The following is a 47,477-nucleotide window of genomic DNA, read 5'->3' as shown; positions in this document are numbered from 1 at the left end:
TGTCCAAAAACACCAAAGACTCCCTGCCCAAAAAGCAGGGAGACTCCACGTCCAAAAAGTCATTGGACTCCTAGCCCAAAAAGTTACTGGACTCCGTGTCCAAAAAGCCCATGGACATAACACTGATGCCCTAGCGCTTCCCTATCGAGACGAATCCTTTGACGTCGTCTTCTCCGCCTTCGGCGCCTTGCCCTTCGTAGCAGACCTGGACGCGGCGCTGCGCGAGGTCCACCGTGTCCTGCGTCCACGTGGACGCTTCGTCTTTTCTGTGACGCACCCAATGCGCTGGGTCTTCCCCGACGATCCCCAGAACCTCACAGCAGAGCTGTCCTATTTTGAGCGCGCCTACCTCGAGCAGGATGCCAACGGTGAGCTTAGCTATGCCGAGTTTCACCGCACGATGGGTGATTGGGTGCGAGCACTACAGGTTCGCGGTTCCTTCGAGATTTGCAACCTCATCGAACCCGAGTGGCCAGAGGGCCTCGACATCACGTGGGGCCAGTGGTCTCCAGAACGAGGTGAAATTTTCCCTGGCACCGCCATCTTCGTGTGCGAAGCACGATAGCCCGGACGCCTGCCCACCCTGGTGCGGAGTGTGCCGCCCGCAGCGAACTAAGCTGGCAGCCATGCTTTTAGAACGCCTCGGGGTTTTCCTACGCCGCACGGTGGCCTGGTGGATTGACGCCTTCCTCGCCGCCGCTGTCATCGTGGTAGTCAAATGGGCAATCAACCTCAGCACCGACGGAGTATTGAACGGCAGAGCAGGAGCTATCTACGACATCATCGCGCTCGCCCTCGTCTTCTACGTCTACCGGGTGTGGGCGGAGTCAATTAAGCACACTTCTCTGGGCAAGTGGTCACTGAAGCTAGAAGTCATCGCTGAGCATCCCGGAATCGCCAGCGCAGCAATTCGCAACAGCTGGCTACTCCTTACTCTTGTTGCACTGACAGGGCTCCCCTATGTTGAGGCAACCATCTTGGCCATCCTTGGCCTCAGCGTCCTTGTGCTGGGCCAAACCCCCTTCGACCTACTCGCCGGGTGTTTAGTCGAGCGCCGCACGCCCACCGAGGACGAGCGCGCGGTGGGCTTGACCTAAGCCCCTAGTGCGCTGCGGCATCCCAGTTCTTGCCCACGCCAACGGACACCTCGAGTGGCACAGTCAACTCGATAGCCTTGTCCATTTCGCGCTCAAGGATGCGCTGCACGTCTTCTGCCTCCCCGGGAGCCACCTCCACGACAAGCTCATCGTGAACCTGAAGCAGCACGCGCGAGGCCATGCCTTCAAGGGCCTTATCCACGCGGATCATGGCAACCTTGATGATGTCCGCAGCAGTTCCCTGGATGGGCGCGTTCAAGGCAGCGCGCTCAGCGTTCTCACGGGCCACGCGGTTATCGGAGTTTAGCTCCGGCAGGTAGCGGCGGCGCCCAAAGACCGTGGAGGTATAACCATCCTTTCGGGCCTGCACCACCACCTCGTCGAGGTAGCGCTTCACGCCGCCGAAACGCTCAAAGTAGCTCTCCATAATCTCCTTAGCCTCGCGCGCCGGGATACCCAGCTGCTGCGATAGGCCAAAAGCGGAAAGTCCATAGACCAAGCCATAGGACATAGCCTTGACTCGGCGGCGCAGCTCCGAGGTGACCTCATCCACCGGTACATCGAAAACCTTGGAGCCAACGTAGTTGTGCAGGTCTTCGCCCTCACGATAGGCCTCAATAAGCCCGGGGTCTGCGGAGAGATGCGCCATGACGCGCATCTCAATCTGGGAGTAGTCGGCCGTAATCAAGGTCTCAAAGCCTTCGCCGACCACAAAAGCAGATCGGATCTGGCGTCCTGCCTCAGTACGCACCGGAATATTCTGCAGGTTCGGTTCCGTCGAGGACAGGCGGCCCGTCGATGCCACCGTTTGGTTAAACGTGGTGTGGATGCGGCCATCCGGCTGAATGGTCTTAATGAGACCTTCCAGCGTTGTCTTCATCTTCTGATACTCGCGGTGGGCCAGCAGGTGATCCAAGAAGGGGTGCGGATGCGTTGCAGCAAGCTGCTCAATTTCCTTAGCCGCGGTGGAATAGCCGGTCTTGGTCTTCTTCGTCTTCGGCATGTCAAAGGTATCGAAGAGCACCGACTGCAGCTGCTTCGGGGAATTCAGGTTGAGAGAATCATCACCGGCCAGCTCGCGGGCGGCGCGTTCCTGTTCATTGACCTGCTCAATGAAGGCATCACGCTGAGTTTCTAAGACATCCCTGTCGACCGCAATACCGGCGGCCTCCATGCGGGCAAGGATGCTGACCAGCGGCAACTCCAGGTCGGCATAGAGCTCGAAGGAGTCAATCTCCTGGAGTTGACGCGTTAGTTCTGCCGCTAATTCCATAATGGCAGCGGCCTGATCCACCAGAGGGTTCTCATCAAGGATGGAGAGCTGCTCCGTGGCCGCTCCAAGGGACTTCTGTAGGTGGCGCTGGTACACGTCCGTCAACGCATACGTGCGCTGCCCCGGACGCAAGAGGTAGGCGGCAAGGGCGGTGTCGTGGGCAATTCCGCACAGTTCAATCCCCCGGCCGGCCAGCATGTGCCAGACGGCCTTCGCCTCGTGTAGGTATTTCGGCGCGTCTGATGACAGCCACGCGGCCAGCGCGGCGTCATCCTTAGCATCGAGATCTGCCAACTCAATCTGGCGGCCCTCAAAGGAGGAATCGACCAGTGCCAGTGCCGCAGCATCACCCGCGCCCGGGGTCCCATCACCTTGTACGAAGACTGCTACGTCTTCCTTACCCTCGAGCCACTCAGCCAGCGGTGTGTCCACCACGGTAACCGTGACGTCCGGGGCTTCCTCAGCCGCAGCAGCTTCCGCGGCGGCGTCGTGCGGGACGGCGTTGAGGACCCGCTCGCGCAGGTTGGTGCCGAATTCCAGCTCGTCGAAGCGAGCCGCGACCTCGCTAGCGACCGCTCCCTTAAACTCCAGATCCGCAGGGCCCACCTCCAGGTCCATATCCGTCACCATTTGAGTGAGCTGTCGGTTGAGCTTGACCTGTTCGATGCGGTCGCGGAAGTTCTGGCCCGCCACTCCCTTGATCTCCTCGGCATGCTCGATAAGGCTATCGAGGGAGCCATACTGGGTAATCCATTTCGTGGCGGTCTTCTCCCCCACCTTTGGCACGGAGGGCAAGTTATCGGAGGGGTCACCACGCAGGGCCGCGAAGTCTGGGTACTGCTGCGGGCTCAGACCGTACTTCTCCTCCACTGCCTCTGGAGTAAAGCGATGCAGCTTGGACACCCCGCGCATGGGATAGAGGACGGTCGTGGAGTCGTCGACAAGCTGCAAATAGTCGCGGTCACCGGTGACCAGGAAGGTCTCATAGTCCGCGCCCGCCTGCGTGGACAACGTAGCCACGATGTCATCGGCCTCGAAGTTCTCGCGCGACAGCGTAGTGATTCCCAGCGTCTCCAAAACCTCACGGATGAGCTCAACCTGCCCCCGGAACTCTTCCGGGGCGGCTTCGCGCTGTGCCTTGTAGTCGGGGAACATCTCCGTGCGGAAGGTCTTGCGGCCCACGTCGAAGGCTACCGCGACGAAGTCCGGCTTCTCCTCCGCCAAGATATTCGCCAGCATGGAAAGGAATCCGTAGACCGCATTCGTATGCTGCCCGCCCGAGGTAGAAAAGTTCTCCGCGGGCAGTGCATAAAATGCGCGGAAGGCCATGGAGTGGCCGTCGATGAGCAAGAGTCGGGGCTGAGAAGTAGTCACCCGGCCCATCCTAACGTGTTGCGCCAATCAGCACCGACGCTGCCCTTAGGCAGGCAATTAGGTTCCCATTGGTCAGCTGCGCTAGTATCGTTGCTTGTGCGCCCCTGTAGCCCAATTGGCAGAGGCAACGGATTCAAAACCCGTGTAGTGTGAGTTCGAGTCTCACCAGGGGCACAATTCCACCCCGCAACAGAGAATGTTGTGGGGTATTAGTGTTTTCAACCGAAAGGAACCCGTCATCATGCGTCGCACGATCATTGCCTTGAGCACCGCAGCCGCCCTTACTCTGGGCGGTACCACTGTTGCTACCGCTGCGGAATCCAGCACCGACAAGGAAGTTTCTTCCAAGGTGGAAGGCTCCTCTTATTACCAGGAGCTGCGCAAGTCCGCAGCCTCCTCCGATGACCCGCAGTTGAATACCTTCTGCACCGTGCTTCTCGACGGTCTCGTAGGACTCGCCGCCTTCGCCATCTTGGGCTCAATCTATGGCGAAGTAGCAAAGCGCTTGCCGATGTAGTCAACGTATAACCTTCTATGGTCTGAATAGTTTGCATAAGCACGTCGCACAATGAGAGAATAAGGAGTCATCTGCTCATTCCTCTCCCTCGGCACGGCATCCCCACCGAGGAGACTGTCAACGTTACTTTCGGTTTATGCACTATATTCTTAACGCCATTCGCGGCGCCCTCATTGGCATGGCCGAGCTGGTCCCCGGAATTTCCGGAGGCACCGTCGCGCTCATCGTAGGCATCTATGAACGCGCTTTGCACAACGCCAATGATCTCATTTCCGGCCGTTTCAAAAAGGTTGAATGGGGCTTCCTCGTCTCAGTCGCCGCCGGCATGTTCCTTGCCGTCTTCGGTTTTTCCACGTTGCTCCACAACTTTGTGGAAGGGCAAGTGTCCTTGTCCCGCGCATTGTTCCTCGGCATGGTCGCCGTGTCCATCATCGTTCCAATTAGCATGATGTCGCGGTTTACCCCCGCGTCCATCGCTGCATTCATCATCGCCACCGTCGCGATCTTCTTTGTTACCGGCTTTACTTCAACTCCTGTCGAAGACCCCAGCCTGATTGTGGTGTTCTTGGCGGCCATGGTGGCCGTCTGCGCGCTCGTTCTCCCAGGCGTTTCGGGCTCACTCATCTTGCTGACAATGGGCCTCTACCAGCCGGTCATCGGCGCGGTCTCTGACCGGAACATGACCGTCGTGGGCGTCTTCGCCCTCGGCGCGGTGTGCGGCCTTGCCGCGTTCGTCAAGGTATTGAATTACCTACTCGATACCCACCGCGATCCGACCCTCGCCGCCATGGCCGGCTTTATGCTGGGCTCACTTCGCGCATTGTGGCCGTGGGGCGCGGACCAGGATGCTTCAACACCGCTTATCCTGCTCATGTTCGCGCTCGGCGGCATTATCGTCGCCATTTTCATCGTCGTGGATAGGCGCAAAGCCGCAAGTTATCAAGAGAGTTAAAGCATGAATAAGAAGAAGGCCGTCGTGGGCGCCGTCGGAGCGCTGGCCTCTGTTGCCCTCTCCGGTTGCGTCACCAACGAGGAGCCGGCGCTGCCAGAAGGCTGGTCAGAGCCTAACGTGGACGAAGTACCCGAGATCGCCGCGATGTACCAGGACGCAGATGGGGTCCTCACCGTAGGCACAAACCCACCGTTTGCGCCTTTCGAGTTCAAGGATTCCGATGGTTCACTCATCGGTCTTGAAATGGACTTAGCCAATGCAGTCGCTCAAGTGATGGGCCTCAAATTCCAGCCGGTGGAGCAGGACTTTTCCATGATTTTGCCGGCAGTCCAGTCCGGGCAGATCGATCTCGGTGGGTCTGGGTTTACCGATACTGACGAGCGCCGTGAGAACTTCGATTTCGTCGATATCCTCTACGCCGGCATTCAGTGGGCGGAGCTCACCGACGGCCCCAACAAGGTTGATCCATCGAATCCCTGTGGTCTCACCGTCGCGGTGCAGCGCACCACCGTGTCCGAGACGGACGACTTACGTCCGAAGCAAGAAGCCTGCGATGGGGACCTGACCATCCTCCCCTATGACACGAGTGACAACGCCGCCCTCGCGGTACTCATGGGCCGCGCGGACGCGCTTTCGGCGGACTCACCAGTCTCTGCGTGGGCGGTCAACCGCTCGGACGGGCGTATGTCCATGGTCGGCGAAATGTTTGACGCCGCTCCCTATGGGTTTGCCGTACCTAAGGACTCCGAACTCGGACCTGCCGTGGCAGCCGCGCTCCAGCACCTTATTGACACCGGGGCCTACGCAGAAATCCTCGAAAAATGGGGCGTTACCGAGGGGCTCGTCGAACACGCAATGATTAATGAAAGGCCGATCAATGACTAATTCCTCTCTCCCGGCAACATCGGATTCTGCGGCTTCGGCTACCCCACCAAAGATCGAAGCCCGGCCACTTCGCCACCCGTGGCGATGGGTCTTCGCCGCCCTCCTCGTTCTCCTTGCTGTGTGGTTCATCATCTCTTCGGCGCGCAACGAGGCCTTCGGGTGGGGCACTTACTTCCAATACCTCTTCGACACTCGCATCGCCACCGCCGCGCTGCACACCATCGCGATTACGATTCTGGCGATGATCATTGGCGTCGTGGGCGGCGCCGCTCTCGCTGTGATGCGTATGTCCCCCAACCCCGTGCTCGGGGGTGTGTCCTGGCTCTTCCTGTGGCTGTTCCGAGGAACCCCGATCTACGTGCAGCTCGTCTTCTGGGGCCTGCTATCCGCTCTCTACCAATCCATCAACCTCGGGTTTACGGAGATTTCTCTCACGGAGGTACTCACCAATGCATTCCTGCTCTCCGTGCTCGGTTTGGGCCTGAACGAAGCCGCCTACATGGCGGAAATCGTCCGCTCCGGCATCTCCTCAGTTCCCGAGGGCCAGAAGGAAGCCAGCAAGGCCCTGGGGATGGGCTGGTGGATGACCATGCGCCGCACGGTTCTCCCGCAGGCCATGCGCATCATCATTCCGCCGACAGGTAATGAGTTCATTTCTTTGCTGAAGACGTCTTCCCTTGTGGTGGCAATTCCCTACACCGCAGAGATTTTCGGCCGCGCCACGGATATTTCCGCCGCACTTTTCGAGCCCATCCCGCTACTCATGGTGGCGGCGACGTGGTACCTGGCCATCACCTCGCTTCTTATGGTGGGCCAGTACTTCTTGGAGCGCCGCTTCGAACGTGGCGCCACCCGCGAGCTCACCGGTCGCCAGCTGGCTGCGCTGGCGGATGCTGAAGGAACCATTCCCCGCAACGTGTCTGTCATCCCGGAGGTAAAGAACTAATGACCACCCCAATGATCTCTGCACAGAATGTGTATAAATCCTTCGGTCAGCTCGAGGTTCTCAAGGGCATCGATCTCACCGTCATGCCCGGCGAGGTCACTTGCCTACTGGGCCCCTCCGGTTCCGGAAAATCAACCTTCCTTCGCTGCTGCAATCACCTAGAGAAGGTCACGGCCGGCCGCCTCTACGTCGACGGCGAGCTCATCGGATTCCGTGAACGCAACGGCGTGCTCTATGAAATCTCCGAAAAGGAAGCCGCCGCTCAGCGCCAAGACATCGGCATGGTGTTCCAACAGTTCAATCTGTTCAGCCACCGCACAGTCCTGGAGAACATCATCGAGGCCCCCGTCCAAGTGAAGAAGCAGAATCCAGAGCAAGCAAAGAAGAAAGCGATGGAACTGCTGGAAAAGGTGGGCCTCGCGCACAAGGCAGATGCGTACCCGGTGCAGCTTTCCGGTGGTCAGCAGCAGCGCGTCGCTATTGCCCGCTCTGTGGCCATGGATCCAAAGCTGATGCTTTTCGACGAACCCACCTCCGCCCTCGACCCCGAGCTGGTCGGCGAGGTCCTCCGCGTTATGAAGGAGCTTGCCGCCGATGGCATGACCATGCTCGTCGTTACTCACGAAATGGGCTTTGCACGTGAAGTCGCCGACAACATCGTCTTCATGGACGGCGGCAGCGTCATTGAAACCGGAACCCCCGAGCAAGTCTTGGACAATCCGCAGCACCAGCGCACGAAGGATTTCCTCTCTTCGCTGCTCTAGCACGCAGCATCACTACCGCAAATGCCCTAGTTGCCAACACCTTTGCTCCGCCCGCAGGGCAGGTTCAGGATCATTGGCAGCTAGGGCAATTTTCTATTTGAACTCGGCTAAGACAAAACTCCGGCCAATCCGCGAAGGATTATTGGCCGGAGTTTAGGACTTCCGCGAAAGGCACAGACGCTACTCGGAGTCGCCTTCGTCTTCCGCAGTCTCAGCGGGTTCTTCAGATTCCTCGGCAGATGCCGAGTCCATTGGGCTATCCGCAGACTGGGCCTGGATAACGTCATCCAACACAGCGTGGATATAAGGTGCTGCCTTGTCATTGGAGTATTCCGAGGCAAGCTCGACACCTTCGACGAGCGCGGTAGCGTTAGGCACATCCGCGTTAAAGAGGATTTCCCATACCGCTACGCGCATGATCGCGCGATCGACAGCCGGGATGCGCTCGAGCGACCACTCGCTGGAGAGGTAGCGGGCGATCGCATCATCGATGTCATCCAGTTCTTCGGCAGCTCCGCTGACGATTTCGCGGGTGTAGTCCGCGACCGGCGCCACGCCGTTTTCAGGGTCGCGGGCCAGCTCTACGCGGTCCTCAACGATGGCTACCGGATCGACATCGCGCGATTCAGCTTCGAAAAGAATATCCGCGGCGCGGCGACGTGCTCGGTAGCGCGCCGTGTGGCGCTTATAGTTTGGCTCTGGTTGGGTCATCTTAGTTGTTGACGCGAGAGAGGTACTCGCCGGTACGGGTATCAATCTTGAGAACATTTCCGATCTCAATGAACAGCGGAACCTGAATCTCGGCACCGGTCTCGAGCGTTGCCGGCTTGGTGCCACCATTGGAGCGGTCACCCTGCAGGCCCGGTTCGGTGTGCTCCACCTTCAGGTCAACGGAGATCGGCAGCTCGCCGAACAAAGCCTCACCGTCATGGAAGGACACCTGAACGCGCATGTTCTCCAGCAGGAACTTGCCAGCGTCGCCGAACTTATCAAACGGCAGCTCGAACTGCTCAAAAGTCTTATCATCCATGACCACGTAGTTCTGGCCATCGTTGTACAGGTAGGTCATGTCGCGGCGGTCGACGTTTGCGGTCTCCACCTTGACACCAGCGTTAAAGGTCTTGTCGGTCACCTTGCCAGAGACCACGTCCTTGAGCTTGGTGCGCACGAATGCCGGGCCCTTGCCGGGCTTGACGTGCTGGAACTCAACAATCTGCTGCAGCTTGTTGTCGATCTTCAGAACGAGGCCGTTCTTGAAATCAGTGGTATCTGCCATGAAATGACTCTCCCAAATAACTTGTAGTCGAAACTATGAAAACAGTGTCTAAGCATACCGTACGCGCATCAAGTACGGCGCCAAGGGGTGCTAGCTAAAGCACCTGAAGGTCCTTCGGGTAAGCCGTGATGATCTTCGGGGCACCTGAAGTGATAATGAGGCTGTCCTCGATGCGCACTCCTCCCTTGCCTGGGACGTAGATGCCGGGCTCAATGGTCAGGGTCATGCCCTCAGCCAACGTACCCTTTCCGGTTGTGGCCGCATAAGGCCCTTCATGCACGTCGAGACCAATGCCGTGGCCAGTAGAGTGAACGAAGTAGTCACCATAGCCAGCATCGGCAATAATGTCGCGGCAGGCCGCGTCGACGTCGACAAGCTTGGCACCTGGCACCGCTGCCTTGACACCCGCTTCCTGGGCGCGCAGGACAACGTCATAGATTTCGCGGGCGAAATCAGAAACCTCACCGATGACGAAGGTACGGGTGCAGTCTGAGTTAAAGCCGCGGAGGTGAGCGCCGAAGTCAATCGTTACCAAATCGCCCTTGCACAGTTCGCGGTCATCCGCACCATGGTGGGGCTTTGCAGAATTCTCGCCGGAGGCCACGATGGTGTCGAAGCTCACGCGTTCCGAGCCAAGCATGCGCATCCGGTATTCAAGGTCGGCAGCTACCTGGCGCTCCGTGCGTCCGGCGGCTACTTCCCCGGCCTCGACGAGGTCGGTCAGCGCCTGGTTTGCCAAAGCTGCGATTTCTTCGAGTTTTTGAAGCTCGACATTGTCTTTGACGAGGCGAATCTTCTCTACTACGCCGGTGACAGGCACCAGAGTAACGCCCTCCGGTTTTGCTTTCTCCAGCCGCTCAAGTTGTGAAACGGTGACATAGTCGGCTTCATAGCCAACGCGAAGGTCCTCAGAAACCTGCCCCAGCAGGTGCGGGCCCACATCGCGACCGAGGCTGGCTTCGATATCCGGGACCTCTTCAGCAATTTGTGTGGTGTAGCGGCCGTCCGTAGCCATGAGCGCGGAGAGGTCCTTGCGCAACAGTAGACCACCATTCGAACCGGAGAAGCCGGTGAGATAACGCGCGTGCGTCAAATGGGTGACGATGATCGCGTCGACGCGCTGACCAGATAGCTCGGTCATGAGCTTGCGGCGGCGGTTGCTATAACGAGTATCGGCTAATGCCATGTGAGAACCACTCCATTCATTTCAAGCGATACTCCATGATAGCTAATTTGCGAGGAAGTACCCCAGTGCCGCGACATATCCATAAGAGCCAAGCCCAGCAATGACACCGCGTGCGATCGGGCTCAGATAGGAGTGCTGACGGAATGCTTCCCGCGCGTGCACATTAGATAGGTGTACCTCAACAAAACCTGCACCATCGGCTACTTCCGCTAGGGCATCGCGCAGTGCCACCGACGTATGCGTAAACCCACCCGGATTGATGATGACGGGCCAGCCTTCGTCGGCGGCGCGATGCACCTGCTCGATGAGCTCGCCCTCGTGGTTGGACTGGAAGAAGACGATCTCTTCCTCCCCCGCCGCTGCGCGGACGCGACGCTCGATGTCCTCTAGGGTTTCGCTGCCATAGATTTCTGGTTGGCGCTTGCCCAGACGGTTGAGGTTCGGGCCGTTGAGAACGAGAATGGTCATGGCAAACTCCTTAAGCTTTTATGAGGCGAGCTGCGCATAGGCTGCGCGCAGCTCGTCGACGGTAGCATCTTCCAAGCGCGTGGTTTCCCCGATTCCCGTGAGGGCCACAAAACGGATGTGGCCACCGCGGTTCTTCTTGTCATGGCGCATGCCATCCAGCAGCTGTTCGAAATGGCCCTGCTCATAGGTTGTGGGCAACCCAATTCGGGTGAGAATGTCGCGGTGGGTGACTACCAGGTTGGCGTCGATAAGCCCGCGTGCGTGGGACAAGTAGGCGATGAACATCATGCCCACTGCTACCGCGCGGCCGTGGCGCCAGGTGTAGTTTTCGCGGCGCTCTACGGCGTGGCCGAAGGTGTGGCCGTAATTGAGGGTTTCGCGCAGCCCCGATTCCTTTAAGTCCTGGCCCACCACGTGCGCCTTGACCGCGATGGAACGCTGGATGAGCTCGGGCAGCAGGCCGTCGGGGTCCAAGCAAGCGGCAGGATCCGCAAGGTAATGCTCGATGATGCGCGGATCATGGATGAAGCCAGTTTTGATGATCTCCGCAGAACCGGCGACGATTTCGTCGGCAGGTAGGGTGCGCAGGTGGTCCAGATCGACAAAGACTGAGTCCGGCTCGTGGAAAGCCCCAACAAGGTTCTTGCCTGCGGCAGTGTTAATACCTGTCTTTCCACCAACGGCCGCGTCCACCATCGCGAGCAGTGTGGTCGGGGCCTGAATTACTGGGATACCACGCATCCACGTCGCTGCGGCAAAGCCTGCCAAGTCGGTCACGGCCCCGCCGCCGAGACCAATAACGGCGTCACGGCGGCTGAAACCAGCCTCCCCTAAGGTATCCCAAAGCCGGGCAAGTACATCGAGCTGCTTAGCTGCCTCTGCATCAGGTACCTCGACCAGAGTTGCCTCTATTCCCTGTGCACGGGCTTGCTCGGCGAGGTCACCGGCAGCCTGCGCGAGCGGCGGCTGGTGAATGACCGCCACCTTAGCCGCTCCAATGTCCGCCACGCGCCCAATCACTTCTGTGCTCAGACCAGTGCCAATTGTGACCTCATAAGGTGAAGGTCCTTTAACCGGAATAGTGTGCATGAGTAGTGCTCCTTTGGCTGGGCTAGCGGTGATTGTGCGGCTTCATCATGAGGTTAAAGCAAAACAGCCGGCGATTTAGAGGGTTTCAAGGAAACTCAGAATATCGCCCACTACCTGTTGCGGGGAGCGCACACCAGTGCGCACCTTCAAATCAGCTACCTCCGAGTAAAGGGGGCGGCGCGCCTCCAAAAGCTGGGTATAGTGCGCCAATGGATCTGCAGATTCCAACACGGGGCGGTTCGCATCACCCAACGTGCGGCTTACGCCTTCTTCCGGCGTGACATCGAGGAATACGACGGTCAGGTTATCGAGCAAGGCACGTGTGGATTCGGTCAGCACTGCTCCGCCGCCGAGGCTCACGACCCCAGTGGTGGCCAGTGCCTCGCGCACCGCTTCTGCTTCTACCTCACGGAATGCCGGCTCACCCAGTTCAGAAAACACTTCACCGCAGGCCTTGCCGTAGCGGGCCTCGATCAGATCATCAGAATCAACAACGTCACAATTCAGCGCCCGCGACAAACGGCGGCCAATCGTAGTCTTTCCGGAACCGGGAGGCCCAACTAAGACAACGCGTGGGGAGCTCATGCTTCACCCCAATCCAAGCGGCTTGCCACATAGTCCTGGTAGGAGGCGATGTTCCGCTTAGTCTCAGCGAGGCTATCTCCACCAAACTTTTCCAACACGGCGCGCGCGAGGACCAACGCCACCATTGCTTCTGCAACAACACCAGCAGCAGGAACCGCACACACATCGGAGCGCTGATGGATGGCAGTCGCCGCTCCACCTGTGGCCATATCCACCGTCTTTAAGGCGCGCGGAACTGTGGAGATCGGCTTCATCGCCGCGCGCAAGCGCAGCGTCTGGCCGTTGGTCATTCCACCTTCTAGACCGCCAGCCCGGTTGGTTTCTCGATCCACGCCGCGATCGGTTCGGATCATCTCATCGTGGGCCTCGCTTCCGCGACGGCGGGCCTCAGCAAAACCATCACCGACTTCAACGCCCTTGATGGCCTGAATGCCCATCAAGGCAGCGGCGAGCTGTGCGTCGAGACGGTCCTCCCCTGACGTGTGCGAGCCCAAGCCAATTGGCAGGCCCTCCACGATGACCTCAACGATGCCGCCAAGGGTATCGCCCTGCTTCTTAGCGGTTTCAATTTCTGAGATCATAGATTCCTCTGCGGCCTTATCGCAGGCCCGAACCGGAGAAGCATCGATGGCCTCAATGTCCGCAAAGCTGGGCGACGGGCCTTCATAGGGCTCGGAGGCGCCAATCGAAATCACGTGGGAGAGCACTTCGATGCCCAAGGTTTCACGGAGGAAGTTGCGTGCGACGGTGGCTGCAGCCACGCGGGCGGCGGTCTCACGCGCGGAAGAGCGCTCCAGGATGGGGCGCGCCTCCGAGTGATCAAACTTCACCATGCCAGCAAAATCAGCGTGGCCGGGGCGCGGGCGGGTCAGCGGGGCGCCGCGACCGGAAGCCATAGCTTTAGCGGACTCCGGATCCTCCGGATCCAAGGCATCGGGCGACATGATGGTGGTCCACTTTGGCCACTCAGTGTTGCCGATCATGATGGCGATAGGACTGCCCAGGGTCAAGCCGTGGCGGATGCCGCTGAGCAGGGTGAGGTCATCAGCCTCAAACTTCATGCGCGCGCCACGCCCATAGCCAAGGCGGCGGCGAGAGAGCTGGAGAGCGATGTCGTCTTGGGAAACGGGAACCCCGGCCGGCATGTGCTCAATGAGTGCAATGAGCGCTTGACCGTGAGATTCACCTGCGGTAGTCCAACGAAGCATGCGGACTATTATCGCATGCCAGGGCTTCTTTCGTGGTCACTAGGCCAACTATCACACCGTGTTGGGGCTAAAAAACACGACGAGAGCCGCAGCAAACAGCATCCCGGGACCATGCGCAGGCGCCCTATCCCGCGTGATGATTCCCCACAACACGGTGCTGAGAGCCGCCCCCATCATCGCCAACGCAACCCCTGGTAGGCCCGCTGCGTGGGCGGTCACCATTCCCAGAGGCAGAGCTAGCTTGAGGTCGCCCCCGCCCACGCTTCCTGTACGGCTAAACCAGGCCACTAACACGTAGAGCCCTATCCAGAGCAGGCCCGCCAAACTGAACCAGCACAACGATAAAGCCGCGGCCGGCAGCGTCAGATAATTAGGCAAGCGCTTAAAACGCAGGTCATAAACAATTAAGGCGCACCCCCACGCCAAGAAAAGTACATCCCCCATAGCCCGCAGCCTACCGCGCGGTAAGACAAGGCGCACGCGGTGGTTTGGGGAACCGATCAGGATAGCTTGAGCGCCTTGTTTAATGCAGCCAGCATCTCTGCCCGTGGAGCGGTGTGCCCTGTAAACTGCTCGAACTGCGAATAGGCCTGGTTGGCCAGCATGACGTGCCCGCCGACTGTCGGGTAGCCGTCGGCAGCGGCATAAACGGTCAACGGAGTTGGCCACGGATCATAGATAACGTCAAATACCGGAGCTTTGGCCAGCTGCGTTAGGTGCTCTTCCACGGCGGCGGAGGGAACGGTGGAGACCACGAGATCTACCGAACGCGCAAGCCCCGCGAGATCATCGCTGAACGTTGCCGCGTGGAGGGTGAGGCCAAGGTCATCAGCCAGCGGGCGCAGCTCGGCGATGCGGTCGGAGCGATTGAGCACCGTAACGTCCTGCACACCGCGCTGGGCTAGGCCCCACAGGACAGGCCGTGCGGTTCCACCTGCTCCGATGAGCAGTGCCGTCGACGGTTGGGACCTTCCAAGCAGCTCGTCGAGCGCGCCCAGAACTCCCTCGGTATCCGTGTTATCCGCACGCCACCCTTCTTCGGTGCGCACCAGGGTATTCGCGGAGCCGATGAGCTCGGCGCGTTCGCTGACGATGTTCGCGCAGGCGAGTGCGTCGAACTTGAGCGGCATGGTGACCGAAAAGCCGCGGTACTCCTCCCCCGCATTGGCGAGGAAGGCAGCTAGGTCCGTCACCTCAATCTTGGTGTAGTCCCAATCCTCCAAATTCACAGCTTCATAGCCTGCGTTATGGAGGACCGGGGACAAGGAATGAGCGACAGGGCTGCCCAGAACTGCGGCGCGGGGCATCAGGTTACTGCTCCTCGGCCGGTGGCTCGTCGGCCGGTGGCTCGCCAGCGCCTTCGCGCTGGCTGTCAAGGATGCCGGAGCGAACAGCGTCATCGACGTTGGCGAGGTGCTCGTCGTAATTATCGGTAAACACCGTGGTGCCCTTGTCGTCGACGGTGACGAAGAAGAGCCAGTTTCCCTCCGCGGGGTTCTCCATGGCCCCGATGGCTTCCTCCGAAGGAGAAGCAATCGGTGAATCTGGGAGACCATCCTTCGCGTAGGTATTCCAAGGAGTCTCGCGGTGGCGATCCTCATCGGTAGTGGCCAGCTCAACATCCTCGAGGCCATAGTTGACCGTGGAGTCCAGCTCGAGGCGCATCGGCTCATCAAGGCGGTTGAGGATTACACGGGCGACCTTGTCGAACTCACCGGCCGGGGACTCGCGCTCCACCAGCGAAGCTGCAGTAAGAAGCTCGTAGGGCTTGAGGCCAACTGCCTGGGCGCGGTCAACGATATTGGTGTCGTTGTACTTCTTCGTCGAACGTGTGATGAGATCCGTCAGGATCTCCTTAGCGTCCATGTTCGGATCGAGGACGTACTGGCCCGGAGCGATAAGGCCCTCAATACGCTTGGGGTCCTCACCGCGGGCACGAATTTCCTCCAATGCCCACTCCGGCGCACCCAGCTCGGCAGGATCCACCGTGGCCGCGATCTTCTCCAGCTCCTCGGCGGATACGCATTCGCCCTCCTTGCAAGAGACCTGAGAAATCAGCGAGTAAATACCGTAGCGGACATCACCGCCGACCACATTAACGTCGAGAAGCGTAGCTCCGCCCTGCACGTCGAGGAGGTCAACCATGTTGCCCTCATCAAGCAGCGCTTCAACGGCAGACTTCGCGCTCATCTCCTCCTGAAGGCGGTAGAAACCAGGCTTGATTTGGCTCGCGCGCGGATTCGAGTTGGCTGCAGAAGAGAAAGCCTCGGGCGTCTTCACCACGTTCTTCTCCGCCAATTCAGGTGCCAGTTCGCTCATCGACGAGCCCTCCGGAACCTGAACAAGCTGGGTTACTCCATTGCCCTGCCCCTCATAGTCCAAGGTGCTGCCCCCTCCCAACAGGCGGAAACCAATGTAGCCAAGTCCACCGATGATCAGGACCAAGCTCGCAATGAGCACGGCCATGCCGCGCTGACGGCGCTTGACATATTGGGGTTCCATCGAGCGTCCGATGCGTGAAGGTTTACGGCTCACGTACTTCGTCTCCTACGTTTGAAGGGCTGTGGCCGTTCAACGCGAAATGGCGCGCATCCAGCCAGGATTGCAAAATTTCCACCGCGGCTGCTTGGTCAATCACCGAGCGACCTCGCTTCTCTGACACGCCAGAGGCCCGCAATGCGGAGGAGGCGACCACGGTAGTAAGGCGTTCATCCACCATACGCACGGGCGGAGGTTCTTTCATCCTGTCATCTTTTGCCAAGCGGCGGCGGATACGAAACGCGATTTCCTTGGCATGTTTAACACTTGATGAACCATTGCCCTTGAGATCACGCGGCAAACCAACGGCTACCTCAACCACGTCATACTCGTAAATCAGCTCAAGCAGGCGGTCGATATCACCCTTGTCGCGGTCTTTGAACCCGGTCTCACGCCGGACGGTTTCGACCGGCATGGCCAAGCGCGCGTCCCGGTCAGAGACCGCCACGCCGATGCGGACGGTACCGACGTCGAGGCCCAAACGGCGCCCCGGGCCGGGATCGTCCACGCCTGGTTTATCGGGCTCTACGGCCATCGTGCTCCTCCTGATTCTGCGAGTCAGCTACAACTGCACGCCAACTAGGGCGCGTTCGTTAGTGGGCTTCGAGCTCATCACGGACGGCGTCGAAGGCCTGCTGGAGACCTTCAGCGTTGGCGCCGGAGCCTTGAGCCATATCGGGCTTTCCGCCGCCCTTGCCGTCAACATAGCCAGAAATAACCTTGACCAAGTCACCAGCCTTGACGCCGCGCTCGACGGCAGGCTTAGTGGCGCCAACGATGAACGGGAGCTTGCCGCCCTCGTTCTCCGATGCCAGGACAACCACACCGGCGACATCACCGAGACGGTTCTTGATATCCGAGGCCAACGTGCGCAGATCACCGCCGTTTACTCCGTTAGGAAGTTTGACCGATACGAGGGTGAAGTCATTAACGGTGGTCGCACCAGAAATCATCTCCGCGGTCTGCGACATGAGCTGGGCCTTGTGCAGCTCCGCAATCTGCTTCTCAGCGGCCTTGAGCTTCTCCGTCAGCTGTGCGATGCGCTCCGGCAGGTCCTCAGTCTGCACCTTGAGCTCGCGGGAGACGCCCTCTACAAGGGCGGTCTCCTTGGAATAGAAGCGGAATGCATCCAGGCCCGAATAAGCCTCGATACGGCGCGCGCCCGACCCCACGGAGGATTCACCGAGGACAGAGACCGGGCCGATTTCTGCGGTGTTCTTCACGTGCGTACCACCGCAGAGCTCGATGGAGAACGGGCCACCCATCTCCACGACGCGGACCTCAGAACCGTAGTTCTCACCAAAGAGGGCCATCGCGCCCATCTCCTTGGCCTTCTCCAAAGACGTCTCGATGGTATTGACCGGGAAGTGCTGGTCCACCGCCTGGTTCGTCACCAAAGCGATCTCATCGAGCTGCTCCTGGGTGAGCTGGTCGGTGTAGTTGAAGTCAAAGCGCAGGTAGCCGGGTCGGTTCAAGGAACCAGCCTGGACTGCAGTCGGGCCTAGCACTTGGCGCAGGGCTGCGTGGATAAGGTGCGTCGCCGAGTGCGCCTGCACGGCGCCGTGGCGCCATTGTTCATCAACGGCAGCCGTCACGCCGTTGCCCAACTCAAGGCCTCCAGCGGTCACCGTAGCTTTGTGGACCCACAGCTTCTTGCCGATCTTCTGCACGTCGTTGACCTCAAGGAGGGTCTCGCCCGCGAAGATTCGACCATGGTCGGCGGTCTGGCCACCGGCTTCGGCATAGAGCGGCGACTGGTCCAGGATCACCTCGACGGCATCTCCTGCTTGCACCTCTGAAACCTTCTGACCATCGCGCACAAGACCGATGACCTTGGCCTCGGACTCCAGGGTCTCATAGCCCGTGAACAACGTCGGGTGGTTATCCACCCAATCGCGGTACAGAGACAAGTCTGCGTGACCATGCTTCTTAGCCTGATTATCGGCCTTGGCGCGGCGGCGCTGCTCGCCCATGGCGGCGTCGAAGCCTTCCATGTCTACGGTCAAACCGGCTTCCTGAGCCATCTCCAAGGTCAGGTCGATGGGGAAACCATAGGTATCGTGCAGCTCAAAAGCCTTCTCGCCGGAGAGGACCTTCGGGGTGGCCGCACGAGAGGTGCTCTTCAGTTCCTCCACGGCTTCGTCGAAAAGCTTGGTGCCTGACTCCAGCGTCTTCAGGAAGGCCTTCTCCTCCGCCACGGCAACGCGCAGGATACGCTCGCGGTTGTCGGCGATCTCCGGGTAGGACGGAGTCATGGTGTCCATGATGGTGTTCATGAAACGCTCCATGGTCTCCCCCTTCGCGCCAAGCAGCTTGGCGGAGCGGATGATGCGGCGCAGCAAGCGACGCAGAATGTAGCCGCGGCCCTCGTTGCCGGGGGTAACGCCGTCCAAAATGAGCATCATGCCGGTACGCGAGTGGTCCGCCACCACACGGAAACGGATCAGGTCTTCCTTCGGCGCATCCGGAACGTACTTCGCACCGGTAAGCTCCTCGGCTACGTCGATGACCGGGCGCAGCAGGTCCGTCTCGTAGACGTTGTCCACACCCTGCAGGATGCAGGCCACGCGCTCGATGCCCATGCCGGTATCGATGTTCTTCTTGGGCAGCTCGCCCACGATCTCGAAGTTGCCCTTGCCGATGCCTTCGCCACGCTCGTTCTGCATGAAGACCAAGTTCCAGATCTCCATGTAGCGGTTATCGTCCGCAATCGGACCGCCATCCTGGCCATATTCCGGCCCGCGGTCATAGTAGATCTCGGAGCACGGACCACACGGTCCGGGAATACCCATGGACCAGTAATTATCTTCCATGCCCAGGCGCTGGATACGCTCGGTAGGCACGCCGATCTTGTTGTGCCAAATATCGGCCGCCTCATCATCGTCAAGGTAGACCGTGACCCACAAACGCTCCGGGTCGAGGCCCAAACCGCCTTCATCGACGGAGGTGGTCAGCAGGTTCCAGGCGTGGGTAATTGCGCCTTCCTTAAAGTACTGGCCAAAGGAAAAATTACCCGCCATCTGGAAGAAGGTATTGTGACGGGTGGTGATGCCCACTTCCTCGATGTCCAAGGTGCGCACGCACTTCTGGATAGAGGTCGCCGTGCCGTTAGCAAAAGGCGGGTTCTGCTGGCCCAGGAAGTAGGGCTTGAAGGGAACCATGCCGGCGTTAACGAAGAGCAGGTTCGGGTCATCCAGGATCAGCGACGCGCTGGGGACGGCCTCGTGGCCGGCCTTGACGAAGTGCTGGGTAAAGCGTTCCCGGATCTCATGAGTCTTCACGAGCAAAATTCCTTCACTGTTGAATGGTTTCTAGTCAGCGCTCAACTTTACCCGTCCGGTGCTGTGCTTAGCGACGCCGCCCCCGGATGATGTCCCGCAGCCTTCCCAGGTACTCGCGCACACGCTTCTCCGCGCCATGGTCGGTGGGGTGATAATACTCGGCATCCGCCAGCGTCTCCGGCAAATACTGCTGGGACAGTACACCGCGCGGATCATCATGCGGGTACTGATAGCCCACTGCATTGCCCAAGCGTTTCGCTCCCTCATAATGGCCGTCGCGCAGGTGCGCGGGCACATGCCCGCTCTTGCCGGCGCGAACGTCGGCCTGGGCCGCGTTGATGGCGTTGATAACGGAATTGGATTTCGGTGCCGTAGCGAGATGGATTGTCGCCTGAGCCAGCGGAATACGCGCCTCGGGTAATCCGATAAGGGCCGCGGCCTCCGCTGCGGCCACGGCAGTGGGCAGCGCGGTGGGATCAGCCATTCCGATGTCTTCGGAGGCATGCACGATAAGCCGGCGGGCGATGAAACGCGGGTCTTCGCCTGCCTCAATCATGCGGGCCAGGTAATGCAGCGCGGCATCCACGTCGGAACCGCGGATGGACTTAATAAACGCGGAGACCACGTCATAATGCTGGTCGCCGTCGCGGTCATAGCGCACCACCGCGTGATTGACGTTTTCTTTGAGAACCTCAACGGTGAGTTCACCGCCATCGGGCACTGCCTCGGCCGCCGCCTCAAGATAGGTCAGTGTGCGCCGAGCATCGCCCCCGGCGAGCAGCACCAGCTGGTCTAGAGCATCGTCCGTTGCGGTGATCCTTCCCGCCAATCCCCGCTCGCTGGTCAATGCGCGCTCGGCGAGGGTGCGCAGGGAGGCGTCGTCCAGCGGCTCCAAGTGCAGCAACAAGGAACGCGAAAGCAACGGCGCCACGACGGAAAAGGAAGGGTTTTCGGTAGTGGCGGCCACGAGCAGCACGGTGCGATTTTCGACGGCCGCGAGCAGCGCGTCCTGCTGAGTCTTGGAGAAGCGGTGCACCTCATCGATGAACAGCACGGTGCGGCGCCCTTGAATCAGCTCACGGCGGGCATGGGAGATCACCTCTCGAACCTGCTTCACGCCGGAGTCTAGGGCGGAAAGCCCAATGAAGTTATCTCCCAAGGAAGATGCGATGAGTGAGGCCAGCGTCGTCTTTCCGGTTCCCGGCGGTCCGTACAGGATGACGGAGGCCTCGCCTGAGCCTTCCACCAGCCTACGCAGCGGGGTTCCCGGCTCCAGGAGGTGCTTCTGCCCCACTACTTCATCGAGGTTTTGCGGCCGCATGCGCGCGGCCAGCGGCGAACCGGGGTGGGTTGCAAACATATCGGGGCCACCCGGCAGGCTTGGCGCTGACTGGTCATCGCCGAAGAGTGACTCCTGCCCCATCAGGGCTCCCGGAGTCGAGAGGCCACGGCTCGCCCAAACTCGGCGACCGCGGAGCACCCGTCATTGCTACATTGCGCGGCAAACCGCGACAGCGCTTCGAAGGTCTCATAAAGATCGCGCCGAATCAGTATTTCATCCTCGCTGAACGGACCATGGTCGGATCGACGAAGCAGAGAACGGTGCGGGTCACGGTAGATCTCAGCGTTGCCTTCCGCCAACGCGACGACCCCTTCGATCCCGCCGGCATACATCGTGGTCACGCTCGACAGAGCCCAACCGATGAGGCAGGAGACGAGCAACTCGTGCAGCGTCTTCTCATCGGCGAGCTGCGGCCAGACATCGACAATGCGGCGCTGCCAGGCATGGATGAAAAGCCCCGCCTCGGCATCAGTGATCGGCCGAGAAAAAAGAAACTGCGGGAAGCCGGCCACCACGCAGGCCACGTCAAAGCCGACGTTGCGGAAACCGGCCCACTCATAGTCCAAGAAGGTCAGCGTTGAGCCGACGATGATGTTGTCTGGGGACAGGTCGAAGGGAGTAAAAGCGCGGTTGCGGCCAGAACTCAGACTCTGCATGGCGGCACGGGCCAATGTGCGGACGTGTTCCGGCGGTTCCAGTCCGGCCTCGCTGAGGATATCCGCACCAATCAGAATGGAGCTCTGCAAGGAATCATCGCGCAATGCCTGGTGCTCGGCGTATTCGGGATGCCGACGTAACTGGCGCTTGAGCAGGGCGTCATAGTCTTCTTCGCGCCCGGCAGTCCCAGCATGCATTTTGCCCAACGCGCTGCCCAGAGCCCTGAGCAGCTCGCCGCGGTCTTCATCACCGCTGCGCGCAAGGGTGTCCGCCAGGGTGTCGCCTTCGCCGGCGTCGGACAGCACAAGAATGCGCTTGTCCACGTCGTGTGCGAGCAACACAGGTCCTGGGCGGACCTCCTCAGACAGCGCCGTGGTGAACTGATAGGCCACCACTTCACGGAGAAGCGCGGCGTCATCAATAGTGTGCCCGGTGACCGGGTTGTACTTGATGACGACCGAACGATGCGGGAAGAAGGCGCTGGGAGTCGTCCGAGCACGAAGTACCACGGCATTCCCCGAGCCGGTGAGTTGCTCAACGTCACTCAGCTCAGGCTCCCCGCCATAGCGGCGCGAAATCATCTGTGAGGCTTCTGCTACCACGGCATCAGCCACAGAATTATTCATGGACTCGTGTCCCGTCGGATTCACTTGCTTGCCTGCTTCCACTTGTTGTCGGCCCAATGAGGTACACCCATGGTGTGGGGCCTTTAGGACTCCTTCCCAGCCTTTTCACCCTGGGCTGCCTTCGCAGCCTTCTCCGGCTTGAAGTCCACACCGGTCTCCTTGCGCTGCGCGGCGGGGATGGTGCCGGGGGCGTCGGTCAGCGGGTCGACGCCGCCACCGGACTTCGGGAAGGCGATGACATCGCGGATGGACTCGAATCCACCGAGCAGGGAGACGATGCGATCCCAGCCGAAAGCGATGCCGCCGTGTGGCGGAGCACCGAACTGGAAGGCGTCGAGCAGGAAGCCGAACTTCTCCTGCGCTTCTTCTTCGCCGATGCCCATGACGTCGAAGACGCGCTTCTGCACATCCTGGTCGTGGATACGGATGGAACCGCCGCCAATCTCATTGCCATTGCAGACAATGTCGTAGGCATAAGCCAGGGCCTCTCCCGGGTTCTGGTCAAAGTTATCCAGGTACTCCGGCTTCGGCGAAGTGAAGGCGTGGTGGACTGCAGTCCACTTGGAGTGGCCCAAAGCCACGTCACCCGAGGCGGTGGCATCGGCGGAGGGCTCGAAGAGCGGTGCGTCGACGACCCAGGTGAAGGCCCAGTCGCCGTCCTTGATGAGGTCGAGCTTCTTCGCAATCTCACCGCGAGCTGCGCCCAGCAGCGCACGGGAAGCCTTGGTCTCGCCGGCAGCGAAGAAGATGGCATCGCCCGGCTTGGCGCCGACGTGGGCGGCAATACCCTCGCGCTCGGCATCCGTGATGTTCTTGGCTACCGGGCCACCCAATGTGCCATCCTCGGCAACGGTGATGTAGGCCAAGCCCTTCGCACCGCGCTGCTTTGCCCACTCCTGCCATGCATCGAACTGGCGGCGCGGCTGGGAGGCTCCGCCTTCCATGACGACGGCACCGACGTATTCGTTCTGGAAGACGCGGAAGGTGGTGTCCTTGAAGAAGTCCGTGCACTCCACGATCTTGATGTCGAAGCGCAGGTCCGGCTTGTCGGAACCGTAGTACTTCATGGCATCGGCATAGGTCATGCGCGGGATGGGGGTCTTGATTTCGTAGCCGATGAGCTTCCACAGGGCGGAGACGATCTCTTCCGCCAGAGCAATGACATCATCCTGGTCCACGAAGGACATCTCGACGTCGAGCTGCGTAAACTCCGGCTGGCGGTCAGCGCGGAAGTCCTCATCGCGGTAGCAGCGAGCGATCTGGTAGTAGCGCTCCATTCCGGCGACCATGAGCAGCTGCTTGAACAGCTGCGGGGACTGCGGGAGCGCATACCAGCTGCCCGGCTTCAGGCGTGCCGGCACGAGGAAGTCACGGGCGCCCTCCGGGGTGGAGCGAGTCAGGGTCGGGGTTTCGATCTCAGTGAAATCGTGGCTGTCCAGGACCTGGCGGGCAGCGCGGTTCGCGGCCGAGCGCAGGCGCAGTGCCTCATGCTGGCGCTCACGGCGCAGATCCAGGTAGCGGTACTTCAAGCGGGTCTCCTCACCAACCTCACCGGAGGAGGATGGATCATCAATCTGGAACGGCAGCGCTGCGGACTTGTTGAGTACCTCCAGGTCCGTGACGTTGACCTCAATCTCGCCGGAGGCCAGGTTCGGGTTGGCCGAGCCCTCCGGGCGGGGCTCCACGACGCCAGTGACCTTGACGCAGTACTCGGAACGCAGATCGTGGGCGCGCTCAGCTACCTCGGTCTCGCGGAAAACAACCTGGGCAACGCCGGAGCGGTCACGCAGGTCAATGAAGATAACACCACCGTGGTCGCGACGGCGTGCGACCCACCCCGTCAGGGTGACGGTCTCCCCCGCCAACTCCTTGCGCAGTTCGCCTGCCAAATGTGTACGCAGCACTCTCGTTCAATCCCTTCTCATCGTTGACGCTCACACCCACTCACGCCACGCGTAGACAGCACGCGCCGAGGGATGCAAGTACTTGAACGGCCCAAGTCTACCGCCCGCACCGGACTTGCTCAGCGCTAGGGTGAGCACCGTGCGCTTGACAGCAGTCCACTTATCGAGCAGACACCACCTCCAGCTTGTGGCAAAATCTGGAGCATGACTTTTAAATCTGGCGCCAATTTTGATGGTAAGCGAGCAAGCTCCGGCGGTGGAGGCCGCGGCGGCATGATCGCTACCGGCGGCGGCATTGGTTCACTCCTCCTCATCGGCCTCTATCTCCTTCTCGGCGGCGATCCCGGCGCCATCACCGGAAGCGATCCCCAGGCCGACCAGACCCAGGTCGGCCCCGAAGAAAGCGGGGAGGACGCGTTTGCGCACTGCCAAACCGCTGAAGACGGCAATAAGTATGACGATTGCCGCGTCATGTTTGCGGCCCAGTCCGTGGACAAGGTGTGGGCGCAGCAGCTACCAGACCAGGCTGGCATCGACTACGTCGAACCGGGCCGCGTCATTTTTAAAAACACCACTATGTCGGGCTGTGGCCAGGCCTCCGGCGCTACGGGTCCGTTCTACTGTCCTGCGGATGAGTCTGCATACTTTGACACTGCTTTCTTCGACCAGCTCCGCAACTTCGGCGGCGATAATGCCCCATTGGCACAGATGTATATCGTGGCCCACGAATTCGGCCACCACATCCAAAAGCTGGAAGGAACACTCAGCCTCTCGAACTACAACGAGCCCGGCGAGGATTCCAACGCGGTGAAGATTGAGCTGCAAGCCGATTGCTATGCCGGCCTGTGGGCGCACTACGCCGACAAGGGTGACGATGCCCTGCTCGAAACCATTACCGAGCAGCAGGTGACTGATGCTGTCAACACTGCACGCGCCGTGGGCGATGACAACATCCAGCGCCGCTCAGGGGGCGAAGTACGCCCCGATACGTGGACGCACGGCTCTTCCGAAGACCGTGCGCAGTCGTTCCTCGCCGGTTATAATTCCGGCAAAATGGAGCAGTGCGACACCTTAGGCCGTGGGGTTTACAAGTCTTAGGGTCTTAAGAAGCGCCCACCCCAAGGTCGCACCACCCCCAAATGTGCCACATTAGCCCAAATTAGATTCACATACACCAGGTGTTTACCTGCCGTACACCTTAATGCTTTAAGGTAGTCAAGTTCCCGCCGGTTCGTGGTGGGTTCCGCTCTGTCTTTAAAAGCATAAAAGAACTGCGCGTGATGTCTTTACCACCTGCACCGCGGTAGGTATGGCGCTGCCCGCGCCAACGCCGAATGCGCCCCGCCCGCGGCCTGCTCACACTGTCTCATCACGCAGCGTTCTCTTCATGAAAGGAACGACGTTTTGAGCACCGCCACGCCGACGATGCCTGATCTTGAGTCGATGACTGGCAAGAACAAGGACTGGATTTGGCACCTGTTCTTCGGCGCCATCACGGCTGTCACCCTGATCTTTTTCATCATTTGGGGCAACGGAGAAGTTGCTGAGGGAACCAACAAGGTAGTCCTTGTTACAGCAATTATCTTCGCTGTCTTTATGGCCTTCAACATTGGCGGCAATGACGTCGCCAACTCCTTCGGTACCTCCGTGGGCGCGGGAACCCTCTCCATGAAGCAGGCCCTCGCTGTCGCGGCGGTCTTTGAGGTGTCCGGAGCCATCCTCGCCGGCGGCGAGGTGACTGATACGGTCCGCTCCGGAATCGTGGACCTCGATGCCATCGATGGCCTCGACCCGATGGAATTTGTCTACATCATGATGGCGTCACTCCTCGGCGCTGCCATCTGGCTTTTGGTAGCCACCCGCATGGGTTGGCCGGTTTCTACCACCCACTCCATCGTCGGCGGCATCGTCGGCGCCGCTCTGACCGTCGGCTTCATCACCGGCAAGGGCGGCATGGACATGGTGCAATGGGGCGGAATCGGCACCATCGCTTTCTCCTGGGTGCTTTCTCCGGTTCTTGGCGGTATTGCCGCGTATCTCCTTTTCAAGTGGATCAAGTCTTCTATCTTGGTGTACAACGACGCCGCGGACGAACGCCTGCGTGACATCAAACTTCGCCGCGCCGAGCTGCGCAAGGAGCACAAGACCCGCTTTGAGCGCATGAACGAGCTGCAGCAGATCTCCTATACAAATGCGATGGCTCGCGACGCCGCCCTTACCGCCGAAGAGGACTACGACCCAGAGGCTCTCGAGTCCGACTACTACCGCGATCTGCACAACCTCAACAAGGATCTCGAGGATGTCAATGCACACCGCGCGCTCGAGAACTGGGTTCCGCTGCTCGCGGCTCTGGGTGCCGTGATTATCTCCGCGATGTTGCTCTTCAAGGGTCTGAAGCACACCGGCATCGATGTCACTGCCCTAGAAACTTTCCTGGTCATGGGCATGGTTGGCGCCATCGTCTGGATGGCCGTCTTCATCTTTGCCCGCTCCCTGAAGAAGAAGTCCCTGAAGCGCTCTACCTTCCTCCTCTTCTCCTGGATGCAGGTCTTCACCGCCTCCGCCTTCGCGTTCTCGCACGGTTCCAATGACATCGCCAACGCCATCGGCCCCTTCGCCGCAGTCTTCGATGTCTTGCAGACCAACCAGATCTCCGATGAAGTTTCCGTGCCGCTGCCGGTCATGGTAGCCATGGGTATCGCCTTGGTTGCCGGCCTCTGGTTCATCGGCCGCTTCGTCATCCAGACCGTTGGTTCTGGCCTCACCCAGATGCACCCCTCCTCCGGTTTCGCTGCCGAGCTGGCCGCTGCTGCCGTCGTCATGGCCGCTTCCCTCTTGGGCCTGCCGGTCTCCTCGACCCACATCCTCATCGGTGCCGTCCTTGGTGTCGGCATTGTGAACCACGCCGCCAACTGGAAGTTGATGAAGCCCATCGCTTTGGCATGGGTCATCACCCTTCCGGCGGCCGCCGCCATCGCTGCGGCGACGGTGTCCATCCTGCGCGTCGCCTTCTAAAGGTCAGCGCATCGCGCATGCCGCATTCTCGCCGTGAGTTTTCCCCGACAACCGGGGTTGCTCACGGCGAGATTTTTCTTATCGCTTGAGCCTTAAGCACATATCCAAGAACCCGTACACTTAGGCGGCATGAGCGACAACTCCCTAGCCAGATTCTTTTCCGCCTTTAATGACATTGAGCAGTTCCTCCGCCAAGCTATCGGGGCTAAGAACTCTGATTCTTTCTGGTGGATTGTTGATCGCGCCCACGACAAGCACCTTTTGAGCAAGCGCCAAGCAGAACAGCTGAAGGACTTTAGCAACCTCCGCAACGCCATCGCCCATGGCCGCTACTTCAGCGGTGAGCCCATCGCTACCCCACACCCTCACGTCATCACGCAGCTCGAAAACCTCCAACGCCTGCTCACGGATCCGCCCACGGCGCAGGCTCTGCTCGCTAGCCGTGATGTGACCACCCTTGCCCCTGACACCCCGATCATGGAGGCTTTGAAGCTTATTAACACGACCGGCTATTCCCAGATCCCAATCTATGAATCCGGGACTTACCAGGCGCTTCTCACCACCAACGTCATTGCACGATGGGTTGCGGCAGATCTCGGTGATGACGGTGTGATTAACGCGGCGTCGATTAGCACTGTGCTGGAATTCGCAGAGCGCAAGGACCGCGCAGAGTTCCTGCCCCGCACCGCCAGCGCGCAAGAGGTCATCGACGCCCTCACCGACCCTGCGGCAGACGGCACCCACCCCGGCGCGGTCCTCCTCACCGAGCACGGCAAACCTTCCCAACTTCCTGTATCCATTGCTACGCCTGCCGACCTCGCGACATTGGTTGCTGCAGTCGAATGGGAATAACTCCCCTCCCTAACCTTGTTGACATGACATAGAAAGGAGGATGTCATGCAATTTGGAGTCTTTAGCATCGGCGATGTCACCCAGGACCCGACCACCGGCCACACCCCCACTGAGGCCGAGCGCATCCGCGCTATCACGGAGATTGCCCTCAAAGCAGAAGAGGTGGGCCTCGACGTCTTCGCCACCGGCGAGCACCACAACCCGCCCTTTGTGCCTTCGGCCCCCACCACCCACCTGGCATACATTGCGGCACAGACGAAGAACCTTCAGCTCTCCACTGCCACCACGCTGATCACTACCAACGACCCTGTTCGCCTCGCGGAGGACTACGCATTCCTCCAGCACCTGGCAGATGGGCGCGTCGACCTCATGCTAGGCCGCGGCAACACCGGCCCGGTTTACCCGTGGTTTGGCAAGGACATCCGTAAGGGCATTCCGCTCGCAGTGGAGAACTACCACTTGCTGCGCCGCCTCTGGCGCGAACCCGTCGTGTCCTGGCAAGGAAAGTTCCGCACCCCGCTGCAGGGTTTTACTTCCACGCCCGCGCCTCTCGATGGCATCCCACCCTTTGTCTGGCACGGCTCCATTCGCTCCCCACAGATTGCGGAACAGGCGGCTTTTTACGGCGATGGCTTCTTCCACAACAACATCTTCTGGAACAAGGAGCACACCGCGAAGATGGTGAACCTCTACCGCAATCGCTACGAGTCCTATGGCCACGGCCGCGCCGACCAGGCCATCGTGGGCCTCGGCGGGCATGTCTTCATCGCGCCCACGGAGCAGCAGGCAAAGGACTTCTTCCGCCCCTACTTCGACAATGCCCCGGTGTACGGTCATGGCCCCTCCTTGGAGGAGTTCACGGCACAGACCCCGCTCACCGTAGGCACCGTAGAGCAGGTGGTGGAGCGCACACTACAGTTCGCAGATTGGGTGGGTGATTACCAGCGCCAGCTCTTCCTCATCGACCACGCCGGACTGCCTCAAGAGGTGGTGCTCGAGCAGATCGAAATCCTTGGTACACAGGTGGTGCCCGAGCTGCGCCGCCGCTTTGAGGAACGCCGCGCAGATCATGTACCTTCTGACCCGCCCACCCATGCCACGCTCGGCGCTTATGCCCCGCACGCGCTGGTCAACCCTGGAGAGGAGAAGTAGTTGCGCTCTCTCGTACTCGTTACGGCTGGACTCTCATCACCCTCCTCGACGCGTGCACTTGGCGACGCCCTCTCCGCCGCCACCACCGCCCGCGTTAGTGCCCGAGGTGAAGGCGTCGACGTGACCGTCGTTGAGCTGCGCGAGCTTGCCGGCGAATTGGCAGAAGCCATGACCAACTGGGTTTCACCCACACCCCGCCTCCATGCCGCGCAGACTGCCGTGACCAAGGCGGACGGTCTCATCGCCGTCAGCCCGGTGTTCCAGGGCAGTTATTCGGGTTTGTTCAAGATGTTCTTCGACACTTTGGAGCCGCATTCACTGGAGGGACTGCCCACGCTCATCGCTGCCACTGGCGGCTCAAGCCGGCACGCGCTTGTGCTCGACTATGCTCTGCGCCCGCTGCTTAACTACCTGCATGCCACAGTGGTCCCCACCGGGATCTTCCAGGCCACGGAAGACTTTGGCACTGCAGAAGGCGCGCGCAATGACAAACGCATAGAACGCGCCGCCGAGGAGCTAGCGGACCTCATGGTGCGCCCGCTCGACCGGGTCTCTGGACTTGCCGGGAGGCTCGGCGAGGCGGAGGAAGCGCCCCAGGGGGAGCTATCACAGGACGTCGATCCAGACCCTTCAGGATTCCGCGCGCTGCTTTCCCGCCACGACGGGCAGCCGAGCTAAGCGGTTGCGGAGGGCTCTCGGTACTATCGTAAGGCGACACTTATCTAACGCTCCCAAGGAGGTTTCACCCCCACATGACAATTAGCGTGACCGATATCTTCTCCATCGGAATCGGCCCCTCCTCCTCCCATACAGTCGGCCCCATGCGCGCGGCTAAGGCCTTCCTCGAGGCGCTTGATCAACACCCGGCCAAGGTCCACACCGTACTGCGCGGTTCCCTGTCCGCTACCGGCCGCGGCCACGCCACGGATCGCGCCGTGATTCTGGGCCTCGCCGGATGGGATCCGCTGTCCGTACCGCTCGACGCAGAGCCACGCGCCGATGCCTTTATCCCCACCGAGGGCACCATTTCTGGCCCCGCAGGCGAAGTGCAGTACAGCATCGAATTCAACAACGAACCGGTGCCGGAACACCCGAACTGCCTCATCTTTACGGCCTGGGACGAGAACGGCACGGTACTCGCCGAGAATGCAGAGTACTTCTCCGTCGGCGGCGGTTTTATCCTGTCCCGCGAGGAATACGATGCCCAGCTCCAAACAGACACCGGTGTGCCAGCCGGTGTCGCCGCGGCCACCGCTGAGGACACCGTTCCTTATGAGTTCCAGTCCGGCGAACACCTGCTTCACCTGTGTGCGGCCAATGACAAAGCTATCTGGGAAATCGTCGCCGCCAACGAGGCCGTGTTGCACCGCGAAGAAGGCGGTCTCGACTACGTCTACCAGCACCTCGACTTGGTCTGGGATATCATGCGCGAGTGCGTGACCGAGGGCATTTCCTCCAAGGGAATCCTTCCCGGTGGCCTACGCGTGAACCGCCGCGCGCCACGCATGTACCACCAACTTCTGGCCAAGCAAAACGATGAGTCCTGTGGCTTGTCTGCGATGGAATGGGTCAACCTCTACGCGCTTGCCGTCAACGAACAGAACGCCGCCGGCGGCCGCGTCATCACCGCCCCCACTAACGGCGCGTGTGGCATCATCCCCGCGGTGCTGCACTACGCGCGTGACTTCCAGGCTGATTTCACCCGCTCCGATGCCCGCCGCTACCTGCTGACCGCAGGTGCCATTGGCATCATCATCAAGTCCAATGCCTCGATTTCCGGCGCCGAGGTGGGCTGCCAGGGCGAGGTTGGCTCAGCGTCCTCCATGGCAGCTGCTGGCATGGCAGAACTACTCGGAGCAACACCGGAACAGGTTGAAAATGCCGCCGAGATTGCCCTTGAGCACAACCTCGGCCTGACCTGTGACCCCGTCGGCGGCCTCGTGCAGATTCCCTGTATCGAGCGCAACGCCATCGGTGCCGTCAAGTCCATCAACGCCGCGCGCCTTGCGCTCATGGGTGAGGGAACGCACCACGTTACCCTCGATAACGCGGTGCGCACCATGGCCGAAACCGGACGCGACATGCTCTCCAAGTACAAGGAGACCTCGCTCGGCGGCCTGGCGAAGACGATGGGCTTCACCGTCTCGCAGGTGGAGTGCTAAACCACTGCTCTGAGCTGCTTGACGACGTCCCCCACCGGGACGTCGTGCTGCTCGTGCGCGCGCAGATTCTTCAGCGCCACGGTGTCAGACTCTAGCTCCTGGTCACCGAGGACCAGCGCGAAACGAGCGTTGGCGCGATCAGCGCCCTTCATCGCTCCCTTGAGGCCGCGGTCACCGAAGGACATGTCCGCGGAAATACCGGCCTTGCGCAGGTCATTAATGATGCTGACCATCTTCTTCTTTGCCGCAGCGCCCAAAGCAACGCCATAAACAGCCACGCGCTCTTCGACGCCGTCGAGCTCCACGCCCTCGGCTTCCAGGGCCAAAACCGTGCGGTCCACGCCGAGGCCATAGCCGATACCGGACAATTCCTGTCCGCCGAGCTGAGCCATGAGGCCATCGTAGCGGCCGCCGCCGCCAATGCCGGATTGCGCACCGAGGCCATCGTGGACGAATTCGAAACAGGTCTTCGTGTAGTAATCAAGACCGCGGACCATGCGCGGGTTGATGGTGTAGGGCACGCCCATGTCATCGAGCAAGCCAGTGACCGTCTCAAAGTGCTCGCGGCACTCGGCATTGAGGTGGTCGAGCATGAGGGGGGCGTCGACAAGCTGCTCCTGGACCTCCGGGCGCTTGTCATCGAGCACGCGCAGCGGGTTCAGCTCCGCGCGGGCCCTGGTTTCCTCGTCGAGGTCCAGCTTGAACAGGAATTCCTGCAGCTTTTCGCGGTAGGCCGGGCGGCAGTCGTGGTCACCCAAGCTGGTCAGCTCCAGACGGAACTGGCTAAGCCCCAGGCTGCGGTAGGAGCGGTCCGCTAGCGCGATGATTTCCGCGTCCAGCGCCGGATCATCGACACCAATGGCCTCGACACCGACCTGCTGCAGCTGGCGGTAGCGGCCAGCCTGCGGGCGTTCGTAGCGGAAGAAGGGGCCAAAGTAATTGAGCTTGACCGGCAACTGGCCGCGGTCGAGGTTGTGCTCAATAACTGCGCGCATAACACCCGCGGTACCTTCGGGGCGCAGAGTCACGGAGCGGTCGCCGCGATCGGCGAAGGTATACATCTCCTTCGACACGACGTCCGTGGACTCCCCCACGCCTCGGGCGAAAAGCGACGTGTCCTCAAAGACGGGGAGTTCGATGTGTTGGAAGCCGGACAGATGTGCCTGATGCACGAAGGTCTCACGAACCTTGGCAAAGATGGCCGATTGCGGCGGAACGTAGTCCGGCACACCCTTGGGCGCGGACAGGGCTTTGAACTGCTTCTTATCACTCACGCCCTTTAGAGTACATCCCCCGCCGCACGGAGAAACGGATTAGTCGCGCGTTCGCGGCGCATCGTCGATGTTGGGCCGTGGCCCGGCAAGATGGCAAGGGAATCATCAAGGCCCCACACCGGACCGCGCAATGAGCGCTGCATCGCCGCGGGATCGGAATGCGGAAGGTCTGTACGGCCGATCGAGCCCTTGAATAACACGTCACCGGTCAGCGCAAAATCCCCGGCCACGAGCATGACGCACCCCGGTGAATGCCCCGGCGCATGGAGTAATTCAAACTCCAGGCCGACGAGGCTCAGCGTCTCACCACCCAGCAGATCACGCCGGTCCGCCACCTGCTTCATGGAAGCGGCGGCGAAAAGCATTTGCGACTCGGGAGATACTCCGGAGCCATCCACCAACATGAACGCGTCATCCGGGTGGATGTAGACCGGCAGGTCAAACTCAGCGGCATCACGCGTGTGGTCAATGTGACCGTGGGTGAGCACGACGGCCTCAAATTCCAGGGATTTCTCACGCGCGAGCTGCTCAAGGCGCTCGCGCGTGTGCATCCCTGGATCCACGATGAACGCCCGCGAGCCGTTGGCCACAACATAGGTGTTGGTTTTATAAGGCCCTGCGGCGAAACCGTAGATATCCGGTGTGTGCATTACTTGAGGGCGGCCAACGCTGCGTCGTAGTCCGGCTCCGTCGTAACCTCAGGAACCAGCTCGGTGTAGGTCACCTTGTGGTTCTCGTCGGTGACGATGACCGCGCGGGCAAACAGGCCCTTGAGCGGGGAGCCTTCCAGGACGAGGCCCAGCTTGTCGGCGAAATCGGAGCGGAAATCAGAAGCGCTGACGACGTTGTCGATACCTTCAGCAGCGCAGAAACGCTCCTGTGCGAACGGCAGGTCACGGGAGACGGACAGGACAACGGTGTTCTCCAGACCAGCCGCCTCTTGATTGAACTTGCGCAGCTGCGCTGCACACACGCCGGTATCCACGGACGGGAAGCAGGACACCACCAGACGCTTACCAGCGAAGTCCGCATTGGTTAGCTCAGACAAGTCGGTGCCGACGAGGGTGAAGTCCGGCAGGGCGTCACCGACCTTCGGCAGCTCAGCATTGGTTTCGACGGGTTCATTCTGAAAATTCGTAGTAGCCATGGCACCCAAGCGTACTGACGTGCGGGGCGGCGCGCCACGGTGAACTAGCGTGCGGTTAGGATAGGTGGGTCAAAGTTTTTAAACCACCACTGTGGAGGAAACATAGGTGTCTACTAACAGCCAGCGCTTGGATGATGCGCTCAACCAGCTCGATCGCGAGCTGAAATCCCGCGACCGTAAACAGAAGAGCCGTCCGCTCGGCGTCGTTTTGATGGCCGCCGTCGTTATTGTTGCCCTCGTCGGCGGTATCTGGTTCTTGGCCACGCGCTCGCCGGAGGAAGAAGAGATTCAGGCCAAGGAAACCTCCGCCGCCGATACGCCCACTGAAGCCCCTACCGCCGAAGCATTGAGCGGCAAGCGTGCTAAGCCGCTCGGTGAGACCGTCACCTGCGAGTACAACGAGACTGGCGACGCTTCCCGCGATGTCCCTACTCCGCAAGGAAAGAACATTCCTGCCAAGGGTGAAGTGACCGTCAATTTCGCCACCAAGCAAGGCGATATTGAGATGACTCTCGATCGCTCACTTGCTCCGTGTACCGTCAACGCAATCACGGACATGATTTCCGCGAAGTACTACGACGACACCGTGTGCCACCGCATGACGGAGGGCACCCTCTCCGTCCTGCAGTGCGGTGATCCGACCGGCAAGGGTTCTGGTGGACCGGGCTTCCAGTTTGCCAATGAGTACCCCACCGATGAGGCTGACGACGCCGCTAAGGCACAGCCTGCTCTGTACCCGAAGGGTTCCATCGCCATGGCTAATGCCGGCGAAGACACCAATGGTTCCCAGTTCTTCATTAACTATAAGGACTCGCAGCTTCCGCCCTCCTACACCTATTTTGGCGACCTGACGGAGAAGGGACAGAAGACCATCGACGCCATTGCCGCCAAGGGCGTCAAGGATGGACAGTCCGACGGCGCTCCCGCTGAGGAAGTTCGCATCACCAAGGCAACCGTCGAGAGCTAAGTTTTACCCCCTTTTCGGTGGCCGGCCCCGCTCGCATTCAGCGAGCGGGGCCTTTCCCATTCCAACCGCCCCTCCCCACCTGGACTAAGAATTTCTTAGCCTTGAGCTGTTCATTTGGCAAACTATTCGCTACGCCCACACACTGCCGTGCAGCAAACCCCAGCTCACATACGACGGACAGCAACCACACAGATTCATCAGCTGATCGCTAGATCCCTTGCAAAACCCGCAATAGCTCAGTAGCATCTGTGAGGTCTTTGAAATTCCCGAGATGTATAAGGAACGAGAATGAAGCTCTTCTCCCGTAAGGCCCTTGTTGCTGCTGCTACCACCGCTGCCGTTTCCCTGTCCGGCGTGACCGTTGCTACCGCTGAGACCGCCAACGATAACACCGCCGCGGTAAACGAACCCACCAACGACGCTCCTAAGTCTGAGGGCGAGGACAACAACAAGAAGGACGACAAGAAGGACGACAAGAAGGACGAGGAGTCTTCTTCTTCCTCCTCCGATGACTCCGAGGGTTCCTCCATCTCCGACATGAAGCCGTCCGAGATCCGCGACTGGATCGCTGTCTTCACCGCCATCATCGGCGCTCTGGGCACCGTCTTCGCTTTCTACAACAAGAACTTCGCGAAGTAAGTCAGACCCACTTAAGTCAGACTTTCCGTTCACATTCGAATCAGATTAGGAAATCCTATGAAGTTCTTCTCCCGTAAGTCCATCGTTGCCGCTGCTACCGCTGCAACCATCGCTTTCTCCGGCACCGCAGTTGCTTCCGCAGCTCCGGTTGAGGATGACAGCTCCTCCAAGGCTTTCTTCGCTCTCTCCTCCGACGATGAGGGTAACGTCAGCCCGAAGGAAATCCGCGAGTGGATTAAGGTCTTCACCTCCATCATCGGCGCCATGGATGACGCAATGCGTCTCGGCGATAAGCTCGCTGGTATCAAGTAAGCCACAAGCGCCGCTCTCTCCCCTTGCGCAATCCGCGCAGGGGGAGATTTTTCGTTTTCCTGGACAGCGGATTCAACGCCCAAACACGACGCGGCTTCTAAGCCCGGCTACTCTTGCAACCTAGAAGACTGTTCCTAGTCCTGTGCATCTACTTCCTCGATGCGCTCGGCGCCGAGAACGTCCTTGAATACGGAGGCATCAACAAGCTGGCCTCGTCGGATGACGGAAATCTGGCCGGTTGGCTCCAGGATCATCAGTTGCACATCGCTGCGCCGGCCGAGGCCAGCTTTACGCACGGCGGAGTTAATGTCTCTTTCAGTGATGTGGGCGAAACTCATATTGTCTTCCTGCAGCTGCCCCTTATAGACCAGCAATACCGGCTTGCGGTCAATAAACCGTGACCACGTCACCAATTGGCGGAATGTGCCGAAGGCGGCCTCCAAAAGCATGAGGGTAAACAGGCCAATGATGCCGGCGGCAAGCGTCGGTGGGTTGCCCACAATAACGCGGCCCGAGACCGCACCGAACATAATGATAATGACGGCATCGGAGGCGGTGATGGACGTCAAAACGCGGCTGCCAAAGAGCTTGACCAAGACCATAAAGGCCAAATAAATACCCAGCGTCGCGAGCATCACCAGTGGGATTCGGTGAGGCTCGATACCTAGCTGGTACATTGCCTCGCGTCCAAACAGCCTCAGTGTATCCACAGCTTTCCACCATACCTTCCACATGAGAAAAGCCCGCACGATAGTGCGGGCTTGTGCATCAGTACAGACTAGATGTTGAACTGCTTGCGCAGCTGCTCAATCAGCTGCTGCACCGGTGCTGGGAGCGCAGCAACCGGCATGTTGATGGCACCAATCACAGCGGCAATGGCGGCAGCGATAGCGGCGGTGATACCCACACCCAAGCCGATGGAGGAAGCTGCATCCTTGGCGGAACCAGTATCCTTCGGGTCCTTCGCGTCGTCGTCACCGTCGAGGGAAATCGGAAGGGCGGCTTCAGTGCCAGCATCGGTAGTAATGAGCAGCTTCTGCTCGCCCTTTAGGCCCTCCGGGATGGTGAGCTTGACGGTTGCGCGGCCACGCTCGCCGAACTGCTCGTCACCGGGCTGTGCTGCGTTGTCAATGTCTGCCTCGGCCTTAGCGTCACCCAGAGCAACGGTGACCTTCTTAGCCTGTGGCTCTTCTGCGTTGGAGTAGTTCAGGGAGGAAAGGTCGACTGTGATCTCCTCCCCCGGCTTCAGGTCACCAGACACGTGGGCACCAATCTGGCCCTGGCCGGTGCGGACCTTGGACTCGCCGGAAGCGATGTAGTCAATCATCGCCTGGGTGTCCATGTAGCCAACGTCATTGCGGTTCTTGATGGAACCGGGCTCAAAGAAGCCATCGCCGCCGGCCTCCGTCTCGCTGGAGGCAAGGAAGGAGGACAGAGCAATGCTGTAGTTCTTCTCCGGGTCAATCGGTTCACCGTTAATGGTGACAGACTTAACGCGCTTGCCCTGCTCAGCCTTCTGGTCGTAGACAACGGTGACGTTGTTGGACAGGCCCAGAGCCAGGCGCGGGCGGGACTGGCCAGGCTTCCACTGGTTCTCCAACGCGGTAATGAAGTCTGCGCCGCTAACCTCCGCGGTGATCACGTAATTACCGAATGGCTGAACGGCAAAGATGTCCTGGTAGGAAACATCACCTTGCTTGAGGTCGGCGCGCACACCGCCTGCGTTCATAACACCGATTTCGATGTCCTTGTCCGTCTGCTTAGATAGAGCAAAGCGCTGGCCATCGGCAATAAAGTTGTTGAGGGTCGACTCCACACCGCGGTTGGTACCGGTGTCCTTGCCCTCATCAGAACCGCGGTACATGGCCTTCTCGGTGGTACCAGCAGTCTTGGCACCCTCAATCTCCGCTACCTTCTTTGCTTCCTCGACGATCTTAGCCACCTCGGGGTCGTCTTCGAGGCCCTGCAGCTGGGCGAAGACCTCTGCGTTGGCCACGTCGTACTGCTTGAGATCAATCTTGGTGATTTTCTTCTCGGCTTTGTCGAAGGTGATGTCGACGTCGTTAAGCACCTTGCCGTACTCGTAGCCCTGTGCCCAGTACAGCGGCATTGCCCCCTCACGAGCAACCTCGCCCTGGGTCTTAACGTGAGTATCACCGCCAAAGAGGATATCCACATCCTTGCTGAAGCCCTCCGCGTACTGCTGAGCGTCCTCGTGCATGAGCGCCACAACGACGTCAGCCTTGCCGGATTCCTTCAGTCGGCTGGCTTCCTTATTGGTGGCCTCGACCGGGTCGGAGAACTCGACGCCCGGGATGGACGCAGCGGACACCTTGTACTTGGTGTTCTCGGTGACGGTACCAACGAAGCCCACCTTCACGCCGTCTACCTCCTTGACGAAGGAAGCATCGAGCAGGGGCTTGCCATCTTTGGTGACGTTGGCGCCCAGGATCGGGAAGTTGGACTGGTCCTTGATACGGCCCATCAGGTCATCGGTGCCCTTGTCGAACTCGTGGTTGCCCACGGCCGTGACATCGAGATTCATAGCATTGAGGGCCTCGTTGGTGTACTTGTCCTCAGAAATCGCAGACACAAAAGCGGAACCACCAACGTTATCACCGGAGGAGGTCAAGGCGTACTCCTGGTCCTTGTTGACGGCCTTGATGAGCGCAGCCATGCGAGCAGCGCCCATCTCGGAGTAACCAACCAGTTCCTCGGATTCCTTGTCAAAGTTTTCGGCCAGCTCAAGGTGGCCGTGGAAGTCGGTGAAGTTGGTGACGGAAATGGTCACCTGGTCGGCCTCAGCGGCGAAGGCAGGCGCGCCGGAGACGGCAACGGCGGTGACGGTGGTGGCGGCCAGAAGCTGGCCAAAGCGACGGAAGTTCACGTGGATCTCCTGGGTATGAGAGAAATCTTGTCCACGTGTTTATAACGCATCCATCACGATTGCGCAGCGCTTGCTGACGCCACGACCAGCGCGTTCACCAAACATCTCCCCTAGTTTCACCCAGGCGCAACCTCCCGTTCAGCCACACACCCCCGGTTGAGGGGTGATGCCTTAAGCCGTGACGCGATAGACGTCGAAGACGCCCTCGGTGTTACGCAGGGTTGTCATCAACTGCCCCAGCTGCTTGGTGTCAGAAACCGAGAAGGTGAAGCGCACTGTCGCAATGTGGTCATCGCCGCGATTGGAGGTCATCGACAATACGTTGAGGCTCTGATCGCTAAAGATCCGGGTGAGCTCAAAGAGCAGACCTTGACGGTCAATGGCCTCCAGTTGCAGCGTTGCGGAGAAGGCACCGGAAGATTTCGGCCCGCCAGCCCACTCCACCTGCATCATGCGCTCGGGTTCAGACTTGAGCTTTTCAGCATTGGTGCAGTCAGCTCGGTGCACGGACACGCCGCCGCCGCGGGTCACGAAGCCAAAGATGGCGTCACCAGGCACAGGCTGGCAGCACTTCGCCAGCTTGGCCATGACGTCCGGGCTGCCCTCCACCAAAATTCCGGTGCCGGATGCGGAATCCTTCGTGTGCTGAGCGCGGGAATTCTCCAGCTCGCTGAGCGGAGTACGAGAAGCCAAGGCATCGACTGCATCGTCCCTGTCTCCGAAAAGCGCCATGAGCTGGTTGGCAACATGCTGAGCTGAGACATGGCCGGCGCCGATGGCGGTATAGAGCGCATCCACATCCGGGTAGTGCAGCTGCTCGGCTACCTGCTTCATCGAGCTAGCGGTGAACAGCCGGTGCATGGGCAAACCGCCACGCTGAACCTCGGCGGCCAAGGCATCCCGCCCGGCTTCGAGGTGCTCCTCGCGGCGTTCCTTGGCAAACCATTGCCGCACCTTCGTCTTAGCCCGTGGCGAGACCAAGAACTCCTGCCAATCCCGCGAGGGACCCGCATTCGGATCCTTGGAGGTGAAAATCTCAACTTTGTCGCCGGATTTCAGCTCCGATTCCAATGCCACGAGCTTGCCGTTGACCTTGGCACCAATGCACCTATGGCCTACCTCCGTATGCACCGCATAGGCGAAATCCACTGGGGTGGAACCAGCGGGCAAATTGATCACGTCACCCTTCGGGGTAAACGCAAAGATTTGCTTGGCGGTCAGGTCATAACGCAGAGAATCCAAGAACTCGTTGGGATCAGCGGCTTCCTTCTGCCAATCCAACAGCTGGCGCATCCACGCCATCTGATCCACTTCTTCTTGGTGGCCGGAATTCCTGCCCTTGGTCTCCTTGTAACGCCAGTGCGCCGCAACGCCAAACTCGGCGTTGTAATGCATCTCGTGCGTGCGCACCTGCACCTCAAGAGTAGAGCCGCCGTCCGCGATAACGGTGGTATGCAGCGACTGGTAGACGCCGAAGCGAGGCGAGGAGATGTAATCCTTGAAGCGCCCCGGAAGAGCCTGGTACAACGAGTGCACCACGCCGATGGCGGCGTAACAGGAGTTGATGTCGTCGACGAGGATGCGGATTCCGACGAGATCGAAGATCTCCGCAAAGTCACGCCCACGAACGATCATCTTCTGATAAATCGACCAGTAGTGCTTCGGGCGCCCCATCACCTCGGCTTGAATGCCGTTTGCCTTGAGGGCTTGGCGTACCTGGGCCTTGATTTCCTTGAGCGCTTTATCGCGTGAGGGAGCGCGATCCGCCACCATGCGGACGATTTCGTCGTACTTCTTCGGATACAGAATGGCGAAGGCAAGATCCTCGAGTTCCCATTTGACGCTTGCCATGCCCAGGCGGTGAGCAAGCGGCGCAATGACGTCAAGGGTTTGCCGTGCCTTCTTCGCCTGCTTCTCCGGCGGGAGGAAGCGCATGGTTCGCATGTTGTGCAGGCGATCGCACACCTTGATAACGAGCACGCGGGGGTCGGTGGCCATGGCCACGATCATCTTGCGGATAGTTTCTGCTTCCGCGGCGGCGCCGAGGGCGACCTTGTCGAGTTTCGTGACGCCGTCGACAAGCCGGGCCACCTCCGGCCCAAAATCACGGGTGAGATCCTCGAGAGAATAATCGGTGTCTTCCACTGTGTCGTGCAACAAGGCCGCCGCAACGGTCGTGGTGTCCATGCCGATCTCCGCCGCGATGGTTGCCACCGCAAGCGGATGCGTAATGTAAGGCTCGCCGGACTTGCGGAATACGCCTTCGTGCAGCCGCTCCGCCGTCGCATAGGCCTTGTTGAGAAGCTCCGCGTCTGCCTTCGGGTGAAACTCCCGGTGGATAGACATCAACGGGTCCAGCGCGGGATTGATCTTTACGCGTCCGCCCGTCAGCGAGCGCGCCAAGCGGGCGGACATGCCGCGCACACTGCCCGGCCGCCACGCAGTCTTGTCCTGCTTTTCAGTCGTCATGTCTGCCTCCGCGAAGTAGCTTAGGCATACAACCTTAGTCCTTTGCTCCCATCTGATTGAGCACAATCAGTGGGGAACCTTGCAGTCGCTCACGTCCTTGGAGTCCATTGACCTCCAGAACCACGACGTTGCCCGCTACTTCCGCGCCCGCTGATTCCAGCAGCAATGCGGCTCCGTGGAGCGTGCCGCCGGTAGCGAGGACGTCGTCGACAAGCACGATGCGCTTGCCCTTAATGTCAATACCACTGTTTGGGATCTCCAGCGCTGCCGTGCCGTACTCCAGCTCATATTCCTGGGTCAACACGGGTGGCGGAAGCTTGCCCTTCTTGCGGATGGCGAGGATTCCCACCCCCAACTTGTACGCCACGGCGGAACCAAGAAGGAACCCGCGCGCATCGAGGCCACCGACCAAATCGGCACCGAGCTCCTTGCAGGCCTCAGCCAAGCCATCGACCACGGCGGCGAAGGACTCCGCATCTGCCAATACCGGGGTCAGGTCCTCAAACAGGATTCCCTCCTCCGGGAAGTCTTGGACAAGGCGGACCTTATCCTTCAAGGCTTGTGCTGCTGCGACGTAAATCTCGCTCACGACTCTTCCTTAGTTTCGGTTGCTGTTTGTGGGGTATAGCTCCAACGGTCGAGGTTCCACCCGATACCCGCAGGGCCAGTGTAGGGCACCACGCCTGTCACAGCGCGGTCAGTGATAAAGGTCCGGGGCTGCGCGGAGATGGGAATAGACGGTAATTCCTCCCACAAATCCTGTTCCAACGTGCGCAATGCCGACGCATTCTTCACGCTGGAGGCGGGAGCGGAATGCTCACGCATCGGATCTACTGCCCCAAGGTAGACGTCGATCTCCGTCAGGCCAGTCGCGGGATCCGCGGACAATTGCTCGCGGGAAACACGGTCTCCGGAGCGGTCTTCCACGGTGATTCCCGCAGGCTCGCAGGCCGCGCGCAACTGCTCAACCATTGCCTTATAGCGAGGGTTGGGAGCGAGGTAGCCTACGCCGATGGTGTAACCGGACAGACCCGACGCAGCTGCGTTGTCGACGGGGACTGTTGTTAGCGAGGCCATCTGGGCCGCAACTGGATCATCGTTGCGCACCGTGCGCACGGTGACGGCAGGAACATCCACGCCTGATTCCTTGGAGGAGGCCTGCGCCAAGCGCTGCGTATCCACGCACGCGGCGAAGGCGGCGCGTGCCCACGGCTGGGCAAAAATCCCAGCCTCCGAGAAGACCAGAGTGTCAGTCAGGCTACCCGCTACGGACTTGACGTCCACCGGCTTCCCCTCGGCATTGCGGTCCAACCACGAGGGTGAAGCCGTGGGTGACTCTGCAACGCGAAGCTCGTCTGAGGCTACAAACGCTGCCGCATCCGCGCTGCTGGGCAACATGACTACTTCACGCACGGCAGGCTTGTCGCCGTAGTAGTTGTCATTCGGCGTCAGAACGATTGAGCCATCATCCTCGACGCGGTCAATCTGATATGGCCCGAAGGAAACCTGCATGTCCGGGTCAAAACGCCCCGGTTCCGTCGAAAAGCCATCGCGCCAAGCCTCCGCCACTGGTTGCAGGGTTGCCATGTCCTGAGCGTGAAGCGCCGCGTTAAGCTCTTCGACGCTCATCCCCGCCCGCTTAGCCATCACGTGCGCTGGGAGAACCGTGCCGGGGCCAAACAAGTAGCGCCACCGCGACCCCGCATCGGGCGTAAACCACACGGTGAATTTCTTGCTGTGAGGCGCGCATTCCACTCCGCTGACCTCTTCCATCAGCGGAAGGTGGGAGCCAAAGGTCTCACTCAGCTGGCCAGCGGTGTAGGCCAAGAGGTAATCATCACAGGTCACTGCTTCGCCGTCGGCGAAGCGAGCCTGCTCCGTCAGCGTGAAGTCCACGTGTGCCCCGGTCTCATCGCCGTCGGGAGCGAAATACTCCGCGTGAGCAAGATCTGAGTTGGGCACCATCTGCCCGGCTGGGCCCGGTACGTACAGCGCAGGATAGACGCGGCTTGCTAGCTGGGCAGCCCCGACGGCATCGCCCCACGCGGAGGCTGCGTTACTAGTAGCAAGGGGGGAATCGCTCAGCACCGCGAAACGTGATGCCGAAGAGTCCTCCCCCGCACCCTCCTCATTAGAGCCGCACGCTGTCACGGTGAGGGCCAGGGCCAGCAGTGCCGCGACTGGAGATGTACGCACGGCTTAACGCCCGGGGCGCCAGGACGCCCCACCCGACTCGCCAGTAGGTGGCTCAGGCTCAGAATGCGAAGCCGCGGATGGGGAAACGACGGTGCGCGTAGCCTTCGGTTCCTCATCGCCTTCGCCTGCCTCCGTAGGCGCGCCCTCCGCACGGTAGGCGGCAACCACGGCGTTGTGCTTCTTCACGCTCTTTCGCTGGTTCGACAAAGTCACCAGAAGCGTCGTAGCGAGGAAAATTGAGGAGAATACGCCCTCGATAACGCCAATGAACTGAACAAGAGCAAGATCTCGCAGCGTGCCGATACCCATCAGCCATACGGCGACAACGAACAGAGCGATGATCGGCAGGGCTGAGATAATAGACGTGGAGATCGAACGCATCACCGTTTGGTTAATGGCCAAGTTGGTAAGCTCCCCATAAGTCTTCTTGCGCTGGCCTTCCAATCCCGTCGTATTCTCGTCCACCTTGTCAAAGACAATGACGGAGTCGTAGAGGGAGAAGGTCAGCACCGTCAGCAGACCAATGATGACTGCCGGGGACACCTCGATGCCAAAGAGCGCATAGATTCCGGCAATGAACACACCATCAAAAATGAGGGCAAGAATTGCCGCAAAGGCCATGTCCCGCTGCAGGCGGACCGCCACGTAAATGGTGGCCAGGACGAGGAATACGGCCATCGCGATGACCATGCGCTTGGTAATCGACGAGCCCCACGATTCCGACACCGTCGAAGAACCGATCGCATCCGGGCTCGGCTTACCGTTGTCATCCTTGACCTGATACTTCTCAAAGATGGCTTGGCGGGCCTGATTAACCTCATCCTGGGTCAGACGCTCGGACGTGATTTCCAGCGTCTCCGAGGAACCCGCGCCCACGATCTGCACCAGCTCTGGGGTAACACCGGTGGCCTCTGTAAAGGTTTCCTCTACCTGTTCGGTGGACAGATCCCCAGCTGGCATGTTGAGCTTCGTGCCTCCCTCAAAGTCCAGTGACAGATTGAAGCCACGAAGTGCAATAGCCAAGATGGAGGCGATGAGCAGCACACCGGCGATGGTGTACCAGGTCTTGGCCCGACCAACGAAGTCAAATCCACTGCCGTCTACGTAAAGACGGTCAAAGCGGGAAATCTTGCGGTTAGTATTTTCGACAGCCATGATTACTTCTCCTCATCCGTAGCAGTAGCGACGGGTTTCTTAGCCGGTTTGGCATAAAAGCCGCGTTCGCGGCGCTCCTCCACGAGGTTGTAGATGCCGCCGAGGCCGTTCATCGACGGTTTGGCAAAAGCTGGGCGGCTGCCAAGGAGCTGCATCAGCGGCGCCATGATCAGGAAGGAAACGATGAGGTCGAAGATGGTGGTCAAGCCCATGGTGAAGGCAAAGCCCTTGACGGCGCCAATAGAGAGGAAGTACACCACGACGGAGCCGATAAGCGTCACGGCCTTACCCGTGACAATCGTTGCCCGCGAGCGCTCCCAACCCGTGCGGGTGGCAGACCGGAATGTGCGCCCGCCCAGGATCTCATCCTTCATACGTTCGTAGTAGACAACGAAGGAGTCGGCCGTGGCACCAATACCAATGATCAAGCCTGCCATGCCAGAAAGATCAAGCGAGTAGCCGATCCACCGACCCAGCAGGACCAGGGCACCATACAGCATGACGCAGGTGGTGACGAGAACCAGCAGCGCCACCGAAGACAGAGCGCGGAAATAGTAGATGGAGTACAGCGAAACCAGGATCAGGCCGACGATGCCGGCGATGAGTGCTGCCTCAAGGGCGGCCTTGCCCAGTGACGGCGGCACGGTCTCCACCGTTCCGCCCGGCTCGCCATTGGAGCCGGTAAAGGACAGCGGCAGTGCACCATAACGCAGGTTATTTGCCAGGTTCTGTGCTTCCTCCTGAGAGAAATCACCCGTGATGGAGGTAGCGGCACCAACCGGGGTCGCGCCCTGGATTACCGGAGCAGAAATCACGCCGGAGTCCAGGGTGATGGCCACCTGCTTTTGCAGGTACTCCTGGGTCAAGGTGGACCACGTCTGCGAGCCATTGGGACCATCGCCGGTCTTGAAGGCGAAGCTGATCTCCATCTGGCCGGTCTGGGAATTCAGGCCGCCCTGAATCGGAGCGTTGCTATCAATCTCGTTACCAGTCAGGCGGGTTCCGTTCGGATCCTCAATACCGTCCAGAAGCGGAGCTGGCTTGAGCAAGTAGGGCTGCTGATTAGAGTAATCGCAAGCCACCAACGGCTTTGCCGGGTCATCGGTTCCGGCCAATGGGTCGGATTCCGCGTCACACGTCATCAAGCCCAGTGCTGCCGTTTGTTGGGTGGGATCCTCAGACTGACGGTCCTTAAGCAGAACCTCAGTAACCTTATCGCGGCGCTCAGATTCCTCGAGAGAGTTCGCCGGGGCCGGAAGCGGCTTCTCACTTACAGTAGGAGCCGGGGTCTTCTTTTCGTCCTTCTTCTCCCCGCCTTGGGCGGCTGCATCTGCGTTCTGGTTGAGCGCATCGTGAATGGAGGCCAGCGCCTTATTGGCCTGCTCTGGCGTCACGACTCCGTACTTGACCCAGCGGTTAGCCGTATCAGTCATGGACTTCTCAAGCTTGTCCATATCCGGCATGGGCTGCTCGCCCACCGGGCGGAACAGCAGCTGAGAGGTTTGACCCACTGCCTGCGCCTGGGACGCATCTTCGCCCGGAACAGTAATCACCAAGCTGGATCCACTGATGACGACCTCAGAGCCCGAAACACCCATGCCGTTCACACGCTGCTCGAGGATGGTGCGCGCCTGCTGCAGCTGCTCCTGGGTTGGGTCCTCACCCTGCGGAACCAGGGTTACGCGAGTACCACCCTGCAGATCAATGCCGAGCTTTGGGGTTGGTGACTTATCACCGGTCAGAAATATCAGTGCGTAAATCACGATGACAATGAGCGCAAACAGCGCTATCGCGCGCTTAGGCCATTGCCGTTGACGGCTGCTAACGCCACCACGTTTCGAAGCGGACACAAAGTTCTCCTGTGTTGTGTGGAACAGGGCTAAAAATCATAGGTCATGGTAGCCATCTCCACGACGCGATTGAGCGCCATGACGCCACCATGACTAAAGCACAGTCCAACATGGTACGTCATGGACCGCGGTTTTCCTTAACAGGCTTAAGGTGAGGCACCCGCAGTGTGACGAGCGCAACTCGAATTAGAGCTTCGGGAAGCGTTCGTCGTTGTCGCCCTCCGCCTCAGCCGGCGCATCGTTGACCGTGCCAGCCTGCTCAGCAGATCGCACGATAGCCATCGTGTCGAAGGTAATCACGGTGCCGTCTTTAACGCGCAAATCAACCTGCTGCTTACCGGCTTCCACCACGGTGCCGTGCAGGCCGCCGGCGGTAATCACCTCTTGGCCAGGCTTCAAGGAGGACTGCAATTCTTGCATCTGCGCTTGGCGCTTGCGCTGCGCGCGCATTGACATAAAGCTCGGCAAGATTACGAGAATTGCGAGTACGAGGAGTAGAAGAATCTGGGTTCCGTTCATAAGTGGTCAGTGTGCCAGACCTCCCCGTCTCCGGGCCAATTAGAAGAGCGTCCCGCCCACAGTTCCCTCGGGCGCCTCAAGCCCTAGGTGGTGCCATGCCGCTGCAGTCGCAACACGGCCTCTGCCCGTTCGCGAGATCATCCCCGCGCGCACGAGGTAGGGCTCGCACACCTCCTCCACTGTCGACGGCTCCTCGCCCACCGCGATGGCCAGAGTATTGACACCCACGGGGCCACCGCCGTGCCCTTTAATGAGAGCCTCGAGTACCGCACGGTCAAGGCGGTCCAGCCCACGTTCGTCCACATCAAAAACCCGCAGCGCTGCTTGTGCTGCGCCAACATTGATGTGACCATCCCCATTGACCTCGGCGTAGTCACGGACGCGGCGCAGGAGGCGGTTGGCAATTCGCGGAGTTCCGCGCGACCGAGATCCAATCTCCACCGCAGCATCTTGGTCAATGTCAACCTCCAAGATTCGCGCTGCGCGGGTGATGACCTGGGTGAGGTCCTCGGTATCGTAGTACTCCATTTGCGCGGTGAACCCGAAGCGATCACGCAACGGCCCGGTCAGCATTCCGGCGCGAGTAGTCGCCCCCACCAGGGTAAAAGGCGGAATTTCCAACGGGATAGAGGTAGCCCCCGGGCCCTTGCCCACGATGACATCAATGCGGAAATCCTCCATCGCCATGTAGAGCATTTCCTCAGCCGGGCGGGCGATGCGGTGAATCTCGTCGATGAAGAGCACATCGCCCTCCATCAAATTCGACAACATGGCTGCTAGGTCACCTGCTCGCTCCAGAGCAGGCCCCGAGGTCATACGAAGCGAGCTTCCCAGCTCTTGGGCGATGATCATCGCCATCGTCGTCTTGCCCAGTCCGGGAGGGCCGGATAGCAACACGTGATCTGGCGTTACG

44 protein-coding genes and 1 tRNA gene (1 of these 45 running past the window's edge) are annotated in these 47,477 nt (G+C 60.1%); 17 read left to right on the top strand and 28 right to left on the bottom strand.

Annotation, left to right across the window (positions count from 1 at the left end; translation table 11 throughout):
• Positions 1-565, top strand: a 565-nt coding sequence (locus tag M5J06_RS11450; RefSeq protein WP_250224699.1) for a class I SAM-dependent methyltransferase, incomplete at its 5' end; no start/stop codon positions are given.
• Between the two features lie 61 nt (positions 566-626).
• Positions 627-1,097, top strand: a complete 471-nt coding sequence (locus tag M5J06_RS11445; protein WP_250224698.1) for an RDD family protein — start codon at positions 627-629, stop codon at positions 1,095-1,097.
• Between the two features lie 4 nt (positions 1,098-1,101).
• Here M5J06_RS11445 and polA read toward each other — a convergent pair whose 3' ends face one another.
• On the bottom strand, positions 1,102-3,753 hold the full coding sequence (polA, locus tag M5J06_RS11440) for a DNA polymerase I (RefSeq protein ID WP_250224704.1): 2,652 nt from the start codon (positions 3,751-3,753) through the stop codon (positions 1,102-1,104).
• Positions 3,754-3,844: 91 nt separating this feature from the next.
• Between polA and M5J06_RS11435 the strand changes: the two genes are divergently transcribed.
• The 6 genes from M5J06_RS11435 (at position 3,845) to M5J06_RS11410 (ending at position 7,808) form a co-directional block, all read left to right on the top strand.
• Positions 3,845-3,918 (top strand) — tRNA-Leu (locus tag M5J06_RS11435).
• A 67-nt stretch (positions 3,919-3,985) separates the two neighbouring features.
• Complete coding sequence (locus M5J06_RS11430) at positions 3,986-4,261, top strand: hypothetical protein (protein WP_250224697.1); 276 nt, start codon at positions 3,986-3,988, stop codon at positions 4,259-4,261.
• A 136-nt stretch (positions 4,262-4,397) separates the two neighbouring features.
• A complete protein-coding gene (locus M5J06_RS11425; RefSeq protein WP_070596731.1) occupies positions 4,398-5,213 on the top strand; it encodes a DUF368 domain-containing protein in 816 nt (271 codons plus the stop codon).
• 3 nt (positions 5,214-5,216) lie between these two features.
• A complete protein-coding gene (locus M5J06_RS11420; protein WP_070686307.1) occupies positions 5,217-6,098 on the top strand; it encodes an ABC transporter substrate-binding protein in 882 nt (293 codons plus the stop codon).
• Positions 6,091-7,044, top strand: coding sequence for an amino acid ABC transporter permease (locus M5J06_RS11415; protein WP_250224696.1), 954 nt, complete (start codon positions 6,091-6,093; stop codon positions 7,042-7,044). The genes M5J06_RS11420 and M5J06_RS11415 overlap by 8 nt, the downstream gene beginning before the upstream one ends.
• On the top strand, positions 7,044-7,808 hold the full coding sequence (locus M5J06_RS11410) for an amino acid ABC transporter ATP-binding protein (RefSeq protein WP_070522216.1): 765 nt from the start codon (positions 7,044-7,046) through the stop codon (positions 7,806-7,808). The genes M5J06_RS11415 and M5J06_RS11410 overlap by 1 nt, the downstream gene beginning before the upstream one ends.
• Before the next feature lie 180 nt (positions 7,809-7,988).
• On the opposite strand, the gene nusB is transcribed toward M5J06_RS11410, so the two are convergent.
• From nusB to aspS, 15 genes are all read right to left on the bottom strand, one after another.
• Entirely contained in the window at positions 7,989-8,519 is a 531-nt protein-coding gene (gene nusB, locus M5J06_RS11405; RefSeq protein ID WP_070529882.1) for a transcription antitermination factor NusB, read from the bottom strand.
• Position 8,520: 1 nt separating this feature from the next.
• Positions 8,521-9,084: an elongation factor P gene (gene efp, locus M5J06_RS11400; RefSeq protein WP_070522210.1), complete on the bottom strand. Its 564-nt coding sequence runs from the start codon at positions 9,082-9,084 to the stop codon at positions 8,521-8,523.
• 94 nt (positions 9,085-9,178) lie between these two features.
• Complete coding sequence (locus M5J06_RS11395; RefSeq protein ID WP_250224695.1) at positions 9,179-10,270, bottom strand: aminopeptidase P family protein; 1,092 nt, start codon at positions 10,268-10,270, stop codon at positions 9,179-9,181.
• 42 nt (positions 10,271-10,312) lie between these two features.
• On the bottom strand, positions 10,313-10,738 hold the full coding sequence (aroQ, locus tag M5J06_RS11390; RefSeq protein WP_070529866.1) for a type II 3-dehydroquinate dehydratase: 426 nt from the start codon (positions 10,736-10,738) through the stop codon (positions 10,313-10,315).
• Between the two features lie 18 nt (positions 10,739-10,756).
• Complete coding sequence (aroB, locus tag M5J06_RS11385; RefSeq protein ID WP_239249026.1) at positions 10,757-11,827, bottom strand: 3-dehydroquinate synthase; 1,071 nt, start codon at positions 11,825-11,827, stop codon at positions 10,757-10,759.
• 75 nt (positions 11,828-11,902) lie between these two features.
• The gene (locus M5J06_RS11380) at positions 11,903-12,412 is read right to left on the bottom strand and encodes a shikimate kinase (RefSeq protein WP_070522199.1); all 510 of its coding nucleotides are present in this window, start codon (positions 12,410-12,412) and stop codon (positions 11,903-11,905) included.
• Entirely contained in the window at positions 12,409-13,620 is a 1,212-nt protein-coding gene (aroC, locus tag M5J06_RS11375; protein WP_144675069.1) for a chorismate synthase, read from the bottom strand. The genes M5J06_RS11380 and aroC overlap by 4 nt, the downstream gene beginning before the upstream one ends.
• Positions 13,621-13,671: 51 nt before the next feature.
• Positions 13,672-14,064 carry a prepilin peptidase gene (locus M5J06_RS11370; RefSeq protein ID WP_070522192.1) on the bottom strand — a complete coding sequence of 131 codons (393 nt, stop codon included), beginning with the start codon at positions 14,062-14,064 and terminating at the stop codon, positions 13,672-13,674.
• Positions 14,065-14,120: 56 nt separating this feature from the next.
• Positions 14,121-14,927: a shikimate dehydrogenase gene (locus M5J06_RS11365; protein ID WP_144675363.1), complete on the bottom strand. Its 807-nt coding sequence runs from the start codon at positions 14,925-14,927 to the stop codon at positions 14,121-14,123.
• Positions 14,928-14,931: 4 nt separating this feature from the next.
• Entirely contained in the window at positions 14,932-16,122 is a 1,191-nt protein-coding gene (mltG, locus tag M5J06_RS11360; RefSeq protein WP_250224703.1) for an endolytic transglycosylase MltG, read from the bottom strand.
• Between the two features lie 22 nt (positions 16,123-16,144).
• The gene (ruvX, locus tag M5J06_RS11355) at positions 16,145-16,693 is read right to left on the bottom strand and encodes a Holliday junction resolvase RuvX (RefSeq protein WP_070529855.1); all 549 of its coding nucleotides are present in this window, start codon (positions 16,691-16,693) and stop codon (positions 16,145-16,147) included.
• 58 nt (positions 16,694-16,751) lie between these two features.
• Positions 16,752-19,439 (bottom strand): alanine--tRNA ligase, encoded by a 2,688-nt coding sequence (alaS, locus tag M5J06_RS11350; RefSeq protein ID WP_250224694.1) that lies wholly within the window; start codon positions 19,437-19,439, stop codon positions 16,752-16,754.
• A 67-nt stretch (positions 19,440-19,506) separates the two neighbouring features.
• On the bottom strand, positions 19,507-20,862 hold the full coding sequence (locus M5J06_RS11345) for a replication-associated recombination protein A (RefSeq protein WP_070522177.1): 1,356 nt from the start codon (positions 20,860-20,862) through the stop codon (positions 19,507-19,509).
• Positions 20,862-22,064: a phosphotransferase family protein gene (locus M5J06_RS11340; RefSeq protein ID WP_070522248.1), complete on the bottom strand. Its 1,203-nt coding sequence runs from the start codon at positions 22,062-22,064 to the stop codon at positions 20,862-20,864. The genes M5J06_RS11345 and M5J06_RS11340 overlap by 1 nt, the downstream gene beginning before the upstream one ends.
• 83 nt (positions 22,065-22,147) lie before the next feature.
• Positions 22,148-23,968, bottom strand: a complete 1,821-nt coding sequence (gene aspS / locus M5J06_RS11335; RefSeq protein ID WP_070563035.1) for an aspartate--tRNA ligase — start codon at positions 23,966-23,968, stop codon at positions 22,148-22,150.
• Positions 23,969-24,172: 204 nt separating this feature from the next.
• On the opposite strand from aspS, the gene ypfJ reads away from it, so the two are divergent.
• The 6 genes from ypfJ (at position 24,173) to M5J06_RS11305 (ending at position 31,149) form a co-directional block, all read left to right on the top strand.
• Positions 24,173-25,066: a KPN_02809 family neutral zinc metallopeptidase gene (gene ypfJ / locus M5J06_RS11330; RefSeq protein WP_070522171.1), complete on the top strand. Its 894-nt coding sequence runs from the start codon at positions 24,173-24,175 to the stop codon at positions 25,064-25,066.
• A gap of 306 nt (positions 25,067-25,372) precedes the next feature.
• A complete protein-coding gene (locus M5J06_RS11325; protein ID WP_437177594.1) occupies positions 25,373-26,983 on the top strand; it encodes an inorganic phosphate transporter in 1,611 nt (536 codons plus the stop codon).
• A 129-nt stretch (positions 26,984-27,112) separates the two neighbouring features.
• Positions 27,113-27,835, top strand: coding sequence for a CBS domain-containing protein (locus M5J06_RS11320; protein WP_070596727.1), 723 nt, complete (start codon positions 27,113-27,115; stop codon positions 27,833-27,835).
• A 45-nt stretch (positions 27,836-27,880) separates the two neighbouring features.
• On the top strand, positions 27,881-28,987 hold the full coding sequence (locus M5J06_RS11315; RefSeq protein ID WP_250224693.1) for an LLM class flavin-dependent oxidoreductase: 1,107 nt from the start codon (positions 27,881-27,883) through the stop codon (positions 28,985-28,987).
• On the top strand, positions 28,988-29,665 hold the full coding sequence (locus M5J06_RS11310; protein WP_070596724.1) for an FMN reductase: 678 nt from the start codon (positions 28,988-28,990) through the stop codon (positions 29,663-29,665).
• Between the two features lie 74 nt (positions 29,666-29,739).
• A complete protein-coding gene (locus M5J06_RS11305; protein WP_070596723.1) occupies positions 29,740-31,149 on the top strand; it encodes an L-serine ammonia-lyase in 1,410 nt (469 codons plus the stop codon).
• On the opposite strand, the gene hisS is transcribed toward M5J06_RS11305, so the two are convergent.
• The 3 genes from hisS to tpx are packed head-to-tail and all read right to left on the bottom strand — an operon-like array spanning position 31,146 to position 33,570.
• Positions 31,146-32,423 (bottom strand): histidine--tRNA ligase, encoded by a 1,278-nt coding sequence (gene hisS, locus M5J06_RS11300; protein WP_143334859.1) that lies wholly within the window; start codon positions 32,421-32,423, stop codon positions 31,146-31,148. The two genes, M5J06_RS11305 and hisS, sit on opposite strands and share 4 nt — an antisense overlap.
• A gap of 5 nt (positions 32,424-32,428) precedes the next feature.
• Entirely contained in the window at positions 32,429-33,073 is a 645-nt protein-coding gene (locus M5J06_RS11295) for an MBL fold metallo-hydrolase (RefSeq protein ID WP_070623971.1), read from the bottom strand.
• A complete protein-coding gene (gene tpx / locus M5J06_RS11290) occupies positions 33,073-33,570 on the bottom strand; it encodes a thiol peroxidase (protein ID WP_143336000.1) in 498 nt (165 codons plus the stop codon). The genes M5J06_RS11295 and tpx overlap by 1 nt, the downstream gene beginning before the upstream one ends.
• Positions 33,571-33,676: 106 nt before the next feature.
• Here tpx and M5J06_RS11285 point away from each other — a divergent pair, with 106 nt between their 5' ends.
• From M5J06_RS11285 to M5J06_RS11275, 3 genes are all read left to right on the top strand, one after another.
• Positions 33,677-34,537 (top strand): peptidylprolyl isomerase, encoded by an 861-nt coding sequence (locus M5J06_RS11285; protein WP_250224692.1) that lies wholly within the window; start codon positions 33,677-33,679, stop codon positions 34,535-34,537.
• 288 nt (positions 34,538-34,825) lie between these two features.
• Positions 34,826-35,176, top strand: coding sequence for a hypothetical protein (locus tag M5J06_RS11280; RefSeq protein WP_070686269.1), 351 nt, complete (start codon positions 34,826-34,828; stop codon positions 35,174-35,176).
• Between the two features lie 57 nt (positions 35,177-35,233).
• Entirely contained in the window at positions 35,234-35,488 is a 255-nt protein-coding gene (locus M5J06_RS11275) for a hypothetical protein (protein WP_070522137.1), read from the top strand.
• A 134-nt stretch (positions 35,489-35,622) separates the two neighbouring features.
• Here M5J06_RS11275 and M5J06_RS11270 read toward each other — a convergent pair whose 3' ends face one another.
• The 9 genes from M5J06_RS11270 to ruvB all read right to left on the bottom strand — a co-directional run.
• Positions 35,623-36,198 carry a DUF421 domain-containing protein gene (locus tag M5J06_RS11270; RefSeq protein ID WP_413773176.1) on the bottom strand — a complete coding sequence of 192 codons (576 nt, stop codon included), beginning with the start codon at positions 36,196-36,198 and terminating at the stop codon, positions 35,623-35,625.
• 68 nt (positions 36,199-36,266) lie between these two features.
• Complete coding sequence (locus M5J06_RS11265; protein ID WP_250224691.1) at positions 36,267-38,375, bottom strand: bifunctional metallophosphatase/5'-nucleotidase; 2,109 nt, start codon at positions 38,373-38,375, stop codon at positions 36,267-36,269.
• Positions 38,376-38,546: 171 nt separating this feature from the next.
• Positions 38,547-40,844, bottom strand: coding sequence for a RelA/SpoT family protein (locus M5J06_RS11260; RefSeq protein WP_070596720.1), 2,298 nt, complete (start codon positions 40,842-40,844; stop codon positions 38,547-38,549).
• Between the two features lie 34 nt (positions 40,845-40,878).
• Positions 40,879-41,433, bottom strand: a complete 555-nt coding sequence (locus M5J06_RS11255) for an adenine phosphoribosyltransferase (RefSeq protein WP_070522126.1) — start codon at positions 41,431-41,433, stop codon at positions 40,879-40,881.
• Positions 41,430-43,040, bottom strand: a complete 1,611-nt coding sequence (locus tag M5J06_RS11250; protein ID WP_250224690.1) for an ABC transporter substrate-binding protein — start codon at positions 43,038-43,040, stop codon at positions 41,430-41,432. The genes M5J06_RS11255 and M5J06_RS11250 overlap by 4 nt, the downstream gene beginning before the upstream one ends.
• Before the next feature lie 3 nt (positions 43,041-43,043).
• Positions 43,044-44,195: a protein translocase subunit SecF gene (secF, locus tag M5J06_RS11245; protein ID WP_250224689.1), complete on the bottom strand. Its 1,152-nt coding sequence runs from the start codon at positions 44,193-44,195 to the stop codon at positions 43,044-43,046.
• Between the two features lie 2 nt (positions 44,196-44,197).
• Positions 44,198-46,045 carry a protein translocase subunit SecD gene (gene secD / locus M5J06_RS11240; protein WP_101735688.1) on the bottom strand — a complete coding sequence of 616 codons (1,848 nt, stop codon included), beginning with the start codon at positions 46,043-46,045 and terminating at the stop codon, positions 44,198-44,200.
• Positions 46,046-46,231: 186 nt separating this feature from the next.
• Complete coding sequence (gene yajC, locus M5J06_RS11235; RefSeq protein WP_070522112.1) at positions 46,232-46,564, bottom strand: preprotein translocase subunit YajC; 333 nt, start codon at positions 46,562-46,564, stop codon at positions 46,232-46,234.
• Positions 46,565-46,603: 39 nt separating this feature from the next.
• Positions 46,604-47,477, bottom strand: partial view of a Holliday junction branch migration DNA helicase RuvB gene (gene ruvB / locus M5J06_RS11230; RefSeq protein ID WP_070522109.1) — the 3' portion only. Its footprint extends 212 nt past the window's final position; 874 of the gene's 1,086 nt are visible here — the last part of the coding sequence; its start codon lies beyond the right edge, outside the window — the gene reads right to left on this strand; it ends in the stop codon at positions 46,604-46,606.

Source organism: Corynebacterium intestinale (assembly GCF_023574125.1).
GTDB lineage: Bacteria > Actinomycetota > Actinomycetes > Mycobacteriales > Mycobacteriaceae > Corynebacterium > Corynebacterium hesseae.
The sequence above is the reverse complement of the archived record's forward strand: the minus strand, read 5'-3'. Positions and strand labels throughout refer to the sequence as shown.

What these genes read in the sequence shown, in the direction of transcription:
- M5J06_RS11340 (WP_070522248.1), bottom strand. Translation starts at nt 22,064, where the DNA reads ATGAATAATTCTGTGGCTGATGCCGTGGTAGCAGAAGCCTCACAGATG.
- tpx (WP_143336000.1), bottom strand. Translation starts at nt 33,570, where the DNA reads ATGGCTACTACGAATTTTCAGAATGAACCCGTCGAAACCAATGCTGAG.
- mltG (WP_250224703.1), bottom strand. Translation starts at nt 16,122, where the DNA reads ATGGAACCCCAATATGTCAAGCGCCGTCAGCGCGGCATGGCCGTGCTC.
- M5J06_RS11415 (WP_250224696.1), top strand. Translation starts at nt 6,091, where the DNA reads ATGACTAATTCCTCTCTCCCGGCAACATCGGATTCTGCGGCTTCGGCT.
- M5J06_RS11425 (WP_070596731.1), top strand. Translation starts at nt 4,398, where the DNA reads ATGCACTATATTCTTAACGCCATTCGCGGCGCCCTCATTGGCATGGCC.
- M5J06_RS11320 (WP_070596727.1), top strand. Translation starts at nt 27,113, where the DNA reads ATGAGCGACAACTCCCTAGCCAGATTCTTTTCCGCCTTTAATGACATT.
- polA (WP_250224704.1), bottom strand. Translation starts at nt 3,753, where the DNA reads ATGGGCCGGGTGACTACTTCTCAGCCCCGACTCTTGCTCATCGACGGC.
- M5J06_RS11345 (WP_070522177.1), bottom strand. Translation starts at nt 20,862, where the DNA reads ATGGGGCAGGAGTCACTCTTCGGCGATGACCAGTCAGCGCCAAGCCTG.
- M5J06_RS11430 (WP_250224697.1), top strand. Translation starts at nt 3,986, where the DNA reads ATGCGTCGCACGATCATTGCCTTGAGCACCGCAGCCGCCCTTACTCTG.
- nusB (WP_070529882.1), bottom strand. Translation starts at nt 8,519, where the DNA reads ATGACCCAACCAGAGCCAAACTATAAGCGCCACACGGCGCGCTACCGA.
- M5J06_RS11280 (WP_070686269.1), top strand. Translation starts at nt 34,826, where the DNA reads ATGAAGCTCTTCTCCCGTAAGGCCCTTGTTGCTGCTGCTACCACCGCT.
- aroC (WP_144675069.1), bottom strand. Translation starts at nt 13,620, where the DNA reads ATGCTTCGTTGGACTACCGCAGGTGAATCTCACGGTCAAGCGCTCATT.
- M5J06_RS11295 (WP_070623971.1), bottom strand. Translation starts at nt 33,073, where the DNA reads ATGCACACACCGGATATCTACGGTTTCGCCGCAGGGCCTTATAAAACC.
- M5J06_RS11365 (WP_144675363.1), bottom strand. Translation starts at nt 14,927, where the DNA reads ATGCCCCGCGCCGCAGTTCTGGGCAGCCCTGTCGCTCATTCCTTGTCC.
- ruvX (WP_070529855.1), bottom strand. Translation starts at nt 16,693, where the DNA reads ATGGCCGTAGAGCCCGATAAACCAGGCGTGGACGATCCCGGCCCGGGG.
- M5J06_RS11305 (WP_070596723.1), top strand. Translation starts at nt 29,740, where the DNA reads ATGACAATTAGCGTGACCGATATCTTCTCCATCGGAATCGGCCCCTCC.
- M5J06_RS11420 (WP_070686307.1), top strand. Translation starts at nt 5,217, where the DNA reads ATGAATAAGAAGAAGGCCGTCGTGGGCGCCGTCGGAGCGCTGGCCTCT.
- M5J06_RS11370 (WP_070522192.1), bottom strand. Translation starts at nt 14,064, where the DNA reads ATGGGGGATGTACTTTTCTTGGCGTGGGGGTGCGCCTTAATTGTTTAT.
- aroQ (WP_070529866.1), bottom strand. Translation starts at nt 10,738, where the DNA reads ATGACCATTCTCGTTCTCAACGGCCCGAACCTCAACCGTCTGGGCAAG.
- yajC (WP_070522112.1), bottom strand. Translation starts at nt 46,564, where the DNA reads ATGAACGGAACCCAGATTCTTCTACTCCTCGTACTCGCAATTCTCGTA.
- M5J06_RS11275 (WP_070522137.1), top strand. Translation starts at nt 35,234, where the DNA reads ATGAAGTTCTTCTCCCGTAAGTCCATCGTTGCCGCTGCTACCGCTGCA.
- M5J06_RS11445 (WP_250224698.1), top strand. Translation starts at nt 627, where the DNA reads ATGCTTTTAGAACGCCTCGGGGTTTTCCTACGCCGCACGGTGGCCTGG.
- M5J06_RS11315 (WP_250224693.1), top strand. Translation starts at nt 27,881, where the DNA reads ATGCAATTTGGAGTCTTTAGCATCGGCGATGTCACCCAGGACCCGACC.
- efp (WP_070522210.1), bottom strand. Translation starts at nt 9,084, where the DNA reads ATGGCAGATACCACTGATTTCAAGAACGGCCTCGTTCTGAAGATCGAC.
- M5J06_RS11380 (WP_070522199.1), bottom strand. Translation starts at nt 12,412, where the DNA reads ATGAGCTCCCCACGCGTTGTCTTAGTTGGGCCTCCCGGTTCCGGAAAG.
- ypfJ (WP_070522171.1), top strand. Translation starts at nt 24,173, where the DNA reads ATGACTTTTAAATCTGGCGCCAATTTTGATGGTAAGCGAGCAAGCTCC.
- M5J06_RS11395 (WP_250224695.1), bottom strand. Translation starts at nt 10,270, where the DNA reads ATGGCATTAGCCGATACTCGTTATAGCAACCGCCGCCGCAAGCTCATG.
- M5J06_RS11260 (WP_070596720.1), bottom strand. Translation starts at nt 40,844, where the DNA reads ATGACGACTGAAAAGCAGGACAAGACTGCGTGGCGGCCGGGCAGTGTG.
- secF (WP_250224689.1), bottom strand. Translation starts at nt 44,195, where the DNA reads ATGGCTGTCGAAAATACTAACCGCAAGATTTCCCGCTTTGACCGTCTT.
- aroB (WP_239249026.1), bottom strand. Translation starts at nt 11,827, where the DNA reads ATGCACACTATTCCGGTTAAAGGACCTTCACCTTATGAGGTCACAATT.
- M5J06_RS11410 (WP_070522216.1), top strand. Translation starts at nt 7,044, where the DNA reads ATGACCACCCCAATGATCTCTGCACAGAATGTGTATAAATCCTTCGGT.